This window comes from Nocardia albiluteola, assembly GCF_018860155.1.
In the GTDB taxonomy this organism is placed as follows: Bacteria; Actinomycetota; Actinomycetes; order Mycobacteriales; family Mycobacteriaceae; genus Nocardia; species Nocardia albiluteola.
The window spans coordinates 286,780-343,223 of the sequence record NZ_JAHKNI010000006.1; the positions used below are offsets into that span (position 1 = coordinate 286,780).

At 68.7% G+C, this 56,444-nt stretch carries 54 protein-coding genes, 2 tRNA genes and 1 riboswitch (2 of these 57 only partly in view); of the genes, 27 read left to right on the forward strand and 29 right to left on the reverse strand.

All coding sequences use genetic code 11. From position 1 onward, the window contains the following. A protein-coding gene (gene serA, locus KO481_RS19805) for a phosphoglycerate dehydrogenase (protein WP_215918666.1) crosses the window boundary here: on the forward strand, positions 1-1,270 show its 3' portion. It extends 329 nt beyond the left edge of the window; the window shows 1,270 of its 1,599 coding nt (coding positions 330-1,599); the start codon falls outside the window, past its left edge; its stop codon occupies positions 1,268-1,270. Between the two features lie 78 nt (positions 1,271-1,348). Here serA and KO481_RS19810 read toward each other — a convergent pair whose 3' ends face one another. Beyond that, positions 1,349-1,591, reverse strand: a complete 243-nt coding sequence (locus tag KO481_RS19810; protein WP_215918667.1) for a hypothetical protein — start codon at positions 1,589-1,591, stop codon at positions 1,349-1,351. A 138-nt stretch (positions 1,592-1,729) separates the two neighbouring features. Here KO481_RS19810 and KO481_RS19815 point away from each other — a divergent pair, with 138 nt between their 5' ends. Further along, on the forward strand, positions 1,730-2,737 hold the full coding sequence (locus tag KO481_RS19815) for a 3-isopropylmalate dehydrogenase (RefSeq protein ID WP_215918668.1): 1,008 nt from the start codon (positions 1,730-1,732) through the stop codon (positions 2,735-2,737). Between the two features lie 67 nt (positions 2,738-2,804). Here KO481_RS19815 and KO481_RS19820 read toward each other — a convergent pair whose 3' ends face one another. Further along, positions 2,805-3,986: an MFS transporter gene (locus tag KO481_RS19820; RefSeq protein WP_215918669.1), complete on the reverse strand. Its 1,182-nt coding sequence runs from the start codon at positions 3,984-3,986 to the stop codon at positions 2,805-2,807. Positions 3,987-4,135: 149 nt separating this feature from the next. Here KO481_RS19820 and KO481_RS19825 point away from each other — a divergent pair, with 149 nt between their 5' ends. The 4 genes from KO481_RS19825 to KO481_RS19840 all read left to right on the forward strand — a co-directional run bounded on the left by KO481_RS19825 (position 4,136) and on the right by KO481_RS19840 (position 6,728). Beyond that, complete coding sequence (locus tag KO481_RS19825) at positions 4,136-4,909, forward strand: fumarylacetoacetate hydrolase family protein (protein WP_215918670.1); 774 nt, start codon at positions 4,136-4,138, stop codon at positions 4,907-4,909. Positions 4,910-4,923: 14 nt separating this feature from the next. After that, on the forward strand, positions 4,924-6,387 hold the full coding sequence (gene gltX / locus KO481_RS19830) for a glutamate--tRNA ligase (protein ID WP_215918671.1): 1,464 nt from the start codon (positions 4,924-4,926) through the stop codon (positions 6,385-6,387). Positions 6,388-6,517: 130 nt separating this feature from the next. Next, positions 6,518-6,589: transfer RNA gene (locus tag KO481_RS19835), tRNA-Gln, on the forward strand. A 66-nt stretch (positions 6,590-6,655) separates the two neighbouring features. Continuing rightward, positions 6,656-6,728 (forward strand) — tRNA-Glu (locus KO481_RS19840). 292 nt (positions 6,729-7,020) lie between these two features. On the opposite strand, the gene KO481_RS19845 is transcribed toward KO481_RS19840, so the two are convergent. Both KO481_RS19845 and KO481_RS19850 read right to left on the reverse strand, forming a co-directional pair. Further along, positions 7,021-7,518 (reverse strand): pyridoxamine 5'-phosphate oxidase family protein, encoded by a 498-nt coding sequence (locus KO481_RS19845; RefSeq protein WP_215918672.1) that lies wholly within the window; start codon positions 7,516-7,518, stop codon positions 7,021-7,023. A 100-nt stretch (positions 7,519-7,618) separates the two neighbouring features. Then, positions 7,619-8,320 carry an IclR family transcriptional regulator gene (locus tag KO481_RS19850; protein WP_215918673.1) on the reverse strand — a complete coding sequence of 234 codons (702 nt, stop codon included), beginning with the start codon at positions 8,318-8,320 and terminating at the stop codon, positions 7,619-7,621. A gap of 113 nt (positions 8,321-8,433) precedes the next feature. Between KO481_RS19850 and leuC the strand changes: the two genes are divergently transcribed. From leuC to KO481_RS19865, 3 genes are all read left to right on the forward strand, one after another. Beyond that, a complete protein-coding gene (gene leuC, locus KO481_RS19855; protein ID WP_215918674.1) occupies positions 8,434-9,858 on the forward strand; it encodes a 3-isopropylmalate dehydratase large subunit in 1,425 nt (474 codons plus the stop codon). A 26-nt stretch (positions 9,859-9,884) separates the two neighbouring features. Then, on the forward strand, positions 9,885-10,493 hold the full coding sequence (gene leuD / locus KO481_RS19860) for a 3-isopropylmalate dehydratase small subunit (protein ID WP_215918675.1): 609 nt from the start codon (positions 9,885-9,887) through the stop codon (positions 10,491-10,493). Positions 10,494-10,648: 155 nt separating this feature from the next. After that, positions 10,649-11,269, forward strand: a complete 621-nt coding sequence (locus KO481_RS19865) for an HU family DNA-binding protein (RefSeq protein ID WP_215918676.1) — start codon at positions 10,649-10,651, stop codon at positions 11,267-11,269. 106 nt (positions 11,270-11,375) lie between these two features. On the opposite strand, the gene KO481_RS19870 is transcribed toward KO481_RS19865, so the two are convergent. The 3 genes from KO481_RS19870 to cofC form a co-directional block, all read right to left on the reverse strand. Further along, complete coding sequence (locus tag KO481_RS19870) at positions 11,376-12,275, reverse strand: NUDIX hydrolase (protein ID WP_215918677.1); 900 nt, start codon at positions 12,273-12,275, stop codon at positions 11,376-11,378. Between the two features lie 130 nt (positions 12,276-12,405). Then, positions 12,406-14,619: an RNA degradosome polyphosphate kinase gene (locus tag KO481_RS19875; RefSeq protein WP_215918918.1), complete on the reverse strand. Its 2,214-nt coding sequence runs from the start codon at positions 14,617-14,619 to the stop codon at positions 12,406-12,408. Positions 14,620-14,708: 89 nt separating this feature from the next. After that, the gene (cofC, locus tag KO481_RS19880) at positions 14,709-15,410 is read right to left on the reverse strand and encodes a 2-phospho-L-lactate guanylyltransferase (protein WP_215918678.1); all 702 of its coding nucleotides are present in this window, start codon (positions 15,408-15,410) and stop codon (positions 14,709-14,711) included. 117 nt (positions 15,411-15,527) lie between these two features. Here cofC and KO481_RS19885 point away from each other — a divergent pair, with 117 nt between their 5' ends. After that, positions 15,528-16,523 carry an NAD(P)H-dependent glycerol-3-phosphate dehydrogenase gene (locus KO481_RS19885; RefSeq protein ID WP_215918679.1) on the forward strand — a complete coding sequence of 332 codons (996 nt, stop codon included), beginning with the start codon at positions 15,528-15,530 and terminating at the stop codon, positions 16,521-16,523. Between the two features lie 33 nt (positions 16,524-16,556). Continuing rightward, a complete protein-coding gene (locus KO481_RS19890) occupies positions 16,557-17,654 on the forward strand; it encodes a D-alanine--D-alanine ligase family protein (RefSeq protein ID WP_215918680.1) in 1,098 nt (365 codons plus the stop codon). Between the two features lie 29 nt (positions 17,655-17,683). On the opposite strand, the gene KO481_RS19895 is transcribed toward KO481_RS19890, so the two are convergent. Further along, positions 17,684-18,334, reverse strand: coding sequence for a DUF3515 domain-containing protein (locus KO481_RS19895; protein WP_215918681.1), 651 nt, complete (start codon positions 18,332-18,334; stop codon positions 17,684-17,686). A 121-nt stretch (positions 18,335-18,455) separates the two neighbouring features. Here KO481_RS19895 and KO481_RS19900 point away from each other — a divergent pair, with 121 nt between their 5' ends. From KO481_RS19900 to KO481_RS19910, 3 genes are all read left to right on the forward strand, one after another. Next, the gene (locus KO481_RS19900; protein WP_215918919.1) at positions 18,456-19,412 is read left to right on the forward strand and encodes a thiamine-phosphate kinase; all 957 of its coding nucleotides are present in this window, start codon (positions 18,456-18,458) and stop codon (positions 19,410-19,412) included. A gap of 62 nt (positions 19,413-19,474) precedes the next feature. After that, complete coding sequence (locus tag KO481_RS19905; protein WP_215918682.1) at positions 19,475-20,152, forward strand: uracil-DNA glycosylase; 678 nt, start codon at positions 19,475-19,477, stop codon at positions 20,150-20,152. A gap of 85 nt (positions 20,153-20,237) precedes the next feature. Further along, complete coding sequence (locus KO481_RS19910; RefSeq protein ID WP_215918683.1) at positions 20,238-20,498, forward strand: hypothetical protein; 261 nt, start codon at positions 20,238-20,240, stop codon at positions 20,496-20,498. 10 nt (positions 20,499-20,508) lie between these two features. On the opposite strand, the gene KO481_RS19915 is transcribed toward KO481_RS19910, so the two are convergent. Then, on the reverse strand, positions 20,509-21,072 hold the full coding sequence (locus KO481_RS19915) for a GNAT family N-acetyltransferase (RefSeq protein ID WP_215918684.1): 564 nt from the start codon (positions 21,070-21,072) through the stop codon (positions 20,509-20,511). Positions 21,073-21,147: 75 nt separating this feature from the next. Continuing rightward, positions 21,148-21,339, reverse strand: a complete 192-nt coding sequence (gene rpmB / locus KO481_RS19920; RefSeq protein WP_011210730.1) for a 50S ribosomal protein L28 — start codon at positions 21,337-21,339, stop codon at positions 21,148-21,150. Positions 21,340-21,661: 322 nt separating this feature from the next. Between rpmB and KO481_RS19925 the strand changes: the two genes are divergently transcribed. After that, positions 21,662-23,425 (forward strand): DAK2 domain-containing protein, encoded by a 1,764-nt coding sequence (locus KO481_RS19925; RefSeq protein WP_372452082.1) that lies wholly within the window; start codon positions 21,662-21,664, stop codon positions 23,423-23,425. A 2-nt stretch (positions 23,426-23,427) separates the two neighbouring features. Continuing rightward, positions 23,428-25,704, forward strand: a complete 2,277-nt coding sequence (recG, locus tag KO481_RS19930; RefSeq protein WP_215918685.1) for an ATP-dependent DNA helicase RecG — start codon at positions 23,428-23,430, stop codon at positions 25,702-25,704. 10 nt (positions 25,705-25,714) lie between these two features. Here recG and KO481_RS19935 read toward each other — a convergent pair whose 3' ends face one another. Then, the gene (locus KO481_RS19935) at positions 25,715-25,861 is read right to left on the reverse strand and encodes a hypothetical protein (protein ID WP_215918686.1); all 147 of its coding nucleotides are present in this window, start codon (positions 25,859-25,861) and stop codon (positions 25,715-25,717) included. A gap of 134 nt (positions 25,862-25,995) precedes the next feature. Between KO481_RS19935 and KO481_RS19940 the strand changes: the two genes are divergently transcribed. Beyond that, positions 25,996-26,907: an EamA family transporter gene (locus tag KO481_RS19940; RefSeq protein ID WP_308166697.1), complete on the forward strand. Its 912-nt coding sequence runs from the start codon at positions 25,996-25,998 to the stop codon at positions 26,905-26,907. 35 nt (positions 26,908-26,942) lie between these two features. After that, positions 26,943-27,377: a hypothetical protein gene (locus KO481_RS19945; RefSeq protein WP_215918687.1), complete on the forward strand. Its 435-nt coding sequence runs from the start codon at positions 26,943-26,945 to the stop codon at positions 27,375-27,377. Positions 27,378-27,396: 19 nt separating this feature from the next. Here the strand turns inward: KO481_RS19945 and KO481_RS19950 are convergent, their stop codons facing one another. From KO481_RS19950 to metE, 3 genes are all read right to left on the reverse strand, one after another. After that, positions 27,397-28,827 carry a short-chain fatty acyl-CoA regulator family protein gene (locus tag KO481_RS19950; RefSeq protein WP_215918688.1) on the reverse strand — a complete coding sequence of 477 codons (1,431 nt, stop codon included), beginning with the start codon at positions 28,825-28,827 and terminating at the stop codon, positions 27,397-27,399. Between the two features lie 223 nt (positions 28,828-29,050). Continuing rightward, complete coding sequence (locus tag KO481_RS19955) at positions 29,051-29,227, reverse strand: DUF1737 domain-containing protein (RefSeq protein WP_215918689.1); 177 nt, start codon at positions 29,225-29,227, stop codon at positions 29,051-29,053. 74 nt (positions 29,228-29,301) lie between these two features. Then, the gene (metE, locus tag KO481_RS19960; RefSeq protein WP_215918690.1) at positions 29,302-31,572 is read right to left on the reverse strand and encodes a 5-methyltetrahydropteroyltriglutamate--homocysteine S-methyltransferase; all 2,271 of its coding nucleotides are present in this window, start codon (positions 31,570-31,572) and stop codon (positions 29,302-29,304) included. A gap of 123 nt (positions 31,573-31,695) precedes the next feature. Then, positions 31,696-31,914, reverse strand: a riboswitch (cobalamin riboswitch). Positions 31,915-32,132: 218 nt separating this feature from the next. Here metE and KO481_RS19965 point away from each other — a divergent pair. Beyond that, positions 32,133-35,537, forward strand: a complete 3,405-nt coding sequence (locus KO481_RS19965) for a pyruvate carboxylase (protein WP_215918691.1) — start codon at positions 32,133-32,135, stop codon at positions 35,535-35,537. Positions 35,538-35,636: 99 nt separating this feature from the next. Further along, the gene (gene rsmD / locus KO481_RS19970) at positions 35,637-36,194 is read left to right on the forward strand and encodes a 16S rRNA (guanine(966)-N(2))-methyltransferase RsmD (RefSeq protein WP_215918692.1); all 558 of its coding nucleotides are present in this window, start codon (positions 35,637-35,639) and stop codon (positions 36,192-36,194) included. Between the two features lie 151 nt (positions 36,195-36,345). Here rsmD and KO481_RS19975 read toward each other — a convergent pair whose 3' ends face one another. Further along, on the reverse strand, positions 36,346-37,251 hold the full coding sequence (locus KO481_RS19975) for a LysR family transcriptional regulator ArgP (protein WP_215918693.1): 906 nt from the start codon (positions 37,249-37,251) through the stop codon (positions 36,346-36,348). Between the two features lie 71 nt (positions 37,252-37,322). Here KO481_RS19975 and KO481_RS19980 point away from each other — a divergent pair, with 71 nt between their 5' ends. After that, on the forward strand, positions 37,323-37,946 hold the full coding sequence (locus KO481_RS19980; RefSeq protein WP_215918694.1) for a LysE/ArgO family amino acid transporter: 624 nt from the start codon (positions 37,323-37,325) through the stop codon (positions 37,944-37,946). Positions 37,947-38,009: 63 nt separating this feature from the next. Here KO481_RS19980 and KO481_RS19985 read toward each other — a convergent pair whose 3' ends face one another. From KO481_RS19985 to KO481_RS20015, 7 genes are all read right to left on the reverse strand, one after another. Then, positions 38,010-38,486 (reverse strand): DUF3060 domain-containing protein, encoded by a 477-nt coding sequence (locus KO481_RS19985; protein ID WP_215918695.1) that lies wholly within the window; start codon positions 38,484-38,486, stop codon positions 38,010-38,012. 152 nt (positions 38,487-38,638) lie between these two features. Beyond that, positions 38,639-39,718, reverse strand: coding sequence for a PHP domain-containing protein (locus tag KO481_RS19990; RefSeq protein ID WP_215918696.1), 1,080 nt, complete (start codon positions 39,716-39,718; stop codon positions 38,639-38,641). A 119-nt stretch (positions 39,719-39,837) separates the two neighbouring features. After that, the gene (gene mutM, locus KO481_RS19995) at positions 39,838-40,698 is read right to left on the reverse strand and encodes a bifunctional DNA-formamidopyrimidine glycosylase/DNA-(apurinic or apyrimidinic site) lyase (protein ID WP_215918697.1); all 861 of its coding nucleotides are present in this window, start codon (positions 40,696-40,698) and stop codon (positions 39,838-39,840) included. Further along, the gene (gene rnc / locus KO481_RS20000) at positions 40,699-41,430 is read right to left on the reverse strand and encodes a ribonuclease III (protein ID WP_215918698.1); all 732 of its coding nucleotides are present in this window, start codon (positions 41,428-41,430) and stop codon (positions 40,699-40,701) included. An 18-nt stretch (positions 41,431-41,448) separates the two neighbouring features. Next, entirely contained in the window at positions 41,449-41,631 is a 183-nt protein-coding gene (gene rpmF / locus KO481_RS20005) for a 50S ribosomal protein L32 (RefSeq protein ID WP_215918699.1), read from the reverse strand. A 64-nt stretch (positions 41,632-41,695) separates the two neighbouring features. After that, a complete protein-coding gene (locus KO481_RS20010; protein ID WP_215918700.1) occupies positions 41,696-42,298 on the reverse strand; it encodes a YceD family protein in 603 nt (200 codons plus the stop codon). 134 nt (positions 42,299-42,432) lie between these two features. Beyond that, positions 42,433-43,179, reverse strand: coding sequence for a polarized growth protein Scy-related protein (locus tag KO481_RS20015; protein ID WP_215918701.1), 747 nt, complete (start codon positions 43,177-43,179; stop codon positions 42,433-42,435). Positions 43,180-43,402: 223 nt separating this feature from the next. Between KO481_RS20015 and KO481_RS20020 the strand changes: the two genes are divergently transcribed. Next, positions 43,403-44,074, forward strand: coding sequence for a GtrA family protein (locus KO481_RS20020; RefSeq protein ID WP_308166698.1), 672 nt, complete (start codon positions 43,403-43,405; stop codon positions 44,072-44,074). After that, positions 44,035-44,520, forward strand: a complete 486-nt coding sequence (gene coaD, locus KO481_RS20025) for a pantetheine-phosphate adenylyltransferase (protein WP_215918702.1) — start codon at positions 44,035-44,037, stop codon at positions 44,518-44,520. The genes KO481_RS20020 and coaD overlap by 40 nt, the downstream gene beginning before the upstream one ends. Before the next feature lie 37 nt (positions 44,521-44,557). Here coaD and KO481_RS20030 read toward each other — a convergent pair whose 3' ends face one another. The 7 genes from KO481_RS20030 to KO481_RS20060 form a co-directional block, all read right to left on the reverse strand. Beyond that, positions 44,558-45,727: a glutathionylspermidine synthase family protein gene (locus KO481_RS20030; protein ID WP_215918703.1), complete on the reverse strand. Its 1,170-nt coding sequence runs from the start codon at positions 45,725-45,727 to the stop codon at positions 44,558-44,560. Between the two features lie 3 nt (positions 45,728-45,730). After that, positions 45,731-46,795 (reverse strand): hypothetical protein, encoded by a 1,065-nt coding sequence (locus tag KO481_RS43130; protein WP_245401181.1) that lies wholly within the window; start codon positions 46,793-46,795, stop codon positions 45,731-45,733. 24 nt (positions 46,796-46,819) lie between these two features. Further along, complete coding sequence (locus KO481_RS20040) at positions 46,820-47,101, reverse strand: acylphosphatase (RefSeq protein ID WP_215918704.1); 282 nt, start codon at positions 47,099-47,101, stop codon at positions 46,820-46,822. Positions 47,102-47,436: 335 nt separating this feature from the next. Beyond that, on the reverse strand, positions 47,437-47,919 hold the full coding sequence (locus KO481_RS20045; RefSeq protein WP_215918705.1) for an OsmC family protein: 483 nt from the start codon (positions 47,917-47,919) through the stop codon (positions 47,437-47,439). A 127-nt stretch (positions 47,920-48,046) separates the two neighbouring features. Then, the gene (locus KO481_RS20050; protein ID WP_215918929.1) at positions 48,047-48,730 is read right to left on the reverse strand and encodes a response regulator; all 684 of its coding nucleotides are present in this window, start codon (positions 48,728-48,730) and stop codon (positions 48,047-48,049) included. Between the two features lie 86 nt (positions 48,731-48,816). Further along, a complete protein-coding gene (locus tag KO481_RS20055) occupies positions 48,817-51,324 on the reverse strand; it encodes an ATP-binding protein (protein WP_215918706.1) in 2,508 nt (835 codons plus the stop codon). After that, positions 51,321-51,476, reverse strand: coding sequence for a hypothetical protein (locus KO481_RS20060; RefSeq protein WP_215918707.1), 156 nt, complete (start codon positions 51,474-51,476; stop codon positions 51,321-51,323). The genes KO481_RS20055 and KO481_RS20060 overlap by 4 nt, the downstream gene beginning before the upstream one ends. Positions 51,477-51,876: 400 nt before the next feature. On the opposite strand from KO481_RS20060, the gene kdpF reads away from it, so the two are divergent. The 4 genes in view from kdpF to KO481_RS20080 are tightly spaced (at most 1 nt apart) and all read left to right on the forward strand, a layout consistent with a single transcriptional unit that may run on beyond the window. Next, on the forward strand, positions 51,877-51,963 hold the full coding sequence (gene kdpF / locus KO481_RS20065) for a K(+)-transporting ATPase subunit F (protein WP_215918931.1): 87 nt from the start codon (positions 51,877-51,879) through the stop codon (positions 51,961-51,963). After that, a complete protein-coding gene (gene kdpA / locus KO481_RS20070) occupies positions 51,964-53,637 on the forward strand; it encodes a potassium-transporting ATPase subunit KdpA (RefSeq protein ID WP_215918708.1) in 1,674 nt (557 codons plus the stop codon). Position 53,638: 1 nt separating this feature from the next. Further along, the gene (kdpB, locus tag KO481_RS20075; RefSeq protein WP_215918709.1) at positions 53,639-55,795 is read left to right on the forward strand and encodes a potassium-transporting ATPase subunit KdpB; all 2,157 of its coding nucleotides are present in this window, start codon (positions 53,639-53,641) and stop codon (positions 55,793-55,795) included. Next, on the forward strand, positions 55,795-56,444 hold the 5' portion of the coding sequence (locus KO481_RS20080; RefSeq protein ID WP_215918710.1) for a potassium-transporting ATPase subunit C. 325 nt of this gene lie beyond the right edge of the window; only the first 650 of its 975 coding nucleotides appear in the window; the start codon lies at positions 55,795-55,797; the stop codon falls past the right edge of the window. The genes kdpB and KO481_RS20080 overlap by 1 nt, the downstream gene beginning before the upstream one ends.

The following is a 56,444-nucleotide window of genomic DNA, read 5'->3' on the forward strand; positions in this document are numbered from 1 at the left end:
CACTCTGCTGCTGTCGGCCGCACGCCAGATCCCGGCCGCCGACGCGACGCTGCGCGAACACACCTGGAAGCGCAGCAAGTTCAACGGCGTCGAGATCTTCGGCAAGACCGTCGGCGTCATCGGCCTGGGCCGCATCGGCCAGCTCTTCGCGCAGCGCCTGGCCGCCTTCGAGACCAAGGTCATCGCGTACGACCCCTACACCTCCCCGGCCCGCGCCGCCCAGCTGGGCATCGAGCTGCTGACCCTGGACGAGGTGCTCGAGCGCGCCGACTTCATCTCCATTCATCTGCCCAAGACCCCCGAGACCAAGGGCATGCTGAACAAGGAGACGATCGCCAAGACGAAGAAGGGCGTCATCATCATCAACGCCGCCCGCGGCGGTCTGATCGACGAGCAGGCCCTGGCCGACGCCATCACCAGCGGCCATGTGCGCGCCGCCGGCATCGACGTGTTCGAGACCGAGCCCTCCACCGACAGCCCGCTGTTCGAGCTGCCGCAGGTCGTCGTCACCCCGCACCTGGGCGCCTCCACCGCCGAGGCCCAGGACCGCGCGGGCACCGATGTCGCCAAGTCCGTGCAGCTCGCCCTTGCCGGTGAGTTCGTGCCGGGCGCGGTGAACGTCACCGGCGGTGCGGTCAACGAGATCGTCGCCCCGTGGCTGGACATCGTGCGCAAGCAGGGCGCGCTGCTGGGTGCCCTCGCCGACGAGCTGCCGGTCTCCCTCGAGGTCCAGGTGCGCGGCGAGCTTTCTTCGGAAGACGTTGCGGTGCTGGAGCTCTCGGCTCTGCGCGGGGTGTTCTCGGCACTCATCGAGGACGCGGTCACCTTCGTCAACGCCCCGTCGCTGGCCAAGGAGCGGGGCCTGGAGGCCACCGTTACCTCCCACAGCGAGTCCCCGACCCACCGCAGCCTGGTCGACCTGCGCGCCGTGTTCGGCGACGGCCGCACCCTGAACGTGGCCGGCACGCTGACCGAGCCCGCCCAGGTCGAGAAGATCGTCAACATCAACGGCCGCAACTACGACATGCGCGCCGAGGGCCTGAACCTGGCCGTCCTCAACTACGAGGACAAGCCGGGCCAGCTGGGCCGCCTGGCCACCAAGCTCGGCGACGCCGGCATCGACATTCTGGCCGCGCAGCTGACCCAGGACCTCGACGTCGAGGGCGCGACGGTCGTGCTTCGCGTCAACAAGGAGGTCCCGGCCGAGGTGCAGTCCGCCATCGCCGAGGCCGTCGGCGCCGCCAAGGTTGCGCAGGTCGACCTGAGCTGAGCCGATGCGCTCGCGCGCAACGTAATCCGGGCCCCTGCCACGCAATGTGGAAGGGGCCCGGTGTTTTCGGGGGAAGAATCAGTGTCCGTGCCGCGCTGCCCTGGCCTCGATCGCGTCCCGCGCCTCGACCAGGCCCGCGGCCGGGTTCAGGTCGCGATACCGCTTGATGGCCTGGATCTTCTTGCCGCGCTGCAGGAGTTCGTCGATCTCGGCGTAATCGGCGATGGCGCCGGGATCGGCGATGCCCAGGTGCTCGAGGACCAGATCGATCTTGCGTTCCAGTCGTTGGATCTTGCGCTCGAGTCGAAGATTGTCGAACATCCACCGAACAGTACCCGCGACGGCGCAACCCCCCGGTGATCCCACTGGGTGAGAGCGGTTTGCCCTGGTGGCGGGGGTGCGAACCCCACCGGCTAGGGTGACGGGCGGAGTCGTCACATCCGAACGGAGCAGGAATTCATGAAACTGGCTGTCATCCCCGGCGACGGTATCGGTCCCGAGGTCATCGCCGAGGCTCTCAAGGTGCTCGACGTGGTGGTGCCAGGCGTGGAGAAGACCGAATACGACCTGGGCGCCAAGCGTTTCCATGCCACCGGTGAGATTCTCCCGGACAATGTGCTTCCCGAACTCAAGCAGCACGACGCCATCCTGCTCGGCGCCATCGGCGACCCGTCGGTGCAGTCCGGTCTGCTCGAGCGCGGCCTGCTGCTGCGCACCCGGTTCGAGCTGGACCACCACGTCAACCTGCGCCCGTCGAAGCTGTATCCGGGCGTCACCAGTCCGCTGGCCGGCAACCCGGACATCGACTTCGTCGTCGTTCGCGAGGGCACCGAGGGCCCGTACACCGGCACCGGCGGCGCCATCCGCGTGAACACCCCGCACGAGGTCGCTACCGAGGTCTCCACCAACACCCGCTTCGGCATCGAGCGCGTCGTGCGCTACGCCTTCGAGACCGCGCGCCAACGGCGCAAGCACCTGACCCTGGTGCACAAGAACAACGTGCTGGCCTTCGCCGGGTCGCTGTGGAAGCGCACCGTGGACGAGGTCGGCGCGGAATACCCGGACATCGAAACCGCCTACCAGCACATCGACGCGGCGACCATCCACATGGTCACCGATCCCGGCCGCTTCGACGTGATCGTCACCGACAACCTGTTCGGCGACATCATCACCGACCTGGCCGCCGCCGTCTCCGGCGGCATCGGCCTGGCCGCCTCGGGCAATATCGACGCCTCCGGCACGAACCCGTCGATGTTCGAGCCCGTGCACGGCTCGGCGCCCGACATCGCGGGCCAGTCCAAGGCCGACCCGACCGCCGCCATCCTCTCGGTGGCCCTGCTGCTCAACCACCTCGGCAAGTCCGAGGAGGCCGCCCGCATCGAGTCCGCCGTCGCCAAGGATCTGGCCTCGCGCTCGGGCACCTCGTCCACCGTCGAAATCGGTGACCGGATCGCCGCCTCGGTGTAGCCTGCGAGCGGGCCCCGCACCCGGAATCCCCTCCGGTGCGGGGCCTTTCGTCTGTATACCGTTCGTACTAGCGGCGGCGGTCGCGGGGGACCAGCGGGACCGCGGCGACCGCGAACACGGCCGCCGCCAGATAGGCCGCCGGGAACCCCGCGGCGGTGATGAGGGCGCCGAAGGCCGGGGCCACCGCGGCGGTGGCCAGATACTGACCGGTGTTCTGAATGCCCAGGCCGCGGCCGCTCCAGAACGGGCCCGCGATCTCGGCGACCGCGGTGAAGGCCAGGCCGTTGTCCGCAACGGTGATCACCGAGGCCACCACCAGGATCGGCAGTGCGGCCCACCACCAGTGCAGCCAGGCCGCGGCGGCCAGGGCGGCCATCGACACGACCGCGGCGGTCGCGACGGTCCGCAGCGGACGCAGGCGGCTGCCGACCTTGTCGGACCACCTGCCCGCGCCGATCCGCCCGGCCGCACCCAGCACCTGGGTGACCGTGACCAGCGCGCCCGCCACCGGCAGGGACAAACCGACGCCGTGGTTCAGCCACAACAGTGCGAACGTCCACACGGTGGCCTGCGGGATCACCAGCAGCACCGAAACGGCGTGAATGCGCCACAATGTCGAGTCCCCGCGATAGGGGTTGTCCGAATTCGACTGTGCGCCGGAGCGTTCCGGCCGGGGCGGATCGACGATCCCGATCGCACAGCCGATCGCGGCCGCGCCCGCCATCAGTGCCGGTACCAGCACGGCCGTGGAAAACCCGTGCGCCGCAGCGATTGCGGGAATCGCCATGGCCGCGATGCCCACGCCGATCGGCTGGGCGGTCTGCCGGATTCCCATGGCCAGTCCGCGCTGGTCGGGCGGGAACCAGCCCGCGATGACCCGGCCGCTGGCGCCGTTGGTGCTGGCCGCGCCGATGCCGGCCAGCAGCAGCAATGCCCCCAGCGCAACGTAATTCGTCGTGGTCGCGGCCGCAGCGCCTGCGGCGAACATCACCGCGGGGCCGACGATCAGCACGGTGCGCTCGCCGAACCGGTCCACCGCGTACCCCCAGGCCACCAGGGTGCACACCATCCCGACCATAGGCATGGCCACCAGTAGACCGGCTGTGGCCAAAGGCATTCCGCGAGCTGTCAAGGCGGGCAACAGGAAAGGTGCGCCGTTGCTCATGACCGCGCTGGCGGCCTGCGCGAAGACTCCCAGGGCGAGCATGGTCCACCGTCGGGTGGTGCGCTCCTGGATCACGGGGACCATTTCCTCACCTCTATCTCATATAATGGGATCACAGTCTTACTCTGTGAAACACAGGCTCACCGTACACCGCAACCCGCACGAATGCGAACGCCCGTGCCCCGCCGACCGGGTGGTTTGGTCCATACCGCCAGGTGGATAGACTGCGAGCCATGCGTCTAGGTCGAGTTGCCAGCCCCGATGGGGTCGCGTTCGTGAGCATCGAGGGAGCGGGCCCCGATTCCACGGCCCGGGAAATTGCCGAACACCCGTTCGGCACCCCCACCTTCACCGGCCGCAGCTGGCCGCTGGCGGATGTGCGGTTGCTGGCGCCGATCCTCGCCAGCAAGGTGGTGTGCATCGGCAAGAACTACGCCGCACACGCCCGGGAGATGGGCGGTGAGGCGCCCGCCGATCCGGTGATCTTCCTCAAGCCCAACACCGCGATCGCCGGTCCCAACGCCGCAATCGTCTTGCCGCCCAGTTCCTCTCAGGTCGACTACGAAGGCGAACTGGCGATCGTGATCGGCCGCCCCTGCAAGGACGTGCCGGCCGCGCGGGCGCGCGAGGTGATCCTCGGCTATACGGTCGCCAACGATGTCACCGCCCGCGACCAGCAACGCCACGACGGCCAGTGGACCCGCGGCAAGGGATACGACACCTTCTGCCCGCTCGGGCCGTGGATCGAAACAGAGCTGGACCCAACAGATCTGGAGATCATCACCGAACTCGACGGCGAGGTTCGACAGCGCAGCCGGACATCACTTCTGCTGCACGATATTCCGAAGCTGATCGAGTGGATCACCACGGTGATGACGCTGCTGCCCGGTGATGTCATTCTCACCGGCACCCCGGAGGGCGTGGGTCCGATGAAAGAGGGGCAGAACGTCTCCGTGACGATCGAGGGCATCGGCACCCTCACCAATCCCGTTGCCGCCAAACGCTGATCGAAAGTAGGGATATGACAGACGTACGGGTCCGATTCTGCCCGTCGCCGACCGGCACGCCGCACGTCGGCCTGATCCGGACGGCGCTGTTCAACTGGGCGTTCGCCCGCCATCACGGCGGCGCGTTCGTCTTCCGCATCGAAGATACCGATGCCGCACGCGATTCCGACGAATCGTATCGCGCGCTGCTGGACGCGCTGCGCTGGCTCGGTCTCACTTGGGACGAGGGGCCCGAGGTCGGTGGCCCATATGAGCCATACCGGCAGTCGCTGCGGCGTGAGATTCATCTCGATGTGGTGCGCCGGTTGCTGGAGGCGGGCGAGGCGTACGAATCGTTCTCCACCCCAGAGGAAGTCGAGGCCCGCCACCGCGCGGCCGGGCGCGATCCGAAGCTGGGCTACGACAACTTCGACCGCGACCTCACCGCGGAGCAGATCGCCGATTTCAAGTCCCAGGGCCGCGCCCCGGTGCTCCGGCTGCGGATGCCCGAGCGGGACATCACCTTCCACGATCTGGTGCGCGGCGAGACCACCTTCAAGGCCGGGGTGGTCCCCGACTTCGCCATCACCCGGGGCAACGGGGACCCGCTGTACACGCTGGTGAACCCGGTCGACGACGCCCTGATGAAGATCACGCACGTGCTGCGTGGCGAGGACATCCTGTCCTCCACCCCTCGGCAGATCGCCCTGTACGAGGCCCTGCAGCGGATCGGGGTCGCCGAGTTCACCCCGCAGTTCGGTCATCTGCCGTTCGTGATGGGGCAGGGCAACAAGAAGTTGTCCAAGCGGGATCCCGAGTCGAATCTGTTCGTCCACCGCGACCGGGGATTCATTCCCGAGGGTTTGCTGAATTACCTGGCTTTGCTGGGCTGGGGCATCGGTGAGGACCGCGACATCTTCTCGATGGAAGAGATGGTCGCGGCATTCGATATATCGAAAGTAAATTCGAATCCGGCCCGGTTCGACCAGAAGAAGGCCGACGCGATCAACGCCGAGCACATTCGTTTGCTGGAGCCCGCTGATTTCGCCCGCCGACTTCGCAGCTACCTGACCGGTCAGGGCCACATCGGGGCCGAGGTCGACGACGCGCTTTTCGCGGCCGCCGCGGAGTTGGTGCAGACCCGGATCGTGGTTCTCGGCGATGCCTGGGATCTGCTGAAGTTCCTGTTCGTGCCCCTTTCGGAGTTCCGCGTCGACGAGGCCGCCGCGGAAAAGAATCTGGGCGCCGACGCCGCACCGGTGTTGCAGGCCGCCATCAAGGCGCTGGAGGGCGTTTCCGGCTGGTCGGCAACCGCGCTCGAGGAGGCGCTGAAAACGGCTCTGGTGGACGATCTGGGCCTCAAACCGCGCAAGGCGTTCGCGCCAGTGCGGGTGGCGGTGACGGGTTCACACATCAGCCCGCCGCTGTACGAGTCGCTGGAACTGCTCGGGCGCGAGATCACCATGCAGCGGCTGCACGCGGCCGCCGCGCGCGGCTGAGGCGAATATGCCGCCCACTACCGGCTTTGACCAGGCGATTTGGAAAATCCCGGTAGTGGGCTGGTAATCTTCTCCGCGGCCCGGAAACAAGCCCCCAGCCCACGGGTTGGAGGCCGAAAGCCCAGGTCATTGGGGTATGGTGTAATTGGCAACACAGCTGATTCTGGTTCAGCCATTCTAGGTTCGAGTCCTGGTACCCCAGCAGAGTGTGCTCACCGTCAACTCGGTTGGCGGTGAGAACCAGCTTCGGTTGGCAACACTCGTCCGAGGTCCCGTCGTCTAGCGGCCTAGGACGCCGCCCTCTCAAGGCGGTAGCGCGGGTTCAAATCCCGTCGGGACTACACAAATCCCAGGCTCATGCTCATGGAGAGCATGAGCCTGGTTTGTTTCGTCATTATTGTGGGGGCGCGCCCCCACGCCCCCGGCCCGGAGGGGCTTCGCCCCCCGGACCCCCCGCTTCCCGCTGGGTAAGTAACGTGGGCGGGGTGGGCTTGGGGGTACCGGCAACGGTTGATTTAAATCGGGGCATCGGGGTTGGGACGGTACGGCTGAGATGCATCGGGATCGGTTACCTCAGCTGGTAGTGCCGGGGATTCCTCGCTTGGGCCGGTCTTCCTCAATCCTGCTGCCAGCTCAATCCTGTTGCCAGGTGGAGCCGCCCGGAGCCATGGCCGGCAGGCCCAACTTGCGGTGGTCCCAGCTGCGGGTGCGTTCGGGGATCACGCGGACCGCGACCCGCTTGTTCAGCATCTGCTCCACGTAGGGGCGCATTTCCTCGGTGTAGGGGGCGGTGTAGCGCTCCCAGACGCTCACGCCGACCTTGAACAGGGCCTCGGTGTCGTCGATGATCTCCGCGCGGCCCTCGATGGACACCCCGCGCAGCTGGTCGTAGCTGTCGCCCGCCTCGATCAGCACCGTCACGCGCGGGTCGCGGCGGATGTTCACCGCCTTCTGCGACTTGGCCTTGGTCTCGAACCAGATCTCGCCGTCGACCACGCCGTACCACATGGCCGTCAGGTGCGGCAGGCCCGTGGACCCGAGGGTTGCCAGCGTGATGATGCGGCTGCGGCCCAGGAAATCGGTGATCTCGTCGTCCGACATCACGATCTGTGCGCGTTGATTGACTCCCATGATCCGACTGTAATTTACGGCGTATGGCGCCGCTCACAGCGGTCTTCGTCACATCGAGTGCGGGTATTCGCGGACCTGGTCACGGTCTTGCCGGGGTACCTCACAACCGCTTGTGCAGGGCGTCGGCGGCCGCCACGAGATCCGCCGCCCAGCGCGCGCCGGGACGACGCCCCATCCGGTCGATCGGGCCCGACACCGACACCGCCGCCACCACGTTGCCCGCCGAATCGCGCACCGGCGCGGAGACGCTGGCCACCCCGGCCGCGCGCTCCGCCGCGCTCTGCGCCCAGCCGCGCCGGCGGACCTCGGTCAGCGCCCGCTCGCCGAAGACCGCGTCGGCCAGCACGCTGCGCTGCGTTTCCGGATCCGCCCAGGCCAGCAGGACCTTGGCCGCCGAACCCGCGGTGAGCGGCAGGCGCGCGCCCACGGGGACGGTGTCCCGTAGCCCGGACGACGGCTCCAGCGCCGCGACCGCCACCCGCGAATGCCCATCCAGCCGGTACAGCTGCACGCTCTCCCCGGTGATCTCCCGCAGCCGCGGCAGGATGGCGGCCGCGGCCTCCACGATCGGGTCCGCGGCGGTCGTGGCCAGCTCCGACAGTGCGGGTCCGGGTCGCCACAGGCCGTTGCCGTCGCGGGCGAGCAGGCGATGGGTCTCCAGCCCGACGGCGAGGCGGTGCGCGGTGGCGCGGGGCAGGCCGGTACGCGCGCACAACTCGTTGAGCCCGCACGGCTGCTCGGCGGCCGCGTAGAGCACGGCCATGGCTTTGTCGAGCACCCCGATACCGCTATGCTGTCTCATAAGGCGATATTAGCGTCCCGAATAGTGAGATATGCAAATTCGGGACACACCCATCCGAGATCGCGTCGCCGGCCCACGGCGGCGCGGATGGCTAGCGAAGGGAGTCAGCGGTTATGGCCGAGCGGCCACGCACACTGGCGGAAAAGGTCTGGGACCAGCACGTCGTCGCCCGCGGCGCGGGCGAGGGCGAGGCGCGCGAGCCCGACCTCATCTACATCGACCTGCACCTGGTGCACGAGGTCACCAGTCCGCAGGCCTTCGACGGCCTGCGTGCTGCCGGTCGGCCCGTGCGCCGGCCCGATCTCACCATCGCGACCGAGGACCACAACGTCCCGACCGTTGATATCGATAAGCCGATCGCCGATCCCGTTTCTCGCATCCAGGTCGAGACGCTGCGGCGCAATTGCGACGAATTCGGTGTGCGCCTGTATCCGATGGGCGATATCGAGCAGGGCATCGTGCACGTGGTCGGCCCGCAACTGGGCCTGACCCAGCCCGGTGCCACCGTGGTCTGCGGCGATTCGCACACCTCGACGCACGGCGCCTTCGGCGCACTGGCGATGGGCATCGGCACCAGCGAGGTCGAGCACGTGCTCGCCACCCAGACGCTGTCGTTGCGCCCGTTCAAGACCATGGCGGTCAACATCGACGGCGCGCTGCCCGACGGGGTGACCAGCAAGGACGTCATTCTGGCGGTGATCGCCCAGATCGGCACCGGTGGCGGTCAGGGCTACGTGATCGAGTATCGCGGCGAGGCCGTGCGCGCCATGTCGATGGAGGCGCGGATGACGATGTGCAACATGTCCATCGAGGCGGGCGCGCGGGCGGGCATGGTGGCTCCCGACGAGACCACCTACGAGTTCCTGAAGGGCCGCGCGCACGCTCCCCGGGGCGCGGATTGGGATGCGGCCGTGGCGGCCTGGGATGCCCTCGCGACCGAGCCGGGCGCCGAGTTCGACGCCGAGGTGCACATCGATGCTTCGGCCCTGACACCGTTCGTGACCTGGGGAACCAACCCGGGACAGGGCGTTCCCCTGGGCGCGGCGGTGCCGAATCCTGCCGATATGGCCGACGAAACCGCGCGCGAGACCGCCGAGAAGGCGCTGCGCTATATGGATTTGGAGCCCGGTACTCCACTTCGTGAGGTGTCGGTCGACACCGTATTCGTCGGCTCGTGCACCAATGGCCGGATCGAGGATCTGCGGGCGGTGGCCGGGGTGCTGCAGGGCCGCAAGGTGGCCGACGGCGTGCGGATGCTGATCGTGCCGGGGTCGATGCGGGTGCGCGCACAGGCCGAATCCGAGGGGTTGGGCGAGATCTTCACCGCCGCGGGCGCGGAATGGCGGCAGGCGGGTTGCTCGATGTGCCTGGGTATGAATCCGGATCAACTTTCCCCCGGTCAGCGCTGCGCGTCGACCTCCAACCGCAATTTCGAGGGCCGGCAGGGCAAAGGCGGCCGTACGCACCTGGTTTCGCCGCTGGTCGCGGCGGCGACGGCGGTGCGCGGAACGCTGTCCTCACCGGCCGATCTGAACTGACCGTCCCTACCTACTCAGGAGAACTCATGGAAGCCTTCAAGGTGCACAAGGGGATCGGGGTGCCGCTGCGCCGGTCCAATGTCGACACCGACCAGATCATCCCCGCGGTCTATCTGAAGCGGGTCACCCGAACGGGATTCGAGGACGGCCTGTTCGCGGCCTGGCGCTCGGATCCGAGCTTCATTCTCAACACCGAGCCGTTCAACCGGGGTAGTGTCCTGGTGGCCGGTCCGGATTTCGGTACGGGATCCTCACGCGAACACGCCGTTTGGGCACTCATGGATTACGGCTTCCGGGTCGTCATCTCGTCGCGCTTCGGCGACATCTTCCGTGGCAACGCAGGTAAGGGCGGGCTGCTGGCCGCGCGGATGTCACAACATGATGTCGAATTGCTCTGGAAGATGCTCGAGGAACAGCCCGGTCAGGAATTGATCGTCGACCTCGAGGCGCGCACCGTGACCCTCGGAACCGTCGTGTTGCCCTTCGAAATTGACGACTACACCAGGTGGCGGCTGCTGGAGGGACTGGACGACATCGGCCTGACTCTGCGTCAGGAAGACGCGATCGACGGGTTCGAAAAGGGTAGGCCCGGTTGGAAACCCAAGACCATTCCGGAGCCAATTTCGCGGGCGTAATCGGACTGGGCGTTAGCTGGGAGCTACCAATCGCGGTAGCTGTGCGTGTGCCACACCACATGAAATTTGGCGTGGCACATAGACTCTTGCCCATTGAAGGTTTACCGTGGTACCTAGTCGGTCCGACGACGGGCCATTAGTCTGCGGAGGATTCAATGAACAAGGCGGAACTGATCGACGTTCTGACCGAAAAGTTGGGTACTGACAGGCGCACGGCCACTGCGGCAGTCGAGCAGATTGTCGACACGATCGTGCGCGCGGTGAACAAGGGCAACAGCGTCACCATCACCGGTTTCGGTGTGTTCGAACAGCGCAAGCGCGCTGCGCGAGTGGCGCGTAACCCGCGTACCGGCGAAACCGTGAAGGTCAAGCCCACTTCGGTCCCTGCGTTCCGTCCCGGTGCGCAGTTCAAGGCGATCATCGCTGGGAAGCAGAAGATCGCAGCGGCCGGTCCGGCCGTGAAACGCGGTGTGGCAGCACCGGTGTCGGGTGCGGCGAAGAAGACCGCCGCCAAGAAGGCAGCCGCCAAGAAGACGGCCGCCAAGAAGACCGTGGCCGCCAAGAAGGCTGTCGCGAAGAAGACCGTCGCCAAGAAGGTCGCAGCGAAGGTCGCGGTGAAGAAGACGGTGGCCAAGAAGGCAGCCGCCAAGAAGACCGTGGCCGCCAAGGCGCCCGCGAAGAAGGCGGCCGCCAAGGCCACCGCCAAGAAGACCACGGCGAAGAAGGCGCCCGCCAAGAAGGCGGCGGCCAAGCGGACCGCCACCAAGCGCCGCTGATACCGAACCGAGAAGGGCCCCGGCTGCATGGCAGCCGGGGCCGATTGGTGTGTCGGGCCTGATCTTTCCTGGACGGCCGCCCGGAACTTGGTCTCCCAGAGCGGATTCAGCGTTCGCGCAGCGACCTGTCGAGATGGTCCGCGGCCACCAGGCGGCCGTGGGCCACCGACAGCACCCACACGGTGCCCTTGCGATTGCGTGCGGGAGGCAGTGTGACGCCATCGATTTCGGCCCACTCGGCCAGCAGTGGCGGAATCACCTTGCCCTGACTGCAGATCACCGGCACCGCACCCGGCGACACCAGCTGCCGAACCCGCTTCAGGGCGGCGTCCGGCCCTGCGGCATAAGCGGTTTCGGTCAAGAGGGGTTCGGCGGCGATGCTCACGTCGAGCGCCTCGGCCAGCGGTTCGACGGTCTGCACGCAGCGCTGCACCGGCGCCGCGGAAACCTCGGTAGGGCCGAAGGCCATCAGGCTGGGGACCAAGGCCATTGCCTGTGCCCTGCCGGTCTTGTCGAGCGGGCGCTCGTCGTCGTCCGGACTGGACAGGCGGTCCCGGCGTCCCGCCTTGGCGTGCCTGACGAGTAGGAGGGTTTCCGTATCCGGGGGGTGACGCAGGAACTGGCGGATGATGGAGCGATCCATCGGATAGGACAGCGCGCCCATTACCCCGTCCAAGTTGTACCAATGCAATTCGTCCACTTCCGAATTGCTGGTGAATTCGCCGTCGTTGATCGTGGCGACCCAGTAATCCACCCGCTTGAGCTTGCGATGCCCGGGCACCGGGTAGGTGACGCTGCCCAGATAGCGGCCCAGGCGGGTGTTCAGCCCCGTCTCCTCGGCCACCTCGCGCACCGCCGCGACCATCGGGGTCTCGCCGGGGTCCAGTTTGCCCTTGGGCAGCGACCAGTCGTCGTATTTGGGGCGGTGCACCACCGCCACCTCGACCGCACCGCCGCGCCGGCGCCGCCACACGACAGCACCGGCGCCGAGAATATTCGCGGTCACCCGGGGATCGGATATGGATACGTCCCCGGGATCCGGTGTTGCCGAACCGCTCACGTCTCCGCCTCGCTGGCGCTCGGCTCCGACGTGCGTGATGCACGCCGGCCCGATGGTTCGCTCCGCTGCGCTCCGCTCACTGCTGGTCCGGCCGCCGTAGGCGCATCATGTACTCCTGGTGGTCGCGCACCTGTTCGCCCTGCTGGATGACCTCGGCCTCGGTCGGATGCGCCTGCCAGGTCCCGTCGGGCCGCAGCACCCAGCAGCGGGTGGCCGGATACAGGGCCGAATCGAAGACCACGGCCAGCTGGTCACACAGCCGGGGATCCTTCACCTGCGCCATGACCTCCACGCGCCGGTCCAGGTTGCGGTGCATCATGTCCGCGCTGCCGATCCAGTACTCGTCCTGGGCCTGGAAATGCATGACGCGGGAATGCTCGAGGAAGCGGCCGAGGATCGAGCGCACCTCGATGTTGTCGCTCATGCCCGGCACGCCCGGGCGCAGCCCGCAGATGCCGCGCACGACGATCTGCACCGGCACCCCGGCCTGCGACGCCCGGTACAGCGCGTCGATCACCTGCTCGTCGACGATCGCGTTGGCCTTCATCCGGATTCGGGCGTCGTGGCCCTCCTGGGCGAGCTCGGTCTCGCGCTGGATCCGCTCGATGATGCCCGAGCGCACGCTGCTGGGCGCCACCAGCAGGTTCCGGTAGGTGGCCTTGCGGGAGTATCCGGTCAGCGAGTTGAACAGGTCAGTGAGGTCGGCGCCGATTTCCGGTGCCGCGGTGAGTAATCCGACGTCCTCGTAGAGGCGCGCGGTCTTCGGGTTGTAGTTGCCGGTGCCGATATGGCAGTAGCGGCGGATGGTGGCGCCCTCGCGCCGGACCACCAGACAGGTCTTGCAGTGCGTCTTGAGCCCGATCAGGCCGTAGACCACGTGCACGCCCGCCTGTTCCAGGGCGCGCGCCCATTTGATGTTGGCCTGCTCGTCGAAGCGGGCCTTGATCTCCACCAGGGCCACGACCTGCTTGCCGGCCTCGGCGGCGTCGATGAGCGCGTTGACGATGGGGGAGTCGCCGGAGGTGCGGTACAGCGTCTGCTTGATCGCCAGCACCTGCGGATCGGCGGCGGCCTGCTCGATGAATCGCTGCACGCTGGTGGAGAACGAGTCGTACGGGTGGTGGACGAGCACGTCCCCCTCGCGCAGGGCGGCGAAAACGTTTCGGGGCGTTTCCCTCTCACCGAATGCGGGCGGGGTGGTCGGCACCCACGGCGCGTCCTTGATCGCGGGCCGGTCCACCCCGTAGACCTGCCACAGGCAGGACAGATCCAGCAGACCGGGCACCTGGATGACATCGCCGGGGTCGACATCGAGCTCGCGCAGCAGCAGATCGAGCATGTGCTCGGTCATGTCGTCGGAAACCTCCAGGCGCACAGGAGATCCGAACCGTCGCCGGGCGAGTTCCCGCTCCAGGGCCTGCAGCAGGTCCTCGTCGCGGTCCTCGTCCACCTCGAAGTCGGCGTTGCGGGTGATGCGGAACGAATGATGTTCCACCACATCCATACCCGGGAACAGCTGATCCAGGTGCGCCGCGATCAACTCCTCCATCGGCAGGAATGCGGCCAGGCTGGATCCGGCGGCGGCGTCGGCCTCCCGGATCGAGGAGTTGCGGGCGCCCTGCGTCGCGGCGCTGCGGCGCACGCGTACGAACCGGTCCACATTGTCCGGCACCTTCACGCGCGCGAAGTGCTCGCCGCCGGTCTCGGAATCCTTCACCGTCACAGCGAGATTCAGGCTCAGGCCGCTGATGTAGGGAAACGGGTGCGCGGGGTCCACGGCCAGCGGGGTCAGCACCGGGAAGACCTGGTCCTGGAAATATCCCGAAAGACGCTGGCGCTCATCGTCGTCCAGATTCGCCCAGCCGATGATGGCGATGCCCTGCTCGACCAGCGCGGGCTGCAGTTCGTCCAGGAACACCCGGGCGTGCCGCGAGGCCAGCTCCTGGGTGGCGGCCGCGATCAGGGCCAGCTGCTCGGTCGGGGAGAGGCCGTCGGCCGAACGCACCGACAGCCCGGCCTCGGCCCGGCGCTTGAGCCCGGCCACCCGGACCATGTAGAACTCGTCGAGATTCGAGGCGAAGATGGCCAGGAACTTCACGCGCTCGAGCAGCGGTTCGGAACGGTCCTCGGCCAGGGCGAGCACGCGGGCGTTGAAGTCCAGCCAGCTCAACTCCCGGTTGAGATAGCGATCGACGGGCAACTGCGGCAGTGCGGTGCTGGTGGCCGGCTGCGCGGCCGCGGGCGGCGCGGCGGGTAGTCGCTGAGACTGGACGGTCTCCGTATCGCTCATGGGCACGGTCACAATCATTCCTTATGTCTGAAGCGGGTGCCGCCGGTTCCCCCATCGACGCAATAGTTAGCAATTACTTGGCTTACAAATTATTGAGTACACATATGACCCGTGTCGCACCTCCGTGTGAGTTGTTCGTGAACGCGGCGGGGCCACCCGATGTCCTGCAGTAGTGCGGTGGTGGCCGGACCCACGCCGAGGCTCAGCGCGGCGTTCAGGTCCGCGGCGGTGTCGACATCCAGCCGCAGACCCGGCCAATCGCCGACGAGATCCTTTGCGCCCGAGTCGGCATGGCGGCGGGCGGAATCCGGGCCGAACAGCGGGGCCAGCGGTGCGGTGCCGTCGCGCACCAGCAGGGCCGCGGTACCCCGGCCGGTGTGGTCGGCCACCAGCGCCCGGCCCGTCGCCGGCGCGGTGTCCAGCGCGTCGGCGAGCTCGGCCGGCCGCAGGGCAGGCAGATCCGCCTGCAGCGCAAGCAGATCGACCGCGCCGTGGCGCCCGCGCACGGCCGCGGCCGCGGCGGCGAGGGCCGAGTTGAGCAGGTCGGTGCCCGCGGCGGGATCCGGATGCGCGACGCACCCCAGCGCGCGCACCGCGGCGGCCACCAGGGGATCTGGCGTAACGACGGTGACCGAGCCGATGCCCGCGGCAAGCGCGGCATTCACCGTGTCGGACAGCATCGCCAGCACGAGCCGGGACCGGTCGGCGGGCGGCAGCTCGTCGGCGAGTCGGCTCTTGGCACGCTCGAGGTTCTTCACCGCGATCACGGCGTGGACAGCATCCGGACGCATGCGCCCATCGTCGCACGTCCGGCGCAGTGGTGGATGTCATGCCTTACGCGACGGCGCGAGCGGCGAACCGTCGGGTATCGCAGCGCGGCCGGGGGAACTGATGGCACTATCGGATTCGTGACCAGTGCGGCAGTGATGGGTGCGGGATCGTGGGGCACCGCATTAGCGAAGGTGTTGAACGACGCGGGCACCGAGGTGACGATGTGGGCCCGGCGGCCGGAGGTGGCCAAGGTGCTGGCCACCGAGCACCACAACCCGGTCTATCTGAGCCATGCGCGCCTGGACGGGGTGCGGGCGACCGACGACTACGCGGCCGCGCTCGACGGCGCGGAGATCGTCGTGCTGGCCGTCCCGGCCCAGTCGCTGCGCGAGAATCTCGCGAACTGGCGCGCGGCGATCAGCCCCGACGCCACGCTGCTCAGCGTGGCCAAGGGCATCGAGACCGGCACGCTGATGCGGATGAGCGAGGTCATCGCCGAGGTCACCGGGGCGGACGCGGGCCGGATCGCGGTGCTGTCCGGGCCGAATCTCGCGGGTGAGATCGTCGACGAGCAGCCCGCCGCCTCGGTGGTGGCCTGCAGCGACACCGCGCGCGCCGAACTCGTCCAGCGCGCCTGCGCCACGGGCTATTTCCGGCCGTACACCAACACCGATGTGATCGGTTGCGAGATCGGCGGCGCCTGCAAGAACGTCATCGCGCTGGCCTGTGGGATCGCCTCGGGAATGGGCCTGGGCGACAATTCGATCGCCAGCCTCATCACCCGCGGGCTGGCCGAGATCATCCGCCTGGGCGTCGCGCTCGGGGCCAATCCGGTGACGCTGGCGGGCCTGGCGGGGGTCGGCGATCTGGTCGCCACCTGCACCTCACCGCTGTCGCGCAACCGGTCCTTCGGGCACGTGCTGGGCGCGGGCGGATCTATGGAGGCCGCGCAGCAGGCCACCCACGGTCAGGTCGCCGAGGGCGTGAAGTCCTGCACTTCGATCCGGGCCCTGGCCGAACGCCACGGGGTGGAGATGCCGCTGACGACCTCGGTGCACCAGGTCTGTCACGAGGGGTTGTCGGTGGCCGACGCGGTCGGGTGGCTGCTGGGCCGCAGCATCAAGCCCGAATGATTATCTCGGCGTTCTGCGGGTACGGTTCCGGACATGAGTAACCGGATTCGGGTCGCGGTGGTTTTCGGCGGCCGCAGCAACGAGCATGCGGTGTCGTGTGTGTCCGCCGGCTTCGTGCTGCGCAACCTCGACCCCGAACGGTACGAGGCCGTGCCGATCGGCATCACCCGCGACGGGACCTGGGTGCTGAGCGGATCCGATGCGCGTGCCCTGGCCATCGCGGACCGCGCGCTGCCGTCGGTGGACGGCTCCGGCACCGAACTGGTGCTCGCCGCGGACCCCACGCGCGGGGGTAGCCTGCTCCCGCTCGGCGGCGGTGAGGGCCCGGGCGCGGTCGAGGTGGTGTTCCCGGTGCTGCACGGGGCGTTCGGCGAGGACGGCACGGTGCAGGGCCTGCTGGAGATGGCCTCGCTGCCCTACGTCGGGCCGGGCGTGCTGGCCAGCGCCACCGGCATGGACAAGGAGTTCATGAAGAAGCTGCTTGCCGCCGAGGGGATTCCGATCGGCGACCACGTCGTCCTGCGGCCCGGCACGGCGACCCTGAGCGAGCAGGAACGCGCCCGCCTGGGCCTTCCGGTCTTCGTCAAGCCCGCGCGCGGCGGCTCGTCCATCGGCATCACCAAGGTGGATGCCTGGGATCGGCTGGAGGAGGCCATCGCCGTTGCGCGAGAGCACGATCCGAAAGTCATCGTGGAGGCGGCCATCGCCGGGCGCGAGATCGAATGCGGCGTACTGGAATTTCCCGACGGCCGGGTACAGGCCAGTGTTCTGGCCGAGATCCGGATGCCGGACGAGTCCGCGACCGCGGCCCCGGACTTCTACGACTTCGACACCAAATACCTCGACGACGTATGCGAGTTCGACATTCCGGCAAAGCTGGACGACGACCTCACGCAACAGGTTCGGGACATGGCCGTGCGTGCTTTCCGCGCCCTGGACTGCCAGGGGCTCTCGCGCGTCGACTTCTTCGTGACCGCGGACGGCCCGGTGATCAACGAGATCAACACCATGCCCGGCATGACGGCCATCTCGATGTACCCGCGCATGTGGGAGGCCACCGGCATCGACAACGCCGCGCTGGTCGGCACCCTCGTGGAGACGGCACTGGCCCGCGGCACCGGGCTGCGCTGAATTCCCGGGCCGCGATCCACCAGCCGGATTCAGTTCGGGATCGGGCCCGGGTCGAGCGGTTTCGCGGGCAGCACCTTGGTGACGGTGTTCGAAAGATCCTGCAGCGGTGTCGGTCCGGCCTTGTCGGGCATCGTGACCGCGATGTAGGTGCCGCGGTCGACGACGTACCAGGTGCCCGAGGTGTTGCCGCTGGCCGGGTCGCGCACCTCGAACCAGTTGACGCCGTTGACGACCTGCAGGGCGGCCGCCTTGGTGAATTCCGCCGGGCGGTCCAGGCCGCAGCGCAGCACGATCGGGTCGCCACCGTCGGGCAGCTGCCACGCCACGGTCGCGGGCGGGGCGGGCTTGGCCAGTTCGGACCGCGTGTAGTCGCCGAGCTTGGCGGGCAGGGCCGGGAGCAGGGCGGTGCATTCCGGGCCGGAGGAGGCGGGCTGCGGGACCGAGCCCAGGGCCAGCGGATCGCGGGAGACGTGGCTGCCCTGGAACACGGCGATGATCAGGACGGCGACAATCAGCGCGACCGGGAGGGCAACGGCCGTGGCGATGAGCGCGGGGGAGCGTTTCGGGCCCTCGTCCTCGGCGCTGTAGCGGTCGGACGACGCGGCCGCGGCGGCGGGATCGGCCTTCGCGACGTCGTCGGTGATCTCGGCCGTGCCCGGCCGGTCCGTCTCGCTGCTCATCCGCGAATCGTCTCCATTCGTCTCGGTGCCCGGATCGTGGCTGGTGATCATCGGTTTCGGGTTCGAGGGTAGCCTCGCGGACGTCCGCGATCCCCGGCGCGGTTGACGAAAGGAGACGGCCATCACTGAGCGCAGCACCGGCACCGTGCGTGAGCTGGGCGAGTTCGGGCTGATCGCGCGGATGAACGCCGGTCGCACCCAGGTTCCCGGGGTGCTGCTCGGTCCCGGCGACGACGCCGCGGTCGTGGCCGCACCGGCCGGGCAATTCGTGGTCAGCACCGACATGCTGGTGCAGGATCGGCATTTCCGGCTGGACTGGTCGAGCCCCCGTGACATCGGTGCCAAGGCGATCGCGCAGAACGCCGCCGATGTGGTGGTGATGGGCGCGGCCCCCAGTGCGTTCGTGGTGTCCTTCGGCTGCCCGGCCGACACCCCGGTCGCCTTCGTGGACGACTTCGTCGAGGGCATGTGGGCCGAGGCGGACCGCGCGGGTGCGTCCATCGCCGGCGGTGATGTGGTGCGCGCCCCGCTGTTGATCATCTCGGTGACCGCCTTCGGCAATCCGCTGCGCGCGCCGGTGCTGCTGTCCGGTGCGACGCCGGGTGACGTCGTCGCGGTCGCCGGTCGCCTGGGCTGGTCGGCGGCCGGGCTGGGCGTGCTGTCGGCCGGGCTCGATCCGGGGTCGTACCCGGACGTGGTTGCCGCACACCGGATTCCGAGCCCGCCCTATCGCGCGGTACTCGACCTGCCGTCGAGTGCGCCGATCACGGCCATGACCGACGTCTCCGACGGACTGCTCGCGGATATCGGGCATATCACCGAATCCTCCGCTGTCGCCGTCGATCTCGACTCGACCGCGGTCCGCGACGCGGCCCTCGAGCCGGTCGCCGCCGCGCTCGGGGCCGATCCGCTGGTGTGGATCCTGACTGGGGGCGAGGACCATGCGTTCGTCGCGACATTCCGCGCGGGACAGCATCTTCCGGCCGGTTGGCGACAGGTGGGCAGGGTGGCCGACGGCGCGGGTGTCACGGTCGACGGGGTCGAGCGGTCCGGACCGGTCGGCTGGGAATCCTTCTAGCGCCACCGGCGAACTCAGGGCCAGCTGTCGCGGTGAGATCGGCCACGCTAAGTTCTTCCGGCATGGGCGCAAAAACATTGCCGGAGATCATCGATACGGGCTGGGCCGAGGCGCTGACGCCGGTTGCCGACAGCATCACCGCCATGGGCGAGTTCCTGCGCGCGGAGAACGAGGCCGGGCGCGGGTATCTGCCGAAGGGGGAGAACGTGCTGCGCGCGTTCCAGCGGCCGCTGGACAAGGTGCGGGTGCTGATCGTCGGTCAGGACCCCTATCCGACGCCGGGACACGCTGTGGGCCTGAGTTTCTCGGTGGCTCCGGATGTTTCGCCGGTGCCCCGCAGCCTGGCGAACATCTTCTCCGAGTACTCCAAGGATCTGGGATACCCCACGCCGTCCTGCGGCGACCTGTCGCCGTGGTCGGACCAGGGGGTGCTGATGCTGAACCGAGTGCTGACCGTGCAACCCCGGGAGGCCGGCTCGCATCGGGGCAAGGGCTGGGAGGCGGTGACCGAGCAGGCGATTCGCGCACTGGTGGCCCGGGACCAGCCGCTCGTGGCGATCCTGTGGGGCCGCGACGCGTCCACCCTCAAGCCGATGCTGGGCAGCGTGCCGTACATCGAATCCGCCCATCCCTCACCGCTGTCGGCCTCCCGGGGATTCTTCGGATCGAAGCCGTTCTCCCGTACCAACGAATTGCTCGGTACATTGGGGGCCGCCCCGGTCGATTGGCGACTGCCCTGACCGGTGCGGGAGTTCGAGCGAATGTGCAGTGGGTGGCGTCGGGGCCTATACCCGTTGCCAGGAAACAGGAAATAGGAGCAGTTGTATGCAGATCAAGTCCGTGCGCGGTGCCATCGTGGCCGTTGCCGCCGGAGCCGCCGTCCTGGGTGCGCCGGCGGCGGCCCAGGCCAAGTCCATTCCGCTGGTAAAAGCCCCGGCGGCGAATACCCAGCAGGGTGGCCCGGTCTTCGAGCTCTACGACCCGCAGACGGGTTCGGCATCGATGTCGTCGCAGGTGAACGCCTTCGGGCTGTGCGCGATACAGAGCATCAGCGCCAACGTACAGTGCATCGGCGGGGCGAGATAGATTCGGCCGGTCACTCGGCCCGGCGGATCATGCGAACCTCGACGGTGGGGGAGAAACGTTCCGCTCTGCGGGTGCCGTCGAGTTCGAAGCCGTAGGCACGATAGAAGGCCTGGGCCCGGGGATTCTCCTCGAACACCCACAGTGAATGGGTGGACGGGACGGGCCCGGGCCTTTCCGCTGTCCGGACAACCTCCCGCGCCGATCGGGAGATGCCCGGGATCGCCGCCCGCATCAGATCGTCGGCCAGGCCGGTGCCGTACCAGGCGGCGCGCACGTACAACGCCCGCAGTTCGAGGGCCGCGACCGGAGGGTCGTCGCGGGAGGGACCCGAGCCCGCGAAGCCGATGACCGTCTCGTCGTCATCGAGTAGCGCGATGTGGACCGGTTCCGGGTCCTGGGCCCGGATGCGTTCCCACTGCTGGGCGCGGCGTTCGATATCGAAGGCGGCCAGCAGGTGATCGGGGACCAGTCCCCGGTATGCCTCGCGCCAGCACACGATATGGCATTCGGCGAGGCCTCGGGTGTGTTCGGCGGTGAGCGGGGCGATCCGCCAGGGGTGCGAAGGAATCGTCATCCGCCTATCCCGCCTATGAGAACGCCCCGGACCACCCTTGCGGGTGCCGGGGCGCTGTTGAACAGGGTGCGCAGCTCAGCCGCGAACGACCTTGCCCGCCTTCAGGCAGGAGGTGCAGACGTTCATCCGGCGGGTGTTGCCGGGCGCGACCTGCGCACGAACGGTCTGGATGTTCGGGTTCCAGCGACGGTTGGTGCGCCGGTGCGAGTGCGAAACCGACTTACCGAAGCCGGGGCCCTTGGCGCAGACGTCGCAGACGGCAGCCATAGTCGCGAGCTCCTTCATGTCATGTGGGGACCGCTGCCCCCGTGGGGACGGCCTGTCCGGAAACGTGTCAACAATGCCTGCCCGCGAGACCGCTGGCGAGCGCAGCCGAATCTACGGCCGCGCGAGGCAACCCTGCAAGAGTAGCCGTCGGCGGCGATCGATGTCCAATCGCGGTCGCGGCGGGCCCGGCCCGGTGTGCTGGGTCATAGCCGGGAACCAGTCCGTCGCGACGGACTGTCGGTGCCGTTGATTAGGCTGGAGGGGGGATCTGGGCATTGCTCGCCGAGGTCGACGTGGTGACACATATATAGAGGAAGGGACGGTGACGGTGCCCGGGGTCCGGGAGGTGCTCGATGGGGCTGCGCTCGTGCGCTGGGGGCAGCTGTGCCTGGCGGGTCTGGAACGTCACCGTGACGAGATCAATGCGCTGAACGTCTTCCCCGTCGCCGATGCCGATACCGGCACCAACCTGCTGGCCACCATGCGTGCCGCGGTCGATGCGGCCGGGGCCGTGCCGAACCCGGAGAGATTGCCGAGCGTCGTGGCCGCGGCCATGGCCCGGGCGGCGACGGGCGGTGCCCGGGGTAACTCCGGGATCATTCTGTCGCAGGTGCTGCGCGGGTTGGCCGAGGCCGTCGAGAACGGACCCCTGACCGCGCGGACCCTTCGCGATGCGCTGCGGCGGGCCGCGGTACTGGTGCGAGAGGCGCTGAGCGTGCCGGTCGAGGGCACCATGCTCAGCGTGCTCGAGGCCGCCGCGGACCAGGCGGCGGACTGCTCGGAGCACACGCTGGCCGAGGTGGCGCTGGCCGCGGCCGACGGCGCGGTCAAGGCGCTGGGTGATACGCCCTCGCAGCTGGGGGTGCTGCGGGATGCGGGAGTGGTGGACGCGGGAGCGCGTGGGTTACTGGTGCTGTTGGACGAGCTGGTCACGGTGATCATCGGCCATTCGCCGGTCCGGCAGGTGTACGAGGCGCCGAGGGGCCAGGGCCGGGGAGCCCGCGGCGGAGCGAGCACAGAGGTCGGCGACGATACCTCGCGCGTCGTCGAGGTGGCCCCACCCGAGAGTGCCGAACCGCGCCCGGAAAGACACGGAATACCGGTCGTCGCATCAGGACTCGGCGTAACGGACCGGCACAGTGGCTCCCTTGCGGGCCCTCCGGACGAAATCTCGCGGCCGCAATACGAGGTCATGTACCTGCTGTCCGGCACGGACGAACGACGCATCGGAACGTTGCGCGATCACCTTGCGCGGCTGGGCGACTCGGTCGTCGTCGTGGGCGACGGGGAGGGCATGTGGTCGGCGCACGTGCACTGCGCCGATGCCGGTGCGGCCGTGGAGGCCGGGCTCGCCGCGGGGAGCCTGAGCCACATCCGCGTCGAGGGCCTCGCGGTGAATCCGTTTGCCGCACAGGGCGCTCCCGATCGCGGCATCCTCGCGGTGGCCGCGGGCGCCGGGGCCGCGCGGCTGTTCGAGGACGCGGGCGCGGTCGTGCTGGACGGCGAGGTCACCGCCGAGGCGCTGCTGTCGGCGATCCGGCGGATGCCTCAGCGCGAGGTGCTGGTGCTGCCCAACGGCGCCCTGGCCGCGCACGAACTGGTCGCCGTGGGTGTCGCCGCGCGCCGCGGCACCGCCGGGGTGCGCCCGCGCGAGGTGCTGATGCTGCCGAGCGGGTCGATGGTGCAGGGACTTTCGGCGCTGGCGGTGCACGACGCCGCCCGGATCGCCGTCGACGACGCCTTCGCCATGTCCGAGGCGGCCGCCGGAACGCGATGGGGCGCACTGCGTATCGCGCCGGAGCGGGCGCTGACCATCGTGGGCACCTGCAATCGCGGAGACGGTCTGGGGCTGGTCGGCAACGACGTGGTCGTCATCGATCCGGATCCGCACGCGGCGGCGGCCACCCTGCTCGATCGGATGCTCGGTCTGGGCGGGGAACTGGTCACCCTGCTGCTGGGCGCGCGGGCGCCCGAGGGGCTCGGCGACGAGCTGACCGAACACATTACAGCGATATTTCCCGGGGTCGAGGTCGTCGCCTATGCCGGCGGCCAGCCTGTGGATCTGGTGCAGATCGGGGTTGAGTAGCGATGGCGACACTGCGGGACCGCCTGGACCACGTGCTCGGGGTCAAGGCCGCCGAACCGCTGGCCGACGCCTTCGACATGCACACCGTCGAGGATCTGCTGCGCCACTACCCCCTGCGCTACGTCACCCAGGGCCAGCCGCTGACCGAGGAGGCCCCCGAGGAGGGTGCGCACCTCACGGTGGTCGGCACGGTGACCAAGACCGAACTGCGGCCGATGAAGAACCGCCGCGGGCGGCTGTTGAAGGTGGAGCTCGACGCCGGCTCGGCCAAACCCGTCGATATCACCTTCTTCAACGGCGACAAGGTGAGCTATCTGGTCAAACAGGGTGTGCGGGCGATGATGTCGGGCACCGTGCACTGGTGGCGGCCGGACCGCTGGAATCTGTCGCATCCCTCGTACCTGATTCTGCCGGAGGCAGGGGACACGGTGGAGAATCTCACCGCGGTGCGCGGCAGCGGCGACCTGCGAGGGCTGGCCCGCAGCGCCAAAGGCGACGGGGGCGTGGACGTTTCGTTCTTCGAGCGCGAATTCGTTCCGGTCTACCCGGCCACGGCCAAGGTGCAGAGCTGGGATGTGCTCGCCTGCGTGCGGCAGGTGCTGGACCAGCTCGATCCGATCGATGATCCACTGCCGCAGCATCTTCGCGAGGATCGCGGGCTGCTGGCGGTCTCCGACGCGCTGCGCCTGATCCACCTGCCCGAGAGCAAGTCCGATATCGAACAGGCAAGGGAGCGTCTGCGTTTCGACGAGGCGATGGCACTGCAGCTGGTGCTGGCCGAGCGCCGCCACGACGCCGAGGGTCGCGCGGCCCGGCAGTGCCCGCCCCGGACCGACGGCATCGCAACGGATTTCGACAAGCGGCTGCCGTTCGAGCTGACCGCCGGGCAGCGGCAGGTGATCGGCGAGATCTCCGAGGATCTCTCGGGCGCCCATCCGATGCACCGGCTGCTGCAGGGCGAGGTCGGATCCGGCAAGACGATCGTTGCGCTGCACGCGATGCTGCAGGTCGTCGACGCCGGACAGCAGTGCGCGCTGCTGGCGCCGACCGAAGTGCTTGCCGCCCAGCATTATCGATCGCTGCGCGGCATGCTCGGCGATCTGGGTACCGCCGGTGAGCTGGGTGCGGCGGACAACGCCACCAAGGTGGTGCTGGTGACCGGCTCGATGTCGGCGAGCACGAAGAAGGCCGCACTGCTGGACGCGGTGACCGGCGAGGCGGGCATCGTGATCGGCACCCATGCGCTGATCCAGGACGCCGTCGAGTTCTACGACCTGGGCATGGTGATCGTGGACGAGCAGCACCGGTTCGGCGTCGAGCAGCGGGATGCGTTGCGCGTCAAGGCCAAGCAGGGGATGAGCCCGCATCTGCTGGTGATGACCGCGACCCCGATTCCGCGCACGATAGCCATGACCACGCTCGGCGATCTCGAGACCTCCACGCTGACCGAGCTGCCGCGAGGACGCTCGCCCATCACCACCCGGGTGGTCCCCGCCAAGACACATCCGAGCTGGGTGGATCGGGCGTGGGAGCGGATCCGGGAGGAGGTCGAGGCCGGGCGCCAGGCGTACGTGGTGTGCTCGCGCATCGGCGACGACGAGGACGAGAACCCGACCGCGAAGGGCAAGGGCCGCAAGGCGAAAGCCGAGGAGGAGAAGGAGGGGCCGGCCACGCATGCCGCACGGGACGTCTTCGAGACGCTGAGCGCAGGGGCGCTGGCCGGTCTGCGGGTCGGGCTGCTGCACGGCCGCCTGCCCGGTGACGAGAAGGACGCGGTGATGCGCGCGTTCAACGACGGCGAGATCGACGTGCTGGTCTGCACCACCGTGGTCGAGGTCGGCGTCGATGTGCCCAATGCGACGGTCATGGCCATCGTCGACGCGGACCGTTTCGGGGTCAGCCAGCTGCACCAGCTGCGCGGGCGGGTCGGGCGCGGCAAGCATGCGGGCCTGTGCCTGCTGATCACCGAGACCTCGCCGATGGGCGGCGCGATGGCCCGTCTGGAGGCCGTCGCGGGAACCCTGGACGGCTTCGAGCTGTCGGTGCTGGACCTGCGGCAGCGCCGCGAGGGCGATGTGCTCGGCGCGGCCCAGTCCGGCACGGCCCGCAGCCTGCGCCTGCTGTCGCTGCTGGACGACCTCGAGGTGATCACCGCCGCCCAGCAGCTCGCCCGCGAGGTCGTCGAGGCCGATCCGACGCTGGAGAAGCACCCGGGCCTGGCGACGATGATGCGTGCCGCGGTGGACGGTGAACGCCTGGAGTACCTGGCCAAGTCATAGGTGTGCCCGGCTACCAGCCCATATCCCTGGTGGCCGCGGCTTGCTCGGCCGCGATCTGTTCGGTCGCCGCGGATGCGACGTCGTAGTCGGCCGCCCACTCGAACCGGGAGCAGAGGTCGGTCAGCGCCTGCTTCCGCGCCGGATGGGTGATCGGCACGGTCCTGCTCGATGACGCTGGACCGGGAAGGCGCGAGCCGCATTTGGCGTTGTGTCCTGACGCCGGGTGGGATGCTGCTCGGGAGGCAGGACCGGCGGTTGAATGAGGCGGCCGCGGAGAGTGGAGGTGTGCCGGTGGTCGCGATCGATTTCGGGCGGGCGCGGAGAGTCTCGTGGCCGCAGGTGTTCTCGCGGCTGCCGGTGCGGCAGGGGATCGGCGGGGTGCCGCCCACGCTGCTGGTGCTGGCGGGGATCGTCAGCGTGCAGATCGGTGCGGCGCTGGCCACCGAGCTGTTCGCCGCGACCGGACCCGCCGGTGCGGTGAGCCTGCGTCTGGGCTTCGCGGGGGTCGTCCTGCTGGTGTTCTGGCGGTCCTCGCTGCGGATCGAGCGGCGGGCGCTGCCGGTCGTGCTCGGCTTCGGCGCCGTGCTCGCCGCGATGAACTTCTCCTTCTACGAGGCGATCGATCGCATTCCGCTCGGCATGGCCGTCACCATCGAATTCCTCGGTCCGCTGGCGGTGGCCCTGGCCGGTTCGCGGCGCTGGGTCGATCCGGTCTGGGCGGTGCTGGCCGGGGGCGGGGTCCTGCTGCTGACCCGCTCGGCGGGGGCGGTGCCGTGGACGGGTGTGCTGTTGGCCCTCTGCGCTGCGGCCTGCTGGGCCTGCTACATCCTGCTCAGCGCGAAACTCGGCGAAAAGACCAGCGGCGGTGGGGGGTTGGCCCTGGCGATGGCTTTCGGCGGACTGCTCATGGCCCCGATCGGCATCGCCGATGCGGGCGCCGCGCTGCTGCATCCGGCGGTGCTGGCCGCGGGATTCGGCGTCGCAATGCTGTCCTCGGTGCTGCCGTATTCGGTGGAGCTCGAGGCGCTGCGCCGGATTCCGCCCCGGGTGTTCGGGGTGCTGATGAGCCTCGAGCCCGCCGTCGCGGCCGTCGCCGGGCTGATCGTGCTGAGCCAGGCGATGAATCTGCCGCAGTGGGCCGGCATCGCGTGCGTGGTGGCGGCCTCGGCCGGTGCCACCCGAACCGGACGGATCGATCCCTAGCGGAAGTGGTCAGTGGTCGTGTCTAACATCGCGACATGTCAACACCTCCAATGGAGTCCGTCGTTCACGATCTAGTCGCTCTCGATTTCCCGGGTGAAGACATGCGGGACGGAGTTCGCAGCAGTGGGCCCGGCTATCACCTGTGTACTCTGCGGGCCAGCCAGTACTTCTGGGAACGCAGCACCGAGGCATGGGAGGCGGCCGACGCAGAGATCGAGACCGCTCTCCGAGAGCTGACAGCGGCCCTGACCGAGTGCTGGGGTGTTCCCGAGACGATCGAGCTCGATCCGCTCCAGTGGTACGAGCCCGAACCCCTCAGTCAGCTGTCACAAGGGGCTACGGTCGTCGCCTGGTATCGACCCGAAGCCGGTCGGTGGGTCGGGCTCACCACCTTGCAAGGAGATGTGGAACTCCCGATCGAGTTGTGCGTGGGTGTCGGGGAGGGGCCGATCCCGGCCGTAGAGCCTTAGCCCATCGGCATGGGCCCGGCTATAGCTCCGAGCGCAGCACGTGGGGGTACGGCAGGTCCACCGATGACGTCTCGGTGACGGCCAGTGGCCGTCCGATCTGCGGGAATGCCCGCTGCGGGCAGGAGGAGCGATCGCACACCTTGCAGCCCGCGCCGATGGGGACCGCGGCTGCCGGGTCGTCGAGTTGTAGTCCACTGGAGTACACCAGGCGGTCGGCGTACTCGATATCGCAGCCCAGCCCGATCGCGAATTCCTTGGTGGCCGTGTTGAATCCGCGCGGCGCCGGGTTGGTGGTGCGAGCGACCCACAGGTAGCGGCGACCATCGGGCATCGAGGCGACCTGGGTCAGCACCCGGCCCGGATTCGCGAACGCCTCGTGCACCACCCACAGCGGGCAGCTGCCGCCGACCCGGGAGAAGTGGAATGCCGTGGCGGACTGGCGTTTGGAGATGTTCCCGGCGCGGTCGGTGCGCACGAAGAAGAACGGCACCCCGCGCTGGCCCTGCCGCTGCATCGTGCTGAGGCGATGGCAGACGGTCTCGAAGCCCACCTCGAAGCGCAGGGAGAGCAGGTCGATGTCGTACCGCAACTCCTCGGCCGAGCGCAGGAACCTTCCGTACGGCAGCACCAGCGCCCCCGCGAAATAGTTCGCCAGCCCGACCCGGGCCAGCGCGCGCGATTCGCCGGACAGCGACGGGGTTCCGCCCAGCACCTCGTCCAGCAGCCGCCCATACAGCAGGAACGCAAGCGTGGTGGCGATCTGGAAGGCGCGCTGCCCGGGGCGCAGCCGGCGGGCCAGGGTCAGGGTGCGGGTCTCGGGATCGTACTGGCGCTTGGGGATGGCCGGATCTGCGCCGTCGCCGCGGACCAGCACCGTCACCCGGGCGCGCTCCTCGGCGACGCGGGCCAGCTGGCGGTCCAGCGAGCCGATGGTCAGGCCGGACTCCTCGAACAGCTGCTCGGCGGCCAGATCGAGCTGGGGGATGTGGTTGTGATGGTCGTAGAAGAAGTCGCGCACGTCCTCGTACGGCATGGGCACGCCGGGGGCGCCCGTCGGGGTCGCGACCTTGGAGGACAGCAGGTCCAGCTGATCGGTGGCCGCGCGCAGCCGGCGGTGCATGGCCACGATCGTCTTGGCCACCTCGGGCAGCCGGGTGGCCAGGTCCTCGACCTCCGCGGCGGGGGGTGCGGTGCCGCCGCCGGCCTCGACCAGCACCTCGTGCAGGTCCGAGACCAGCCGGGCGTCCGAGTCCGCCGCGAAGAACTGCACATCGAGATCGAACGTCGAATTCAGTTTCAGCAGTACCGGAATGGTGAGGGGGCGTTGATCGCGCTCGAGCTGGTTGAGGTAGCTGGGGGACAGCTCGAGGGACTTGGCCAGGGCAGCCTGGGTCATCCGCCGTTCCTCGCGCAACCGCCGTAGTCGGGCACCCGCATACATCTTGCGCACTCGCAGATGGTACTGCAGGCCTTCGCAATCATTGCAGTTCCCTCGCGGATTGCCCGGAAAAAATCTGCTACTGCGAGGTAACGCAGGCCCTGTTACCGGTGCGTACTGTGCGAAGGATGATCATTTCACCGGGAGCGGGTCAGAGGTGAGGTGCCGCGGTCACCATCCGCTCCCTGGGGAGTTTCCGGGAGATAGCCGACTGAGAGCGAATGCGGAGGTACGCCTAGCGCGGGTCGAGGATCACCGCCTGTGCGGCGATGACGGTCGTGCCGTCGAAGGTCACCGACGGCGAGCCGTGGAGCCGGTAGCCCTCGTCCAGCAGGGCACTGATGCGCTGGCAGAAGGTGGCGTCGTCCGGGCCGGTGATCAGACGGTAGCGCAGGGGTTCCGGAGTGGTCATGAGTTCGAGGGTAGCCCCGGTGCGACGGCGGCCCGCCCGGCCGAAGCCGGGCAGGCCACCTCATTCGCCAGAGCTCAGCGCACGCTGTGCGCGGCGGCGACCATGTTGCGCAGCGACTCTTCCACCTCGACCGGCCCGCGGGTCTTCAGCCCGCAGTCGGGGTTCACCCAGAGCCGTTCGGCCGGAACGGCTTTCAGGGCGGACCGCAGCGCGGCACTGATCTCCTCCACACTCGGCACCCGGGGTGAATGGATGTCGTAGACGCCCGGTCCGACGCCCAGATCGAATCCGGCCGAGTTCAGATCGTCCAGCACCTCCATGTGCGAGCGCGCCGCCTCGATCGAGGTGACATCGGCGTCCAGCGCCGTGATCGCGCCGATGACCTCACCGAATTCGGAGTAGCACAGATGCGTGTGGATCTGGGTGGCATCCGATACTCCGCTGGTGGACAACCGGAACGCGGCCACCGACCAGTTCAGGTAGTCCGGCTTGGCCTCCGCGCGCAGCGGCAGCAGCTCCCGTAGGGCGGGCTCGTCGACCTGGACGATGCGGATGCCCGCGGTCTGCAGATCGACGGTCTCGTCCCGGATGGCAAGGGCCACTTGGCGAGCCGAATCCGCCAGCGGCTGATCATCGCGCACGAACGACCACGCCAGAATGGTCACCGGCCCGGTCAGCATGCCCTTGACCGGCTTGTCGGTGAGCGACTGCGCGTACGAGATCCATTCCACCGTCATCGGTTCCCGGCGCACCACGTCGCCGAACAGGATGGGCGGGCGCACGCAGCGGGTGCCGTAGGACTGCACCCAGCCGTTCGCGGTAGCGGCGAATCCGTCGAGCTGCTCGGCGAAGTACTGCACCATGTCGTTGCGCTCGGGTTCGCCGTGCACCAGCACGTCCAGTCTCAGCTTCTCCTGCAGCGCAACCACATCGGCGATCTCCGCGCGCATCTGCTCGCGATACTGCGCCTCGGTGATCTCCCCTGCGCGCAGCGCCGCCCGCGCCTTGCGGATGGCGGTGGTCTGCGGATAGGAGCCGATGGTCGTGGTCGGCAGCAGCGGTAGCTGCAGCCGATCACGTTGCAGCGCACGGCGTTCCTCGGCCGGGGCGCGATGTTCGGCGTCCGGGCCCAGGGCCGCCAGCCGGGCGCGGACGGTGCCCACGTGCAGGCGCGGGTCGTCGCGGCGGCTCCGGGCCGCGGTGCGGGCGGCGGTCAGCTCGTCGGTGATGGCCTCGGTGCCCTCCCGCAGCGCCCGGGCGAGCAGCTGTACCTCGCGGACCTTCTCGGCGCCGAAGGCGAGCCATGAGCGCAGCGCCGGGTCCAGCTCGGCCTCGGGCTCGAGCGAATACGGCACGTGCAGTAGCGAACTGGAGCTCGAGACGGCCAGCGAGCCGGACGCGCCCTGCAGGGTGCCCAGCGTGGCGAGCGCGTCGTCGAGGTCGGTGCGCCACACGTTGCGCCCGTCCACCACGCCCGCCACCAGCAGCTTGTTCGCCAGCGCCGGGATCGAGGTCACGTCGGAAACGGTTGTGCCCGAGACGAAGTCGAGTGCGATGCCCTCGATGTCGGTCCCGGCCAGGACCTCGAGCGCCGGGCCCGGTCGTCCGAAGTACGTCGCGACCAGCAGTGCGGGCCGCGTCGGCGCGGAAGCCAGGTCCGCGTATGTGTTCCGGACGAGCACGATCTCCTCGTCGGTGAGATCGGTGACCAGCACCGGCTCGTCGATCTGGACCCACTGTGCGCCCGCGGCGGCCAGCTGCCCCAGCAGCTCTCGGTACAACGGCAGCAGCTCCGTCAACCTGGCCAGGGGCGCCGCGCTGTCGATTCCCTTGGCCAGTTTCAGGAATGTCACCGGGCCGATGATCGCCGGACGGGCCGGGATGCCGAGCTCCCGCGCCTCGCGCAGCTCGCCGAGCACCTTCTCGGGGTGCAGGGTGAATGCGGTGTCCGCGCCGATCTCGGGCACCAGGTAGTGGTAGTTGGTGTCGAACCATTTGGTCATCTCGAGCGGTTCGATGCCATCGGCGCCGCGCGCCGCCGCGAAGTAGCGGTCCAGTGGGTTGGCGATGCCCGCGACCCGGGGCGGCAGCGCGCCGAGCAGGACCGCCGTGTCGAGCATCTGGTCGTAGTACGAGAAGGTGCCGATCGGCACCGAGTCGAGTCCCGCCGCGTGCAGGGCGCGCAGCTGGTCGGCACGCAGGCCACCGGCCACGGCGTGCAGTTCATCCGCGGTGAGGCGGCCCGCCCAGTAGCCCTCGATCGCCCGCTTGAGCTCGCGACGCGGCCCGATTCGCGGAATGCCGGGGACCGTCGCGGTGAACGGTGTGTGCGGAATGACAGTCATGGAATTTCTCCAGTGCTGGTAGCCACGGTCACCGCCGTATATGCGCAGACGGAGCCCAGGGTGTGTGTGGTGATGCACCGGTGTCCGCCCGCCCGATCCACGAGGCGGTGGCCGCCGGATACGGCGTATCCGGCACAGCGGGCAGGTCTTCGGACTTACAGGCGCCACCTCGATGAGCGCACCCCGGTCGTGCCGGGGTGTGTCCTACTGGCCGTCGCTTCCCAGGTGTGCACCCAGTGCTGATGACGGCGGTCGTTCCTGCATACCGCTGCGGGACAGTCCCGGATTCCCACCGGGTTCCCTCTCACCCGGCCCCGAGGGACCGGGTTCGACGCTGCCGCACGACGCTCGGGGCTCCAACTCGCCGGCGCAGCGAACCAGCTGCACTGTCAAGCATAAGCGATCCGCGATAGGTCCCTATTCCGGCATCTGTCCGGTGAGTGGGCCTCAGTTTCGTCCGGATTACGCAAACTTTGCAGTTCGCCACCTGCCGGTTGTTAGGATTTTGCGAACTCCATTCGAATTCGCAAGGCCTGCTCACCGGCATGTACCTTTATCGAATGTTCTCCAAAGTGCTGGTCGCCAACCGCGGGGAAATCGCCATTCGTGCGTTCCGTGCCGCCTACGAACTCGGAGTAGGGACCGTCGCGGTTTTTCCCTACGAGGACCGCAACTCGGTGCACCGGACCAAGGCCGACGAGGCGTATCAGATCGGCGTCCCCGGGCACCCGGTCCGGGCCTACCTGTCGATCGAGGAGATCATCAAGGCGGCCAAGACGGCCGGTGCCGATGCGATCTATCCCGGGTACGGCTTCCTGTCGGAGAACCCCGACCTGGCCGCGGCGTGCGCCGCCGAGGGCATCACGTTCATCGGCCCCTCGGCCCAGGTGCTCGAGCTGACCGGCAACAAGGCACGCGCGATCGCCGCCGCCCGGGCGGCCGGACTGCCGGTGCTGAACTCCAGCGCGCCCTCGGCGGACGTGCCGGAGCTGCTGGCCGCGGCCGAGGAGATGGAGTTTCCGGTCTTCGTCAAGGCCGTCGCGGGCGGCGGCGGGCGCGGTATGCGCCGGGTCGCCGATCGGGCCCAGCTGCGCGAGGCGGTCGAGGCCGCGATGCGCGAGGCCGAATCGGCGTTCGGCGATGCGACGGTGTTCCTCGAGCAGGCGGTGATCAATCCCCGGCACATCGAGGTGCAGATCCTTGCCGACGGCCGCGGTAACGTCATCCATCTGTTCGAACGCGACTGCTCGCTGCAGCGGCGCCATCAGAAGGTGATCGAGCTCGCGCCCGCGCCGAATCTGGATCCGGCACTGCGGGAACGGATCTGCGCGGACGCGGTCGCCTTCGCCCGGCAGATCGGATACAGCTGCGCCGGCACGGTGGAGTTCCTGCTCGACGAGCGCGGCAATCACGTGTTCATCGAGATGAATCCGCGCATCCAGGTGGAACACACCGTGACCGAGGAGATCACCGATGTCGACCTGGTCGCCTCGCAGCTGCGGATCGCGGCCGGGGAGAGCCTGGAGGACCTCGGCCTGAGCCAGGATTCGATCTCGATCCGGGGCGCGGCGCTGCAGTGCCGGATCACCACCGAGGACCCGGCCAACGGATTCCGGCCCGACACCGGGCGCATCACCGCCTACCGCAGTCCAGGCGGCAGCGGCATCCGCCTGGACGGCGGGGCCAACCTCGGCGCGGAGGTCGGCGCCCACTTCGATTCGATGCTGGTCAAGCTCACCTGTCGCGGAAGGGATTTCACCGCCGCGGTGGCGCGGGCGCGGCGCGCGGTCGCCGAATTCCGGATCCGCGGCGTGTCCACCAATATTCCGTTCCTGCAGGCGGTGCTCGACGATCCGGACTTCCGGGCCGGGCGGATCACCACCTCGTTCATCGATGAACGCCCGTACCTCCTGACCCAGCGCGGATCCGCGGACCGCGGCACCAAAATCCTCACCTACCTTGCCGATATCACCGTCAACAAGCCGCACGGCCAGCGACCGTCCGCGGTGTACCCGCAGGACAAGCTGCCCGCGCTGGATCTGACCGTGCCGCCGCCGGACGGGTCCCGCCAGCGCCTGTTGCGTTCGGGCCCCGAGGGTTTCGCGCAGGCCCTGCGGCAACAGCGGGGAATCGCCGTCACCGACACCACCTTCCGCGACGCGCACCAGTCGCTGCTGGCCACGCGCGTGCGCACCAACAGCCTGCTGCAGGTGGCCGGGCACGTCGCGCGGATGACTCCCGAACTGCTGTCGATCGAATGCTGGGGCGGCGCGACCTACGATGTGGCGCTGCGGTTCCTGCACGAGGATCCCTGGGAGCGCCTGGCCGCGCTGCGCGAGGCGATTCCGAACATCTGCCTGCAGATGCTGCTGCGTGGCCGCAACACGGTCGGCTACACCCCGTACCCGGAAAAGGTCACGCGCGCTTTCGTTTCCGAGGCGACAGCGACCGGGATCGACATCTTCCGCATCTTCGACGCGCTCAACAACGTCGATCAGATGCGCCCGGCGATCGATGCGGTGCGCGAGACGGGCACGGCCGTGGCCGAGGTGGCGCTGAGCTACACCGGGGATCTGTCCAATCCGGACGAGAACCTGTACACCCTGGACTACTACCTGAAGCTGGCCGAGCAGATCGCCGAGGCCGGCGCGCACATCATCGGCATCAAGGACATGGCCGGGCTGCTGCGCGCACCCGCGGCGCACACCCTGGTGACCGCGCTGCGCGAGAACTTCGATCTGCCTGTGCACGTGCACACCCACGACACCCCGGGCGGGCAGCTGGCGACGTACCTGGCGGCCTGGCAGGCCGGGGCCGACGCGGTGGACGGCGCGTCGGCGCCCATGGCGGGCACCACGTCTCAGCCCCCGCTCTCGGCGATCGTGGCCGCCGCGGCGCATTCGCCCCACGACAGCGGCCTGAATCTGCAGAATGTCTGCGATCTCGAGCCCTACTGGGAGGCGTTGCGAAAGGGCTACGCGCCCTTCGAGTCCGGGCTGCCGGGCCCGACCGGGCGCGTCTACGAGCACGAGATTCCGGGCGGGCAGCTGTCCAATCTGCGCCAGCAGGCCATCGCCCTGGGCCTGGGTGACCGGTTCGAGGAGGTCGAGGCGAAGTACGCCGCGGCCGACCGGCTGCTCGGCCGTCTGGTGAAGGTGACCCCGTCCTCGAAGGTGGTCGGCGATCTGGCGCTGTCGCTGGTCGGTTCCGGGGTGGACGTCGCGGACTTCGCCGCCGACCCCGGCCGCTATGACATTCCGGACTCGGTCGTCGGATTCCTGCGCGGCGAGCTCGGCACTCCGGCCGGTGGCTGGCCCGAACCGTTCCGCAGCCGTGCGCTGACCGGGCGCGGCCCGGCCAAGCCCGAGACCCAGCTGACCGCCCAGGACGAGGCGGGACTGAACGGTGATTCGGCGCAGCGCCGGGACACCTTGAACCGCCTGCTGTTCCCCGGACCCACCCGCGAATTCGCCGAGCACCGTGAGAAATTCGGCGACACCTCCAGCCTGTCGGCGAATCAGTTCTTCTACGGCCTGCGGCACGGCGAGGAGCACCGGGTACAGCTGGAGAAGGGCGTCACCCTGCTGATCGGGCTCGAGGCCATCTCCGAGCCGGACGAGCGCGGCATGCGCACGGTGATGTGCATCCTGAACGGGCAGCTGCGCCCGATCCTGGTCCGCGACCGCTCGATCGCCAGCGAGGTTCCGGCCGCGGAGAAGGCCGACAAGTCCAACAGCGGCCACATCGCCGCGCCGTTCGCCGGTGCGGTGACCCTCGTCGTCTCCGAGGGGGACGTTATCGCGGCGGGCGACACCATCGGCACGATCGAGGCCATGAAGATGGAGGCCGCGATCACCGCGCCGCGCGCGGGCACGATCGCGCGCGTCGCCATCGGCAAGGTGCAGCAGGTCGAGGGCGGGGACCTGCTCGTGGACGTGCGCCTGAACGAGACCGCGGCCGAGTGAGCGGAGCGCAGCGCAGCGAACCATCGACACAGTGCGCCGCGCGCACGACGGAGCCGAGCGCCAGCGAGGCGCAGTCGTGAGCGGGAAAGCAGTGCCGCGGTGACCCGCATCGTGGCCGGGCTCGCCGGTGGGCGGCGCCTGCGGGTGCCGCCCGCGGGGACCCGGCCGACGTCGGACCGGGTGCGCGAGGCGCTGTTCAGCATGCTCAGTGCCCGAATGGATTTCGACGGCATCCGGGTGCTGGACCTGTATGCCGGGTCCGGCGCCCTGGGGCTGGAGGCGTTGTCCCGCGGCGCATCTCACGCACTGCTGGTCGAATCCGATCGCAAGGCCGCGGCGGTGGTGCGCGGCAACATCGCCGAGCTCGGCCTTCCGGGCGGCGAATTGCGGACGGGCACAGTGTCTTCGGTGCTTGCCGGGGTACCGGCCGAGCCGTACGATCTGGTGCTGTCCGATCCCCCGTACGCGCTGGAGGCGGCCGAGGTCACCGCCGATCTCCGGTCGCTGGTGGCGAACGGCTGGCTGCATCCCGGCGCGCTGGTCGTCGTCGAGCGGGCCACGCGGTCCGTCGAAACCGATTGGCCCGCACACTTTTCCGCGCAGAAGCCGCGCAAATACGGCGAGACGCGCATCGAACTGGCCGACTACGAACCCTGACGCCTGGTCGCCGGCCGGATTCGCACGGATCCGGGGTCGACCCCGGCAGCGGGCCGTCGAGGTCATAGCGCAGCAGTCGGCACACGCCTCATCCGGTGGGGGGCCGGCGGTGGGCCGGATGTTCGCCGCAACGACTTCCGTTGCTCAGCCGTCACCGCAGGGATGTTGCCGCGGTGGCGGCGATGGTCTGCGCGACGGCGGTGAGCGCGGGGGAGTCCAGCCGCCACTGCTGCCAGTACAGCACCACGTCCACGTGCAGAGCATCGTCGATGCGGATCAGGTCCCGCGCGTACGGCCCGGTGCCGAGCTGCTGGTCGGGCAACATGCCCCAGCCCAGGCCCAGCCGCACCGCCTCGGCGTACCCGGAGGTGGCGGGGATGTAGTGCCGGGGCGGGTTCACCGGGCGGCGGGTGCGGCGGCGCATCAGCCGATCCTGCAGATCGTCCTTGCGGTCGAACATCACCACCGGCGCCGCGGCGAACGCCCGGGCCGTGGTGCCCTCGGGGAACCAGGTGCGGGCGAATGCCGGCGTGGCCATCGGCCGATATCGCATCGCGCCCAGCCGTCGCACCCGGCAGCCCTGCACGGGCTGCGCGGTGGCGGTGACGGCGGCCATCACGGTGCCGTCGCGAAGCAGTCGTGTCGTGTGTTCCTCATCCTCCCGGTGGATTTCGAAGCACACACCCGCCGGGCCGCGGGCGAGGGCGGGCATCACCCAGGTCTCGAGCGAGTCGGCATTGACCGCGATCGGAATCCGCACGGGATGGTCGACGCCGGTAGGCTCGTCGGATTCGCCTGTCGGGCTGCCGAGTTCGCGCGCCGTGTCGCCGGTGAGCAGGTCGATCTGACGGGCCAGGCGCAGCACCGCGAGCCCGGATTCGGTGGGCCGCACCGGTTTCGTGCGCTGCAGCAGGATGCGCCCGACCGCCCCCTCGAGCGCCTTGATCCGCTGACTGACCGCCGATGGGGTGAGGCGCAGGTGCCGCGCGGCGGCCTCGAACGTCCCCTCGGCGACCGCCGCGTCCAGGGCGCGAAGCTGATCGAGCTGCAGGTCCATAGTAAGAAATTGTAATGATGCTTGAAAAAGATTAGCTGGTCTGACCAGGTACGCGACCTTAGCGTTGGGGCATGGATGTCGCATCGGCCGCACTGGCGGCCCTGTCGGGGTTGGGGTTCGGGCTGTCGCTGATCGTGGTGATTGGTGCGCAGAACGCGTTCGTGTTGCGGCAGGGGATTCGCGGGGAGCATGTGACGGCCGTCGTCGCGGTGTGCGCGCTGTCCGATGTGGTCCTGATCGCCGCGGGGGTGGCCGGACTGGGCGCGGTCGTCCGCGCGGCCCCGGCGGTGCTGCTGGTGGCCCGGTACGCCGGGGCGGCATTTCTCATCGGGTACGGGGTGCTGGCGGCGCGGCGGGCGCTAGCGCCGGCGACGCTGGCCGGGGAGGCGGGCGAGGCATCCATGGCCCTCGGGGCCACGGTGCTCACCTGCCTCGCCCTGACCTGGCTGAACCCGCACGTCTATCTCGACACCGTGGTTCTGCTCGGCTCGTTCGCGAGCACCTATGCGGGGTCGAATCGGTGGTTCCTGGCCGCGGGGGCGATGCTCGGGAGCATCGTGTGGTTCTCGGGGCTGGGCTTCGGCGCGAGACTGCTGGGGCCGCTGTTCGCCCGCCGGATCGCCTGGCGCGTACTGGATTGCGCCGTCGCGGTCGTCATGCTCACCCTCGGCCTGGTCCTCGTGCTGAAGCACTGAGCCGGAACAGTAGCGGCGGCCCCCGATGGACCCGGTGGTATCGACCAGGTCCGGGACGGTGGATCAGGCGCGGTGGACCAGGTTGTGGGCGCCCTTGTTGTTGACCGGCGGAGTGCCGGAACGGTAAGCGACGTTGTTGTTCTGGCCGGTCACGGTGATGGTCGCGGCCGAGTCGAGGGTGATGTGGTTGCCGCTCCCGGAGATGGTGACGATGCCGCAGCCTCCGGTCACGGTGAGGGTGTTGTTGTTGCCCGCGATCCCGATGTTCTTGCCGCCGCACGCGACGACCTTGTTCGCGTTGTCACCCGTGATGTTCATCGAACCGTCCGACTGCAGCTGCACGCCGGGAAGACCGATACCGTCGGGGCTGACGCTGACACCGCCCGGGAACGGGAGGTCCGGCGTGGGATCGGCGGTGGTGGCGGGCGCGGCCGGAGGCGTGGCGGCCGCGCTGCCGGCGGCGAAAGCGCCGGCGGTCAAGACGATCAGCGCGGCGGTGGCAGCGGCGGCGGGGATACGGCGAGCGAAATTCGCGGTCATACTTGATCCGTTCTGTCGTTGCGGGGCAAGAGAACGATAGCCGTCGCGTGCGCGACGGCCGGGAGCATCCCGCGTATCGCGGTCGGGGATCCCGCGTCCGCCTGTCGAATTCGGGGTTTGCCCGCCGGATACCTCACCGGGGACAGCGACCGTCAGGCGCCCGCTTCGGTGCGCGCGAATGCCAGCAGTTGCTCCAGCGGCCAGGTGTTGATGACGCGTTCGGCGGGGACCCCGTTGGCCAGGGCTCGGGCGCAGCCGTAGCCCTGCCAGTCCAGTTGTCCGGGGGCGTGGGCGTCGGTATCGATGGAAAAGTGGCAGCCGATCTCCACCGCCAGCTGGATCAGGCGGCCGGGTGGGTCGCGCCGCTCGGGGCGGCTGTTGATCTCGACGGCGGTGCCGTAGCGGCGGCACGCCTCGAACACCACCTCGGCGTCGAATTCCGACTCGGGCCGGATGCCGCGTTCACCCTCAACCAGCCGCCCGGTGCAGTGGCCCAGGATATCGACGTTCGGGTTCGCGACCGCGTACACCATGCGCCGGGTCATCGTCTCGCTGTCGGCCCGCAGATGCGAATGCACGCTGGCGACAACGATATCCAGTTCGGCCAGCAGATCCGCGCGCTGATCCAGGGCGCCGTCGTCGAGGATGTCGACCTCGATCGCGGTCAGGATCCGAAACGGCTGGGATGGTGAGTCGGCGGAGCTTGCGGAGCCGGCGGGGTGGGGAAGCGCCGCGAGCTCGGCGTTGAGCTCGGCGACCACGTCGAGCTGACGGCGCAACCGGTCCGCGGACAGGCCGTTGGCGACGGTCAGTCGCGGCGAATGATCGGTCAGCGCACAGTATTCGTGGCCCAGCGCCATGGCGGTGCGCATCATCTCCTCGATCGGGCTGCCGCCGTCCGACCAGTTCGAGTGGGTGTGCAGATCGCCCCGCAGGAGCTTGCGCAACGCCGCCCCCTCCGGCGCGATCGGCTTTGCGGCCGAACGCAATTCGGTCAATTTATCGGGCACCTGCCCGGCGCTCGCCTGCGCGATGACCGCGGCCGTCTTCGGCCCGATGCCCGGAATGTCCTGCCACCGACCGCTCGCGCTGAACTGCTCGTACCGGTCGTCCGACAACGCCGCGATCGTGTCGGCCGCCCGCCGATAGGCCTTGACCCGATGCGTCTGTGCCCGATCCCGCTCCATCCAGAACGCGATCTCCCGCAGCGCCGCAACGGGATCCTGTGTCATTCGACCCACGATACCGGGGAGGAATTCGTGGACAGGTTCACTCGTCGGTGTGGAAGCATCCCGCCTACAACGACGGCGTGGACGGGAACGTTTCCCTGGCTGTTTCAGCCGGATGAGTCCTAGTGGTAGCGCGGCCTGGGCTGGCAGCGGGGGCAGGAGTACGACGATCGGTTCATGAACTTTTCCCGGCGGATCGGCGCGCCGCAGCGGCGGCAGGGCTCGTCCTCGCGGCCGTAGGCGGCCAGGGAGCGTTCGAAATAGCCGGACTGGCCGTTCACATTGACGTACAGGGCGTCGAAGGAGGTGCCGCCCGCCCGCAGCGCCTCGGACATCACCGCGTGCACCTCGGTCAGCAGCCGGTGCAGATCCGGGCGGGTGAGCTTGGCGGCGATGCGCTCACCGTGAATCTTCGCCCGCCACAGGGCCTCGTCGGCGTAGATGTTGCCGACCCCGGAGATGACGGTCTGATCCAGCAGCACCCGCTTGATCTCGGAGTGCTTGCCGCGCAACACCTTCACCACCGCGTCGGCGTCGAACCGCGGATCCAGCGGATCGCGGGCGATATGGGCCACGGCCTCGGGCACGGTCGTCCCGTCGACCTCGACGACCGGATGCAGCGCCCACCCGCCGAACGTGCGCTGATCGACGAATCGCAGCTGTGCACCCGAATCGAGGGTCGCGACGATATGCGCGTGCTTCTCCAGCGGCGCATCGGCCGACTCGACCAGCATCTGCCCGCTCATGCCGAGATGAACGACCAGGGCGGTTTCGGGATCGTCGAAGGTCAGCCACAGGAATTTGCCGCGACGCTGCGCGGTTTCCACGCGCAGCCCGGAAAGACGCGCGGCCAAATCATCCCCGCCGAGCGCATGCCTGCGCACCGAGCGGGGATGTTTCACCGTGACGGATTCGATGACGTGGCCGACAACGTGATCGGCCAGGCCGCGGCGCACGACCTCGACCTCGGGAAGTTCGGGCATCTAGCCCTCGTTCAGGGCCCGCCAGGCAGCGCCGGCGGCCTTCTGTTCGGCTTCCTTCTTGGACCGGCCGACGCCCTTGCCGTAGGCCTGACCACCGATCACCGCCGTGGCGGTGAACTCCTTGTCGTGGTCGGGGCCGGTCGAGGTGATCTCGTACGAGGGCACGCCGAGGCCGCGCTCGGCGGTCAGCTCCTGCAGACTGGTCTTCCAGTCCAGGCCAGCGCCCATCCGCGGGCCGCGCTCGAGCAGATCGGCGAACAGCCGCAGCACCACGCCGCGGGCCACCTCGATGCCGTGCTCGAGATGCACCGCGCCCAGCAGCGACTCCATGCCATCGGCGAGGATGCTCGGCTTGTCGCGCCCGCCGGTCATCTCCTCGCCCTTGCCGAGCAGCAGATGCCGGCCCAGGCCGCCCTCGCCCAGGGCGCGCGCGACCTCGGCCAGCGCATGCATGTTGACCACGCTGGCGCGCAGCTTCGCCAGTTCACCCTCGGACTTGTCCGGATGTTCGAGGTACAGGCGCTCGGTGATGCTCAGGCCCAGGACCGAATCGCCCAGGAACTCCAGGCGTTCGTTGGTGGGCAGGCCACCGTTCTCGTAGGCGTAGGAGCGATGGGTGAGGGCAAGCCGGAGCAGCTCCTCGCCCAAGTCGACACCCAAAGCCTCGAGCAGGCTCGTATGGTCGGCGGACTCACCCGAGGGCGAGTCCGCGCCGTCCTTACTGGCGGTCACGGTGCGCTGCCGGTGTTATCAAACTGCGGACGCGACCTGGCGGCCCTTGTAGGTACCGCAGTTCGGGCACGCGGTGTGCGGCAGGGTCTTCTCGCCGCACGCGCGGTTCGGGCAGGTGATCAGGGTCGGCGCGGTGGCCTTCCACTGGCTGCGCCGCGAGCGGGTGTTGGAACGGGACATCCGGCGCTTCGGAACGGCCACTTCAACTTCTCCTCTGTCTTCGAACTTGCCGGGCCGCGCGGCTCGGCAAGAAATCTGCTTACGTCTAGTTCAGCTCGGCGGCAGTGCCACCGGTGCCGGGGGACTCGGCCGTGAATTTGGCAAGCCCGGCCCAGCGAGGGTCCAGTATCTCATGCCCGTGATCGGAACCCGCAATCGCCATCCGCACACCGCATTCGGCGCACAGTCCGGGGCAGTCCGGCTCGCACAGCGGCTGCAGCGGAAGCTCGAGCCCGACCGCGTCCACGACCACCGGTTCCAGGTCGATCATGTCGTCGACGAGGCGGTGGATCTCGTCCTCCTCGGTGGTCTGCTCGGTGACGCTGTCCGGGTAGGCGAACAGCTCGGTCACCTGCAGTTCGAGCTCGTCGGTGAACGATTCCAGGCAGCGCGAGCATTCACCGGCCAGCGGCGCGGACACCGAACCGATGACCAGCACACCCTCCGACACCGACTGCAGCGTGAGATCCAGCTCCACCTCGGCTCCCGCCGGAATGCCGATCAGGTCCAAGCCGATCTTCTCCGGCACGGTCACCGTGCGCTGCAGGGTTTTCATCGACCCCGGCTTGCGGCCGAGGCTGCGGGTGTCCAGCACGAAGCCCGCGTCCGTCTGACGACGACGCGAACCGGAACCGGATTCGGCGGGCATTGAGCTCATTTCCTCATGGGCGGTGGATGGGCAACCACCCCACGATACCGAATTCGCATCGCCAGCCCAAAACTTACCCACCCCGCCGGCTCCGCAAGCTCCGCCGGCTTGCCATCCCCGGGGGAGCAAGGGGATCACCTGCGGAATTCGCTCGCGTAATCCGGTACGCCCGTACCGCTGCGCAGCTGGTGCCGGCCGCGGCCGACCGTGCGCAGGGCGGTGTGCAGCGTCTCCTCGAAATCGGCGAGCTTGCTGTCGACGTACTGGTCGCAGTCATTGCGCAGCCGATCGGCCTCGGCCTGTGCGGAATCGATCAGCCGCGCGGACTCGCCGTGCGCGGCCCGCACCACCTCGGTCTGCTGCACGAGGCGGTCCTGTTCGGACTGGCCCTCGGCGACCGAGCGCTCGTAGGAGGCCTGTCCCGCGGCGATCATGCGCTCGGACTCGGTGCGGGCGCGGCCGGTGAGGGCCTCGTATTCGGCCTTGCCGTCGGCGACCACCCGCTCGGCCTCAGCGGTGGCGGTGGCGACCAGGTGGTCGGCATGCGCGCGGGCCTCGGCGATCATGCGGTCGGCGTGTGCCTTGGCATCGGCCAGCAGGCGGTCGGCCTCGGCGCGGGCGCCGGTGACGGTCCTCTCGGCCTGATCGTTGGCGCTGGTGATCGTGGATTCGGCGGAGCTGCGGGCGTCGTTGACGATTCCGTCGCGATGATCGAGGACGTCCTGCGCGTCGTCCAGCTCGCCGGGGATGGCCTCGCGGACGTCGTCGAGTAGCTCGAGCATGTCGCCGCGCGGCACGACGCAATTGCGGGTGGTCGGGATACCGCGCGCCTCTTCGACGATCGCGACCAGCTCGTCGAGGGCCTCGAATACGCGATACATCTTGCTACCCCACTCTCATACCGACTTACCACGGCGAACCTCCATGCCGCCGTAAGCCAGTGTGCCCCTCGGCGCCGAAGTGGACCCAGTTCACTCGCGGTGTGTCGGCGGGTGTTTCCAACGCCACAGAATCAAGTGGAGGCAATGACTCCGGTTGGTGTTAAATTATTTACCGAGCGGTAGATAGCCGGACCGAGTCCGGCAATGTCGATCGGAATTGAGCATGGCTGTCGTGTATCCGGTACATCCGGGCGCGGGGGACGATCCCCGGCCCGCGCCCGACGACACCCTGGATGCCATGCAGGCCGCCGCCACCGACGCCGTCAATGCCGCGACCGATACGGTGCTGGCCGCCACGGATACCGTGCTCGCCGCGACCGACAAGGTGCGGACCGCGACCCTGCCCTTTCGCCGGCAGCTGGCCCGTCTCGGGGAGTATCTGCGCAGCGATCGCTGGCTCGCCCAGCTGATCCGCTTCGCCCTGGTCGGCGGCTTCAGCAATATCGGCTACTTCCTGCTGTTCATGGCCTGCTACGGCGGCGGCCCGCAGCTGGCCAACCTCACCGGGTCGGTGGTGAGCACCGCCATCGCCAACGAGCTGCACCGACGCCTGACCTTTCGCGCCTCGGACCGGGTCAGCTGGCTCACCGCGCAGCTGGAGGGCGGCGGTCTGGCGCTGGCAGGGCTGGGCATCACCTCGGCCGCGCTGGCGCTGCTGGACTTCCTGGCCCCCGGGCTCGGCGATATCCCGGAGGCGATTGCCGTCATCGTCGTCACCGCGGGCGTGGGCACCCTGCGGTTCCTGACCCTGCGCCTGTGGGTGTTTCCCACCCACGGGCCTGTTAGGTTTCGACCATGGCTGGAGCACTCTGCCCGGGATCGTTCGATCCGGTAACCAACGGACATCTCGACGTCTTCGCCCGCGTCGCGGCGCAATTCGACGAGGTCGTCGTGACCGTGATGATCAACAAGAACAAGCAGGGCATGTTCACCGTCGACGAGCGGATGGAGATGCTGCGCGAGGTCACCGCGGATCTGCCCAACGTCCGGGTGGAATCCTGGCACGGCCTGCTCGTCGACTTCGCGCGGGAGCAGGGCATCACCGCCATCGTCAAGGGGCTGCGCGATGCCACCGACTTCGGCTACGAGATGCAGATGGCGCAGATGAACAACAAGCTCTCGGGCGTGGACACCTTCTTCATCGCCACCAATCCGGTCCACAGCTTCTTGTCCAGCTCGCTGGTCAAGGAGGTGGCCACCTTCGGCGGCGACGTCTCGGACATGCTGCCGCCGTCGGTGCACAAGCGGCTGCTGGCCCGCCTGGCCGAGCGTAGGGGCTAGCCGGGCCCGGCTCCGCCGGAGCGGAGCGGAGGCCATGTCACGGCTTCGCCGGAATCCGGTGCGGCACGAACGTCGAGGTGTCGTCGGTGATGAGGCCGGGGGTTTCGCGGATGCCCATGCCCGCGGCCGTGTCGCCGACGATCCACGCACCCAGCACGGGGCGCTGACCGTCGAAATCCGGTAGCGGGTCCAGCATTTGGTAGATGTAGCCCTCTTCGCCGTAGACCCCGCCGGTCGCGGTTTCCATTCCCGCGCCGACGATGGTCATGTTGGCGCCCTCGCGGCCGAGCTTCGGCTTGCGAATGTACTCGGTGAGCTCGTGCGGGTCATCGATGTAGGCGGGCAGCAGATTCGGGTGGCCGGGATACATCTCCCACAGCACGGCCAGCAGCGCCTTGTTCGACAGCAGGGTCTTCCACAGCGGCTCGACCCACGTCGTCTGCGGCAGTGAGCCGACCACGCGCTGTCCGAAGTCGTCGTCCAGGGCCCATTCCCACGGGTACAGCTTGAAGATGGACTCGATGGGCGCCTCGGCCAGGTCGACGAAGCGGTCCAGCTCGGTGTCCCAGCCGACCTCCTCGATCGGCAGTGCGACGGTGTCGAATCCGGCCTCCGCGGCGGTCTCCTGCATGTAGGCGGTGGTGACGTTGTCCTCGCCGCTGGCATCGGCCGAGGACCACGTGAAGTGCAGCCCACCCTTCGGCAGGGTCTTTCGCAGCTCGCCCCAGCGCTCGACGAGCTTCTCGTGCAACGAATTCCACTGATCGTCGTCGGGATACACGTCGGTCAGCCAGTGCCACTGCACGATCGCCGCCTCCAGCAGGGAGGTCGGCGTATCGGCGTTGTACTCCAGCAGTTTTGCCGGGCCGCGTCCGTCGTAGCGCAGATCGAAGCGGCCGTAGACGTACGGGTCGCTACGGTGCCAGGACTCGGTGATCGGGCCCCAACTCCATTGCGGCAGACCGAAATCGGCGAACCTCTCGGTCAGCACCACCTGCTCGGCGGCGTGCAGGCACATCGTGTGCAGCACCTCGACCTGCGCCTCCATCGCGAGGATCTCGTCGAGATCGAACTCGTAGTGCACCGATTCGTCCCAGTACGGGCGTGGCTGCCCGTTGGAATCCATTCCAGGGGAACCGAATACCAGGCCCTGATCGGCGATGATGCGCTGCCAGCTCGCCCGCGGCCTTCCACGTACCCGGCGCATGACCTAGGAACCTCCCGACTTTCCGCCACTCTTGGAGCCCAGCCCGCCGCGAATGACGGTGCCGCTCTTGGTGCTGATGTGCGCGCCACTCGGTTCGCTGAAGCTGCCACCGGTGGGCGGGCGGCCGATGGTGTTCGTGCCGCCGTAGTAGTAGTGGTACTGGTGGCCGTTGAAGAAGAAGATGGCCGGCAGGCCGCTGTGGTAGTAGCCGGCGTTGGTGGCGTAGGCCTGCGCGGCGACGCAGTCGTTGTCGTTGACGACGGTCTGCTGGCCTTTGGTGTTGTCGCTGACGCAGTACGCGGTGACATCGGGCTGCTCGGCGGCCTGGCAGGCGAGATAGCCGGCGCCGACGATCGCGGCCACGCCGACGACCGCGGCGCCGCCGATCAGCGCCTTCCTGCGCCGCTTCCGCTTGGCCTCGAGGGCCTCCGCGGCCGCACGCTCGGCCTCCTCCGCGCGCTTGCGGGCCTTGTCCCGCGCCCGCGCTTCGGCCACCGTCGGCGGGCGGGGCTGGGTGACACCGGCCTCCTGGCGCGAGATGCTGCCGCGCGGGTGATCCGGGGACGAGGGATAGACGGCCCCGCCGATCTCGTGTTCGCCGGACGGGCCGGGCTCGTCGGAGGAGTGGTAGATCGCACCGCCGACATCGGGCCCCGCGGCCGCCGACGGGTCCGCCGGATAGCCGAGCCCCGCAAGCGGATTCGGTACGCCCGGCATCGCGAGCGTCGGGTTGGGCTGGGCGAATCCCGGCCCGGGGTGCGGTGCCGGGTCGAATCCGGCAGTGCCCCCCGGGGTTCCGAAGTACGGCATGCCCGGCATTGCCACCGTCGGATCGGGTGAGCCGCCCCCGGACCCACCCGGGCCCGCCTGGCCGGGATGTGCGGCGGATGCGGGCTCGCCGGTGCCACCGGGGGATTCGGCGTGCGGCATGCCCGGCATCGGCAGCGTCGGATTCGGTTGCGGCTGCTCGGGATGCGGCATGCGCGTGGTGGGTTCGTCCGCGGAGGGATCGCCTGTGCCCTCAGGGCTCGGACGGTATGCGTCCATGCCCGGATGTTCCGTTGCCACCGATGACTCCCTGTTCCCCGCCGCTTACCGTTCCACGAATCCCGTGAGCCCGCCCTGGGCGGCGCTCCAGTCTTCCACAACCAGGTCTACCCGACCCGGCGTCGTCCCCGAACGCAGCAGCGTCAGTAACTTCTCGCAATTCTCGCGCGGGCCCTCGGCAATGACATGGACCCGGCCGTCGCTGGTGTTCCGGGCCGAGCCGACCAGCGCCAGCTCCAGCGCGCGGGCCCGGGTCCACCAGCGAAAGCCCACGCCCTGGACGAGGCCGTGCACCCAGGCGACAACCCGCACGTGCTCCGCGCTCACGACTCCACCTCGCTGGCGCTCGGCTCCGTCGTGCGCGCGGCGCACTGTGTCACTGGTTCGCTCCGCTGCGCTCCGCTCACGACTCCACCTCGCTGGCGCTCGGCTCCGTCGTGCGCGCGGCGCACTGTGTCGATGGTTCGCTGCGCTGCGCTGCGCTCACGACTCCACCTCGCTGGCGCTCGGCTCCGTCGTGCGCGCGGCGCGCCGTGTCACTGGTTCGCTCCGCTGCGCTCCGCTCACGACTCCACCTCGCTGGCGCTCGGCTCCGTCGTGCGCGCGGCGCGCCGTGTCACTGGTTCGCTCCGCTCACGCGGCTACCATCCGGATGCGCATGTTCACTCGTCCGCCTGGAACGACAGGTTCACCGTGGTGCCCGCCTTCAGGGTGCGTCCGACGGTGCACACCTTGTCGATGGCGCGCTGCACCGTCACCAGCAGCCGCTCGCGACCGGCCTCGTCGAGTTCGGACAGATCGAGCTCGACGATCTCGTTCAGCTCCGGGTACACCTCGTTCTCGCGGTCGGCGTCGCCGGAAACCCGGATGGTCACGTCATAGTTCTCGCCGAGCCGGTTCGACAGCGGGAAGTCCGAACTCATCCCGGTGCAGGCCGCCAGCGCGATCTTGAGCAGCTCGCCCGGGGTGAAGACGCCGGGCACGCCGTCGGAGCCGACGAGGACCTCCGCGCCGCGCGAGCTGCGCCCGGTGTAGCGCCGGGTGGCGGTGCGCTCGACCCACAGCGAGGTCGGGGTCTTGGGAGCCCGGGTGGTCGCCGCGACGGTCGAGGTCTGTGCCTTGCCGTTGGAGGACTGTTCAGCCATGCCCCGATCCTGCCATCACTACCGCTTTGTCCGCACTCGACTGTTGCGAACGCAACCGCGTGCGCGCCCTGCGGCGAAGCGGCTCGGCCCGGCTCCACCCCGCCCGCGACGCGATGGGTTCGACAAGTCAGACACAGAACCGATATCCCATGCCCGCCTCGGTGAGCAGATGCTTGGGGTGCGACGGATCGTCCTCGAGCTTGCGTCGCAGCTGCGCGAGATACACACGCAGATAATGGGTTTCGGTGGCATACGACGGGCCCCACACCTCGCGCAGCAACTCCCGCCGCCCCACGAGCTTGCCCTGATTGCGCACCAGCATCTCGAGCACGCCCCATTCGGTCGGCGTCAGATGCACGTCGCCGCCGTGCTTGATGACCTTCTTCGCCGACAGGTCCACGGTGAACGACGAGGTCTCCACCACCGGATCCGAACCCTCCGTCGCGGTCGCGCCGCGGCGCACCGCCGCCCGTAGTCGCGCCAGCAGCTCGTCCATGCCGAACGGTTTGGTCACGTAGTCGTCGGCGCCCGCGTCCAGCGCCTCGACCTTGTCCGCGGAGTCGGTGCGCGCGGACAACACGATCACCGGCGCCTGGCTCCAGCCGCGCAGGCCCGCCAGCACGTCGATGCCGTCCATATCCGGCAGGCCCAGGTCGAGCACCACCACGTCGGGATGCTTCTCCGCCGCGGCCCGCAGCGCCGCGGCGCCGGTGGCCGCGGTGATCACCTCGTAGCCCCGCACCGACAGATTGATCCGCAGCGCGCGCAGAATCTGCGGCTCGTCGTCGACCACCAGCACCTTGGTCTGCACGGCGCCGGGCTGGTCGCGATCGCGGGCCCCGCCCTGCACACGCGAGCCGCCGGGGCGGTCCCCGTCGTTCGAACTCGCCGGTGTCGTCACCGTTTCTCCTCTTCCTGTTGATCGGCCGGTAGATCGATAACCATGGTGAGCCCGCCGCCGGGCGTCGGCTCGGCGTGGACGGTGCCGCCCATCGCCTCGACGAAGCCCCGCACCACCGACAGCCCCAGCCCGACGCCGGTGGAGTTGTCGCGGTCGCCGAGGCGCTGGAAGGGCTCGAACAGCTGATCCTCCAGCCCCGTCGGCACCCCGGGACCGTAGTCCACGACCGTCAGCGACACGCGGTCTCCGGTCTGCTCGGCGGTGACCCGAATGGGCGTGTCCGGGGGCGAATACCGCAGCGCGTTATCGATCAGGTTGGCCAGCACCCGATCCAGGAGGCCGCCGTCGGCGCGCACCGCGACATCGCCGACCTCCACCTTCACCCGGTCCATCACCGCGCGGCGCAGGCTGCGGGTGCCCATGCCGACGCCGACGACCGCGCGATTCACTACCTCCTCCAGATACACCCGTTTCAGCTGGGGCTTCACCACTCCGACCGCGAGCCGCGAGGAGTCCAGTAGATTGCCGACCAGGCCCGTGAGCTGATCGACGGATTCCTCGACGGTCTCCAGCAGTTCGGCGGTGTCCTCCGGGGAGAACTCCACGTCGTCGCTGCGCAGGCTCGAGACCGAGGCCTTGGCCGCGGCCAGCGGTGTGCGCAGGTCGTGGCTGACCGCCGACAGCAGGGCGCGGCGCAGCCGGTCGGCCTCGAGCACCCCGGCCGCGGCCTGCGCTTCGTCCGAGAGCTGACGCTGCCGCACCAGACCGGCCGCCTGATTGGCGACCGCGCCCAGCACCAGGCGGTCCGCGGCGGTGAGCGAATGGCCGTTGAGCAGCAGCCAGTGCTCGTCGTCCCCGGCCTCGATGGCGGTGTCGGCATCCTTGACCCGGCGCGCGGGCTCCTCGCCGACGCACGCGACGACATCGTCGCCGTTCGCGAGGCTGACCGCGCGCATGCCGAACGTCTCGCGGGCATGCTCGAGCAGATCGGGCAGATCCGCGCCGTGCAGCACGGCGCCGGCGAACAGCGTCAGCAGTTCGGCCTGCCGGGATGCGGTGCGCGCCTGACTGGTTCGGCGCTTGGAGATGTCCACCAGCGCGGCCACCGCGACCGCGACCATCGCCATCACCACGATGGTCAGGAAGTTGTTCAGCTCGGCGATGGTCAGGCTGTAGCGAGGGGAGACGAAGAACCAGTTCAGCAGCAGACCGCCCAGCACCGCCGAGAGCGAGGCCGGCGCGACGCCGCCCAGCAGCGCGACCCCGATCACGCCGATGAAGAACAGCGCGCTCTCCCCGGCCAGGTCCAGGTGCTTGTCCAGGAAATAGAAGCAGACCGCGGTGATCACCGCTGGAACCGCCAGCGCCGCGGCCCAGGAGGTCAGCTTGCGCTCGCGCGGCAGCAGCGCGCGCCAGCGGAATCCGCGGTTGGACTCCTCGTGGGTGACCATGTGCACGTCGATCTTGCCCGAGAGTTGGACCACGGTCGATCCGATGCCCTCGTCCAGCATGCGGGCGAAGCGCGAGCGGCGCGAGGTGCCCAGCACCAGCTGGGTCGCGTTCACCCCGCGCGCGAAGTCCAGCAGCGCATGGGGCACGTCCTCGCTGGTTATCGTGTGCAAGCTGGCGCCCAGGCCGGTCGCCAGGTCGCGCAGCCGGTTCATCCGCTGCGTCGACACCCCGGCGAGGCCGTCGCCGCGCACGATGTGCACGACGATCAGATCGGCGCTGGACTTGGTGGCGATGCGGCTGGCGCGGCGCACGATCGTCTCGGACTCCGGCCCGCCGGTCACCGCGACGACGACGCGCTCGCGCGCCTCCCAGATATCGGTGATCCGGTGGTCCTCGCGATACTTGGCCAGCGCGGCGTCCACCTGATCGGCCAGCCACAGCAGCGCCAATTCCCGCAGCGCGGTGAGGTTTCCGGGACGGAAGTAGTTGCGCAGCGCCGCGTCGACCTTCTCGGCGGCGTAGACGTTGCCGTGGGACATCCTGCGCCGCAACGCCTCCGGGGTGATGTCGACCAGCTCCACCTGGTCGGCGCCGCGAACCACCCAGTCGGGCACGGTTTCCCGCTGTACCACGCCGGTGATCTGCTCGACCACATCGTTCAGGCTCTCCAGATGCTGCACGTTGACCGTGGAGATCACGTCGATGCCCGCGTCCAGCAGCTCGTGCACGTCCTGCCAGCGCTTCTCGTTCTTGGAACCGGGCACGTTGGTGTGCGCGAGCTCGTCGACCAGCACCACCGCGGGCGCGCGGCGCAGCACGGCCTCCACGTCGAGTTCGGGCAGCGTGGTGCCGCGGTAGGACATCATCCTGGGGGCGATGCGCTCGATGCCCTCGAGCAGCTCGGTGGTCTTGCGGCGGCCGTGCGTCTCCACCACCGCGGCCACCACATCGCGCCCGCGCCCGATGCGCCGGTGCGCCTCGCCGAGCATGGCGAAGGTCTTGCCCACGCCCGGGGCGGCACCGAGGTATATCCGTAGCTGACCGCGTTTCACCTGTTCATCATCTCGCGTCGGGGCGGGTGCGCGTACGCAGGCACGCGCACCCGGAGCGGCGTCGGCGCGGGGGCGAGCGCCCGCCGGATCAGCACACCGGCCGCAAGGACCGTTCCGGCGGTCGTCAACACCGCAAGCGCGCCGGTGTTCATGTTTCTCCTCGCTGCTGCTCGGCTCACGCCGGACTATCGATGTCCCCTAGGCTCATCAGCGTCGGCCGCTGGACATGCGTTGCCGAGCTTTACCCTGTCTACCGCCGGCGCCGCGCCGTACGGCCTCGTTGACGTTTTCTTGACGGCATTGAAATGGACCTTTACGCCCTGGGGGCGACACGGGGGGAACACCCGTAAGTGGTCCGTCAATGCGGACGTCCGAGGCGCTAAGAAGGTGTCAAGGAACTCGAAAACGGGCCGTCTGAACGCTTGACTCACTGCGTCGCTCGTATGCGGCGTTTGTCCAAGAAAGGTTCGACATGTCTGTCGTGGTGTTCACGGTGGTAACCGTGGCGATCTTCGCCCTACTCGGGCTGATCCAGCGGGGAGTTGAGCGGCTGTGACGCAGAACATCATCGGTCTGGTTCTGGCCGTCGGCGTCGCCGTCTATCTGGTTGCTGCGCTGCTGTACCCCGAAAGGTTCTAGGTGAACACGACTACCGCAGGGATCGTTTTCGTAGCGGCCCTGATCATCGCGCTCGCCCTGGTGCACATTCCGCTCGGCGACTACATGTACCGGGTGTACTCGAGCGAGAAGCACTCCCGGGCCGAGCGGGTCATCTACAAGCTCATCGGCGTCGAACCCGGGGTGGAGCAGACGTGGGCGGTCTACGCCCGCAGCGTGCTGGCCTTCTCGGCGATCAGCGTGCTGTTCCTATTCTTCCTGCAGATCGTCCAGGGCCACCTGCCGTGGCACCTGACCAACCCGGGCACCAAGATGACCGGCGATCTGGCCTGGAACACCGCGATCAGCTTCATCACGAACACCAACTGGCAGAGCTACGCCGGTGAGTCCACCATGGGCCACGTGGTTCAGATGTGCGGCCTGTCCGTGCAGAACTTCGTGTCCGCGGCCGTCGGCATCGCCGTGGCGATCGCGCTGGTGCGCGGATTCGCCCGGCATCGCACCGGCGACCTGGGCAACTTCTGGGTGGATCTCGTGCGGGGAACCATCCGGATCCTGCTGCCGATCGCCTTGGTCTTCGCGATCGTGCTGATCGCCGGCGGCGTGGTCGAGAACTTCCATCTCTGGTCGCAGACCGCGACCACCGTGGCCAACACCGGCACGCAGACCCTGCCCGGCGGCCCGGTGGCCAGCCAGGAGGTCATCAAGGAACTGGGCACCAACGGTGGCGGCTTCTACAACGTGAACTCGGCGCACCCGTTCGAGAACCCCACCTCATGGACGAACTTCGTCGAGATCTTCCTGCTGCTGGTGATCAGCTTCTCGCTGCCGCGCACCTTCGGCCGCATGGTGGGCAGCCCCAAGCAGGGCTTCGCCATCGCCGCGGTGATGGCCTCGCTGGCGACCTTCAGCGTGGTGCTGACCAACTTCTTCCAGCTGCACCACCACGGCACCGTGCCGACCGCGGTCGGCGCCGCCATGGAGGGCATCGAAACCCGGTTCGGCGTGTCGAACTCGGCGACCTTCACCACCGCCACGACGCTGACCTCGACCGGGGCGGTCGACTCGGCACACGACTCGCTTACCAGCACCGGTGGTTTGATGGCGATGTTCAACATGCAGCTGGGCGAGGTCGCGCCGGGTGGTACCGGCTCGGGCCTGTACGGCATGCTGATCCTGGCCGTCATCACGGTCTTCGTCGCCGGTCTGATGGTCGGTCGCACGCCGGAATACCTGGGCAAGAAGATCAACCCGCGCGAGATCAAGCTGGCCGCGGCCTATTTCCTCGTCACGCCGCTGATCGTGTTGATCGGCACTGCTGTCGCGATGTCCTTCCCGGGCGAGCGGGCGGCGATGGCCAACACCGGTCCACACGGCCTCTCGGAAGTGTTGTACGCCTTCACATCCGCGGCGAACAACAACGGTTCGGCCTTCGCCGGTCTGAGCACGAACACACCCTGGTGGAACACCGCCTTGGGCCTGGCCATGGTGTTCGGCCGGTTCATTCCGATCATCTTCGCGCTCGCCCTGGCTGGTTCGCTTGCCGCGCAAGGACATACGCCCGCCTCCGAGGGCACCCTGCCCACGCACCGGCCGCTGTTCGTCGGCATGGTCGCCGGCGTGACGATCATCCTGGTCGCCCTCACCTTCTTGCCCGCGCTCGCGCTCGGGCCGCTCGCTGAAGGAATCCACTGATATGACCACACCAACCATTGATCAGACTCCGGCGCAGGAGCAGCAGCCCGCCGCGGCACACAAGAGCCGGGTCTCGGGCGGCCTGTTCGACCCCAAGATGCTGGTGAAGTCGCTGCCGGATGCGCTGAAGAAGCTGGATCCGCGCACGCTGTACAAGAACCCGGTGATGCTGATCGTCGAGATCGGCGCCATCTGGACGACCGTGCTCGCGGTCATGAACCCCACCTTCTTCGCGTGGGCGATCGTCGTATGGCTCTGGCTGACAGTGCTTTTCGCCAACCTGGCCGAGGCCGTCGCCGAGGGCCGCGGCAAGGCGCAGGCTGACACGCTGCGAAAGGCCAAGACCGACACCGTCGCTCGCCGACTGGTGAGCTGGTCTCCCGGCGCTGCCGTCGTCGAGGAGAGCGTGGCGGCTCCGGATCTGCAGCGTGGTGACTACGTGGTCGTCGAGGCCGGGCAGGTCATTCCGGGCGACGGCGACGTCGTGGAAGGCATTGCCTCGGTGGACGAGTCGGCCATCACGGGTGAATCCGCGCCGGTGATCCGCGAGTCCGGCGGTGACCGTTCCGCGGTCACCGGCGGCACCACGGTGCTGTCCGACCGGATCGTCGTCAAGATCACCCAGGAGCCCGGCGGCTCGTTCATCGACAAGATGATCGCGCTGGTCGAGGGCGCCTCGCGGCAGAAGACGCCGAACGAGATCGCGCTGAACATCCTGCTGGCCGCGCTGACGATCATCTTCGTCTTCGCCGTGGCGACGCTGCAGCCGCTGGCCATCTTCTCCAAGGCCAACAACCCCGGTGTCCCGGACAATCAGACGCTGAACCACTACGGCGTCACCGGGATCGTCATGGTCTCGCTGCTGGTGTGCCTGATTCCGACCACCATCGGCGCGCTGCTGTCGGCCATCGGCATCGCCGGCATGGACCGCCTGGTGCAGCGCAACGTGCTGGCCATGTCCGGCCGCGCCGTCGAGGCCGCCGGTGACGTGAACACCCTGCTGCTGGACAAGACCGGCACCATCACCCTCGGTAACCGTCAGGCCTCGGACTTCGTGCCCGTCGCCGGTGTCACCGCGGACGAATTGGCCGATGCCGCACAGCTTTCCAGCCTTGCGGACGAAACCCCCGAGGGCCGCTCGATCGTGGTGTACGCCAAACAGGCGTTCAACAAGCGCGAGCGGACCGCGGGCGAGCTGACCGGCGCCACCTGGGTGGAGTTCACGGCCCAGACCCGCATGTCGGGTGTTGATCTGTCCGACGGGCATCAGCTGCGCAAGGGCGCCGCGAGCGCGGTCACCGAATGGGTGCGGTCGCTGGGCGGCGAGGTCCCGGCCGAACTGGGACAGACCGTCGACGGCATCTCCGCCGCCGGTGGCACGCCGCTGGTCGTCGGTGAGGTGCGCGAGGGCAAGGCCAAGTTGCTGGGCGTCATCCACCTCAAGGACGTCGTCAAGCAGGGCATGCGCGAGCGCTTCGACGAGATGCGCAAGATGGGCATCCGGACGGTCATGATCACGGGCGACAACCCGTTGACCGCCAAGGCGATCGCCGACGAGGCGGGCGTCGACGACTTCCTCGCGGAGGCCACTCCCGAGGACAAGCTGGCGCTGATCAGGAAGGAGCAGGAGGGCGGCCGCATGGTCGCCATGACCGGCGACGGCACGAACGACGCTCCCGCCCTGGCCCAGGCCGACGTGGGCGTCGCCATGAACACCGGTACTTCCGCAGCCAAGGAAGCCGGCAACATGGTCGACCTGGATTCCGACCCGACCAAGCTGATCGAGATCGTCGAGATCGGCAAGCAGTTGCTGATCACGCGCGGTGCGCTCACCACGTTCTCGATCGCCAACGACATCGCCAAGTACTTCGCGATCATTCCCGCGATGTTCGTGTCGCTGTTCCCGGGCCTGGACATCCTGAACGTCATGCGGCTGCACTCCCCGCAGTCCGCGATCCTGTCCGCGGTCATCTTCAACGCGCTCGTCATCGTCGCGCTGATCCCGCTGGCGCTGCGAGGGGTGAACTACCGTCCCTCGAGCGCGTCCAAGCTGCTCAGCCGTAACCTCTACATCTACGGCCTCGGCGGCATCATCATGCCCTTCATCGGCATCAAGGTGATCGACCTGATCATCCAATTCTTCCCCGGGATGTCCTAATGCGAATGTCGACTTGGATCCGGCAGCACGTGGCCGCGCTACGTTGCCTGCTCGTCATGACGGTGATTCTCGGAATCGGCTATCCCGCCGCGGTTTTCGCGGTGGCGCAGCTGCCCGGCCTGCACAGCAGGGCCGAGGGGTCGCTGATCACGGTGAACGGAAAGGTCGTGGGCAGCAAGCTGATCGGCCAGGCGTTCACCGACGGTAAGGGCAACGCGCTGAACCAGTACTTCCAGACGCGTCCGACCAACGCGGTGCCCGCGGCCGACCCGAAGACGGGCGTGAGCCCGATCCCGGACGGCTACGATCCGGCCAGCTCCACGTTCGGCAACATGGGCCCGGAGTCGATCGTGGACACGATCACCAGTGCCGATCCCAAGGATCCGGACGCGACCAAGAACCCCAAGAACGTGAAGATCACCCAGGCGCTGCTGAGCACGGTGTGCTCGCGCAGCCAGGCGGTGGGCACCCTGGAGGGCGTGGACGGCAGCCGGCCGTTCTGCACCTCCGGCGGCGTCGGGGCGGTGCTGGCGGTGATGGGTCCGCGTGACTCGCACGGCAACGTCCAGAATCCCACGCAGGTGATCAGCGTCAACGAGCCCTGCCCGACGACCCCGAAGCCGTTCATGACGTTCTACAAGGGGATCGC

Coding starts and splice junctions, on each gene's coding strand:
- KO481_RS20045 (WP_215918705.1), bottom strand. CDS start 47,919: ATGGCTGAACAGTCCTCCAACGGCAAGGCACAGACCTCGACCGTCGCG.
- KO481_RS19865 (WP_215918676.1), top strand. CDS start 10,649: ATGAACAAGGCGGAACTGATCGACGTTCTGACCGAAAAGTTGGGTACT.
- KO481_RS20060 (WP_215918707.1), bottom strand. CDS start 51,476: ATGAACACCGGCGCGCTTGCGGTGTTGACGACCGCCGGAACGGTCCTT.
- KO481_RS19975 (WP_215918693.1), bottom strand. CDS start 37,251: ATGGACCTGCAGCTCGATCAGCTTCGCGCCCTGGACGCGGCGGTCGCC.
- cofC (WP_215918678.1), bottom strand. CDS start 15,410: ATGCGTCCGGATGCTGTCCACGCCGTGATCGCGGTGAAGAACCTCGAG.
- KO481_RS19815 (WP_215918668.1), top strand. CDS start 1,730: ATGAAACTGGCTGTCATCCCCGGCGACGGTATCGGTCCCGAGGTCATC.
- leuD (WP_215918675.1), top strand. CDS start 9,885: ATGGAAGCCTTCAAGGTGCACAAGGGGATCGGGGTGCCGCTGCGCCGG.
- KO481_RS19825 (WP_215918670.1), top strand. CDS start 4,136: ATGCGTCTAGGTCGAGTTGCCAGCCCCGATGGGGTCGCGTTCGTGAGC.
- KO481_RS20020 (WP_308166698.1), top strand. CDS start 43,403: ATGGCTGTCGTGTATCCGGTACATCCGGGCGCGGGGGACGATCCCCGG.
- KO481_RS19810 (WP_215918667.1), bottom strand. CDS start 1,591: ATGTTCGACAATCTTCGACTCGAGCGCAAGATCCAACGACTGGAACGC.
- KO481_RS19905 (WP_215918682.1), top strand. CDS start 19,475: ATGGGCGCAAAAACATTGCCGGAGATCATCGATACGGGCTGGGCCGAG.
- KO481_RS20030 (WP_215918703.1), bottom strand. CDS start 45,727: ATGCGCCGGGTACGTGGAAGGCCGCGGGCGAGCTGGCAGCGCATCATC.
- KO481_RS19985 (WP_215918695.1), bottom strand. CDS start 38,486: ATGACCGCGAATTTCGCTCGCCGTATCCCCGCCGCCGCTGCCACCGCC.
- KO481_RS20010 (WP_215918700.1), bottom strand. CDS start 42,298: ATGCCCGCCGAATCCGGTTCCGGTTCGCGTCGTCGTCAGACGGACGCG.
- gltX (WP_215918671.1), top strand. CDS start 4,924: ATGACAGACGTACGGGTCCGATTCTGCCCGTCGCCGACCGGCACGCCG.
- mutM (WP_215918697.1), bottom strand. CDS start 40,698: ATGCCCGAACTTCCCGAGGTCGAGGTCGTGCGCCGCGGCCTGGCCGAT.
- KO481_RS19945 (WP_215918687.1), top strand. CDS start 26,943: ATGTCAACACCTCCAATGGAGTCCGTCGTTCACGATCTAGTCGCTCTC.
- coaD (WP_215918702.1), top strand. CDS start 44,035: ATGGCTGGAGCACTCTGCCCGGGATCGTTCGATCCGGTAACCAACGGA.
- recG (WP_215918685.1), top strand. CDS start 23,428: ATGGCGACACTGCGGGACCGCCTGGACCACGTGCTCGGGGTCAAGGCC.
- KO481_RS19875 (WP_215918918.1), bottom strand. CDS start 14,619: ATGAGCGATACGGAGACCGTCCAGTCTCAGCGACTACCCGCCGCGCCG.
- KO481_RS19895 (WP_215918681.1), bottom strand. CDS start 18,334: ATGAGCAGCGAGACGGACCGGCCGGGCACGGCCGAGATCACCGACGAC.
- KO481_RS19990 (WP_215918696.1), bottom strand. CDS start 39,718: ATGACACAGGATCCCGTTGCGGCGCTGCGGGAGATCGCGTTCTGGATG.
- KO481_RS20015 (WP_215918701.1), bottom strand. CDS start 43,179: ATGTATCGCGTATTCGAGGCCCTCGACGAGCTGGTCGCGATCGTCGAA.
- kdpB (WP_215918709.1), top strand. CDS start 53,639: ATGACCACACCAACCATTGATCAGACTCCGGCGCAGGAGCAGCAGCCC.
- rpmB (WP_011210730.1), bottom strand. CDS start 21,339: ATGGCTGCCGTCTGCGACGTCTGCGCCAAGGGCCCCGGCTTCGGTAAG.
- leuC (WP_215918674.1), top strand. CDS start 8,434: ATGGCCGAGCGGCCACGCACACTGGCGGAAAAGGTCTGGGACCAGCAC.
- KO481_RS19915 (WP_215918684.1), bottom strand. CDS start 21,072: ATGACGATTCCTTCGCACCCCTGGCGGATCGCCCCGCTCACCGCCGAA.
- KO481_RS19850 (WP_215918673.1), bottom strand. CDS start 8,320: ATGAGACAGCATAGCGGTATCGGGGTGCTCGACAAAGCCATGGCCGTG.
- metE (WP_215918690.1), bottom strand. CDS start 31,572: ATGACTGTCATTCCGCACACACCGTTCACCGCGACGGTCCCCGGCATT.
- KO481_RS19820 (WP_215918669.1), bottom strand. CDS start 3,986: ATGGTCCCCGTGATCCAGGAGCGCACCACCCGACGGTGGACCATGCTC.
- KO481_RS19890 (WP_215918680.1), top strand. CDS start 16,557: ATGAGTAACCGGATTCGGGTCGCGGTGGTTTTCGGCGGCCGCAGCAAC.
- KO481_RS19965 (WP_215918691.1), top strand. CDS start 32,133: ATGTTCTCCAAAGTGCTGGTCGCCAACCGCGGGGAAATCGCCATTCGT.
- KO481_RS19910 (WP_215918683.1), top strand. CDS start 20,238: ATGCAGATCAAGTCCGTGCGCGGTGCCATCGTGGCCGTTGCCGCCGGA.
- KO481_RS19845 (WP_215918672.1), bottom strand. CDS start 7,518: ATGGGAGTCAATCAACGCGCACAGATCGTGATGTCGGACGACGAGATC.
- KO481_RS19955 (WP_215918689.1), bottom strand. CDS start 29,227: ATGACCACTCCGGAACCCCTGCGCTACCGTCTGATCACCGGCCCGGAC.
- KO481_RS19980 (WP_215918694.1), top strand. CDS start 37,323: ATGGATGTCGCATCGGCCGCACTGGCGGCCCTGTCGGGGTTGGGGTTC.